Below are 55,497 nucleotides of genomic sequence, written 5' to 3'. Positions count from 1 at the left end.
CGAACTGTTCGACCAGTCCCGCTGTGCCGTTGCCACCGCCGGAACACGGGCGAAGTTCGCGGAGGAGGAAAACTGCGGGCGCTGTGTCCCGTGCCGTGAAGGGTCGAAACAGTTGACGAACCTCGTACGGGATGTCTATTCCGGCGATTTCAAGGACGACATGCTCCGCGAACTCGGCCGCACGATGCGAGAGACGAGTATCTGCCAGTTCGGCAAGGACGCATCGCGGCCGGTGACGACCGCGATGGACGAATTCGAACCCGAGTTCCGCGCACACGCGGAAGGCCGATGCCCGAGCGGTGCGTGTAGCGAAACGCGATAACAGAGTCGAACACGTTCCGACGAGTCGTTCCTTTTTGGACCGTATGGACACCAGTGGCCATCGAGGGAAGGTGGTCGATATTTTATCGGACATATGCACCCACTCCATCAGTCCTCACTCTCCGCAGGAGCATCGCTGGTCGTCGCGCGTCGCTCCGCACCGGATTCCTCCTTCAGGTCGTGGTTCGGGAGGGCGAGCGACGCGACGAGCGCGGCGACGAGGAGGAGGGCGCCGACGAGGAAGACGTCGTGGAACGCGTCGACGAGGGCCTGAACGACCTGTTGCTGAAGCTGTGGGGGGAACTGGTGAATCGCTTTCGGGCTCTGTGAGATCGAACGTGGACTCGTGCCTGCCGGGAGAACGTCGCGCAGTTCGGCAGTGACCCGACGATTGAAGACGATCCCGAACGCGGAGACACCGAGCGCCTCACCGAGGTTCCGGGCGAACGAGTAGAGCGAACTCACCTCGCCGATGTCGTCACCGCTCACCGCATTCTGGATCGCGGTTGCGAGCGTCGGTCCCGTCATCCCTATCGTCCCGGTCATGAACATGTAAATCGCCGTCTGGAGCAAGCTGACTTCTGTGCCCATCGTCGAGAGAAGATAGCAACCGATCGTGGTGACAACCAGTCCAGCGACGGTGAGCGATTTATACCGTCCGAGATGGCTCATAAGCTGGCCGGCGAGAATCGCACTCCCGATGGAACCGAGGGTGAACGGGATGAGAAGCGCGCCCGTGTTCACGCCGCTTTCCCCGAGAACCGTCTTCATGAAGATGGGGATATAGTTGACCACGCCCAGCATGACGCCGCCGAGGAGCACCGAGAGCACGGTGATCAGGAGGACCGACCGGTTACGGAACAGGTCGAGAGAGACCATCGGTTCCACGGTGCGTCGCTCTTGAACGAGGAACAGCGCGGTGCCGACGACGGTGATGACCGTGAGACTGAGGATCGTCGGGGACGTCCACGCGTACCGGCTGCCGCCCCAAGAGGAGACGGCGACGAGTGCGGAGACGGCGATGACGAGGAGTCCGGCACCTCCGTAGTCGATCCGATGGCTCTTGCCGGGAACGGGGACGTCGAGCGCGACCTGCACGAGCCCGAACGCGAGGAGGCCGAGCGGGAGGTTGATGTAGAAGATCCACCGCCAGGTGAACTGGTCAGCGAGGAAGCCGCCGAAGAGCGGCCCTATCATGATGGCGCCCCCGTTGACGAGCTGGAGGTAGCTCATGTATTTGCCGCGTTCGCGGGTGGTGAAGATGTCGCCGATGCCCGCCATCGCCATTGCCATCAGCCCGCCACCCCCGATGCCTTGGAGGCCGCGGAAGAGAGCGAGCTGGAGCATGGACTGGGAGAGCCCGGAGAGAACCGAACCGACAAGGAAGACTAGAATCGCCGCCTGAGTGAGCCGACGCCGCCCGTAGATATCGGAGAGTTTCCCGTAAAGCGGCGTGACGGCCGTCGAGGTGATGAGATATGCGGTGACGACCCAGAAGACTTGGTCGAGCGATCCGAGGTCCGTTGCGATCGACGGGAGGGCAGTGGCGACGATGGTCTGGTCGACCGCACCGAGGAGCATCGAGAGTCCGAGCCCTGCGAACGCGACGTACACCATACGACCGTCGAGCGACCCGCCCGTCGGCTCAGGCATCAGCGTGACTCCTCACTGTTCGGTTCCGCGCGGTTCGCGGTCGCGGAGATTGCGGCGGATTCAGTCGCTTACTACCGACCGAACGTCCGGAGGGATGGAGTACGCGAGTCTGTTCAGCGGCGAACTGCCGACGGCTCGGCCCGAACGATTCGTCGGTGGTACTCACGGCTCGACCTCCACTGCTGCGCTATCCGCGGTCTCGGTGTCAGCCGCGTACGTCACGTGCACGTCGTTCGCGACCAACGCGTCGGGTTTCTCTCGATCCATACCTCAGCACTGACCGTATGACTGTATATGTCTTTTTGTTCATAGGGTCAGACTCGTGACCACAATCGTCATGTGTTCATGACGCCGATATCCGACCATGCGAAATTTCACCGAGGACGAGCGAGAGGCTATCAGGGAGGAACTCCTCGAAACGGGCCGGGAACTCGTCAGCGTCTACGGCTTCCAGAAGACGACGGTCAGCGACATCACGGAGCCCGTTGGCGTCGCCAAAGGGACGTTCTATCGCTTTTTCGACTCGAAGTCCGACTTCTTTCTCGAACTAATATCCCGCGAACATGACCGGCGCTTCGACCGTATCGAGGACGAACTCGAAGACGTGACCGACGCAACGGAAGGGCTAGAACGGCTCTTTGCGACGTGGGCACGCGATGTCGAGGACGACCTCTTCTCCGATGCCGACACGGAGGACCTCATGAAGTCGTACGACCGCCGACCCGACCGGGAGGAACGGGACGCCGAGTACGAGCGATTCGTCTCCCGGCTTCAACCGATCCTCGACACGCTCCGTGAACAGACGGGCGAGGAATTTCCCGACCTCTCTGCCGGGCAACTGGGCTACCTTTTAGAGGAGATCGAAACGATAGCCCGATTCGGGGAACACGCCCACGACATAGACACCGACGACGGGAATGGCTCGGTCCTCTACGACCTCCACATCCCGTCGCTCGCGAAAGGACTAACCACGGATTGAGCAGAAACTCCGGGACGAGAAACGCTAGGACAGACGTTCTGGTTCGATGCCGACAAGGTGGACGTGGCCGGGGCTGTCGGGATCATCGTTAGACGGCTGTGTTAGTCCCAGCCTCCACATGAGTAGTATCCAGAGAGTGAAGGGATATCAGGGAACTATTTCACCAAGGTCGCTATGACCCTTCACCAAGGCCGCTATGACTGTTCGAGTTGCGTCAAACTCTCCGCTGTTGAGAGATAGGCGTCCTCGCTCGCTCGCGGCGACCAGTCGAGGACCCGTCGGGCCTTCTCGTTGCTAGCCCGACGAGTTTTCCCGAGTTGAGAGGCCATCTCTTGAAGAGAAGGTACGAATGGAGCAGCAATCCGGATGAACCAGTTCGGGAGGGTCCACTTCGGTACTTGGCTTGCGGACTCACCTAGTTGGGTTCTCAGCGTCTGGGCGATCTCCGGCATCGAGACTGGGTTACCCGCAACCGCGAGGAACCGCTCCCCCGCAGCTTCGGGTTCCGTCATCGCGCGGAGATGGAGATCGACCACGTCGCGCACGTCCACGACATTGAACGAAATTTTCGGGACCGCAGGCATATCACCATCAAGCAACTGCTGGATGATCTGGACCGATGACGAGAGATCAGGTCCCAGCGCAGGACCAAAAATCCCGACTGGGTTGATGACTGCGAGTTCCAACTCGTCCCCCTCACGCTCGATGAAGTCCCATGCTCCCCGCTCTGCAAGCGTCTTTGATTTGACATATGCACTGACATCGGGTCCGTTAACGTTGGTCCAATCGTCCTCTGTAAAAGGTCGGTCAGTGGGCGAGTGTCCGTACCCAACCGCAGCAAAGGACGAGGTCATGACGACCCGGCTAACACCGGCGTCGCGTGCCGCTCGAAGTACTCGCTGAGTACCCTCGACGGCTGGAACGATGACATCGTCCTCGTGCTCTGGCGGGGTTGAGGGAAACGGCGAGGCGATATGTAGAACGTAGGTGCAACCCTCGGCCGCATCGACCCACCCTTCATCAGTCGTGAGGTCGGCTTCCACGAACGAAAGTTCGTCACCTACGTCTACGTCACCTACGTCTACGTTGCCTCCGCGGAGCTTCGTGCGGACATCGGACTCGCGCGAGAGGGATCGGACCGTCGTGCGGACGCGATACCCAGACTCAAGAAGTTGAAGGATAGCATGAGAACCGACGAATCCGGAGCCACCGGTGACGAGAACCGTCTTTTTGTCAGTTTCAGATCGTGTTGATCCGGTCATTTTCACAGTACTGGTTCCTCGCCAGAAAGATATAAGTGTGACGCCGTTTCATCATGATGCAACATGAGTGAATCAGCACACGACCGTGATCGGCCTGTTGGATTCCTACGGAAGGGAGATAGAGAATATCTCATCGAAGGAGCGGACCCTGACTGGTCTGAAAGTACAGAGCGGAACAAGAGATATCGGATCCGTGAGCGTGCAAGCGCGGCGATTCTGGATTACACCCTGCTGCTCGGTGAGTTGGACAGGGAAGAGCGTGAGAAGATACAATCCAATGATTCGGTCGATGCACTCGCATTTTTTCTTCAGACGCACATTCGTGATTCCCTGAATTCATCTCCAGATCACTCGAAAGGTTCGGGTCTCGCTATGGGTGTCGTTGAAGAAGCGCTCAGAGCAGAGATCGAAAAGGCGATCACTCGCGCGTATGAGACCGAAGACAACACTCAAACATACAATATCTCGGTCGAGAATCTCGATCTCTCGGTGAATATCACGGAATCGCCGTCGATAGAACGGATCGAACGGCAACTCCAGAGCGGTGAAATTTCAGCGGATGTCATAGAACGCTACTATGTCAGCGGTAAAATCAATGAGAAGGAACTCCATCAACTCACGCGAGGACTCGGACTCTTTTTCGATATTACTGAAAAACAACGACGTGAACTGCTCAAGGAACCGGTTCCGATGTTGGTGGGTGAAATACCTGAAGGGTATGTAAAAATCGAGACGAGTGATCCGACTATGTCGAAATTACACGATACAGACATACTCCCTGAGATCTATCGTGTCGTATTCGCCGAGGATAAGACAGCAATAGTCCCTCGGGAGGTAGGTGAGCAAGTAGCGAAACGGTATTCGGAGATAGAAGTGGTCGAAGAATAACGCCCATCTGTTGATGGTATCTCGACCGCATGCTCGGCCACAGGAACTTAGCGACGCATCTCGTATACGAACGTATGCCCGCAGGAGTCGTCATCGCTGGAGGGTACTCGACTCGATTCGGGGACGCGGACAAAGCGGTCGCACCGCTCGCCGGGGTGCCGATGGTGCGCCGCGTTGCGGACGGAATCGAGGGCGTAATCGACGAACTCGTCGTCAACTGCCGCAACGCCCAACGGTCGGCCATCGCCGACGCGCTGTCCGACTTCTCACCGTCGGTCCGATTCGCCATCGACACCGTACCTGACGCCGGTCCGGTGGCCGGAATTCGAACCGGTCTCGCGGCCTGCGATCACGAGTACGCCGCCGTCGTCGCCTGCGACATGCCGTTCGTGGACCCGGAACTCGTTTCCTATCTGCTGAATCGAGCACGTGGTCACGACGCCGCAGTACCTCGATTCGAGGGCTGGTTGCAGACGACCCATGCGGTGTACCGAACGGACCCGATGGTTCGAGCGTGCGACGATGCGCTCGGCAGAGGCGAACGGCGAACCGTCGAACCGCTGTCGGAACTGGAGTACGTAGTAATCGAGGGGAGTGACCTCCGCGATCACGGATCGTTGACCTCGTTCGAGAACCTCAACACCCGCGAGGAGTTCGAACGCGCCGCCACGACGCTTGCTGGAGACGAACGTTTATAGGGAAAGACGCGGCCACGGCCGGTATCCGCTGACGAACGCCGTGGAGCGACTCGCGGGAGTACGGTACACCGCTTCACGTTCGGCCGTGCCGTCTGTTCGCCACTTCATCCATCCAGTTCACGCTCCGCGAAGCGTTGCGTATCGGGATGCACGCGAAATCGAGGGAGACTATTTCGCGCTACTGGCGTCCGAACGCGAATCGGCGTTTTCCAGTATCGACAGGGGAATCAATACGATCAGGAAAAAACCGATTACGTAGCCCAACAGCGCGAATCCATCGGGTAGCACGTGGGCTTGTGAAATACAGAGATACCCGAGGACGAGGAGGAGGGGTTCGGGGCGGGAAGGGACTTCGAGGGAAGGCACGAACTGAAAATATCAGGGAGAGGGACAAGAATCTTGCGTCTAGTCGGATCGTGAACAGTATCGCGTGAACAGTATCACGCGAACATCTGCGAGAACATCGACCGCTCGGCGCGACGGAGCCGTTCCAGAAACGCCGATTTGCTGATTCCCAACTCGTCAGCTACGTCGCTTGCAGTGGTCTCGCGGGGGACGCTGAAGTAGCCGAACTCCAGGGCTGTTCGGAGAGCGCGTTCCTGTGCGGGCGTCACGTCCCATTGTTGGGCCACGGCGTTTTCGTCCTCGGATCCGAGTTGATGGACGCGTTCGAGTCGCATGCCGACAGTCTCTCCCGCTGCTTCGAGGACGCCTTGGAGCACGTCGTGACCCACGACCGCACCCGTGAACTTCGCGTTCCCCTCCCGGTAGCGAAGCGATTCGGCCATGAACCCGACGTTGGTGAGTTCGTGGACGACACAAGCGTGTTTGGAGAGACAGCGGAAGTTCCGTCTGCCGTCCGTCGTGGTGACGTGCAGGTATCTGATTCGGTCGTCCCCGTCGAGGACGTCGACGAGCGAATCGTTTTCAGCCGGGGCGCTGAATCGGAGGAGCGTGTAGCCGTCGTCACGGTGCTGTGGGGGCTTGCAATCGATCCGCGTCTCCGCCTCGCGTGATGCCTCGGCGAGCGGACAGTCGTCGCCCGTGACGGCGAATTCCACGACGAGGCATTCGTCTATCATGGAGCGTATGTAGGCAGGGACAGTATTTAAACCCCGTCTATGGGCGGGCGAATTGGTATGGGTCGGGGTCGATAATTATCGACCATGGACATAGAGACCGTCAAGGAGCGTGCCGGTCCTCGGCAATTTAGTCCGAAGGAGACATGCCCGAGGAGTACCGAAAGGCGGCGACCCGGATGATTCAGTTCCACGCGAACTCGGAGATCATGGGCGCGTATCTCGAACGCCCGTTCATCCGACAGGCTCCGAGCCTCGACCGGAAGCTAGCCTGCAGCGCGAAGGTGCAGGACGAAATCGGCCACGGGCAACTGCTCTACCGGGCCGCCGAATCGCTCGGCATCAAGACCCGCGATCAGATGTTGGACGAGTTGGCGAACGGCGAGGGCAAGTTCCTGAACTGCTTCCACTACAAGATGGAAGACTGGTGGGAGACGCCGATGATTGCCTTCTTCGTGGACGGTGCCGCGATGCGCCGACAGGCGACCCTGAAGCGCACGAGTTGGGAACCCTACGCACACGCGATGGACAAAGTCTGTTTCGAGGAGGGTTTCCACGTCAAGCACGGCGAGGACATCATGCGCGAACTGTCGATGGGATCGAAAAAGGAACAGGAACTCATGCAGGACGCCTTCGAGGAATGGTGGCCGCGCATCATCCAGTTCTTCGGCCCGACCAACGACAAGAGCACTCACCACGACTTCTCGTCCGAAGTCGGGTTGAAGACGATGTCGAACGACGAACTCCGTAGCGCGTTCCTTACCGCCTACATCCCGAAGGCGAAGAAGTACGGCTTGGAGATTCCGGACGAACCACGCATCGAGTACGACGAGGAGACGAAGACGTACAAGGTGCGCGAGGACGACCTCGATTGGGACGAGTTCTTCCAGATCGCCAAGAACGATTACGAACCCGGCCTCGGTCAGATAAACGGCCGCAAGGCCGCACAGGACGCGGCCGAGTGGGTCCGCGACGTGATGGACGACTGGGAATCGAGCGGTTCGAACACGCCGGTGGCGGCTGATTAAGATGATCTGGGAAGTGTTCCGACAGGAAGAAGCTGGCAAGTATCACACCCACTGCGGAAACGTCCACGCGCCCGACCGCGATATGGCGCTCATGTTCGCCCAGATTCAACACGGGCGACGGAAGCCGACCAACAGCATCTGGGTCGTCCCGAAGGACGAAATCGGCGAAGTGGATGCCGACGAGACGACGTTCGGCGGCACGACGGACAAATCCTACCGATGGGTGATGGCGTACAACCGCATCGACACCAGTTTCGCCAAGGAAATCGAGGAGTCCGAGAGCGAACAGGAAGACGCCGAACGGCGACGAGGTGAGGCATAATGTCGGCGCAACTCGCCGGTCCCGAGGAGTTGAGCGACGACGAACGGGCCGCCGTCGAATCCCTGCTCCGCCGACTCGCAGACGACGAACTCGTCCTCGCCGAGCGCTACACGGAATGGCAGGTTCGCTCTCCCACACTGGAATCCGACCTCGCCATCTCGAACATCGCACAGGACGAACTCGGTCACGCCCGCCTCTGGTACGACCTGCTGGAGGACTTCGGCTACACGGAATCGGAACTCATCTTCGAGCGCGACCCCGCGGACTTCCGCCACTCGACGCTCGTCGAGGGGGCGTTCGAAACTGGCGACTGGGCCGACGCCATCGTGCGTGGCTACCTCTACGACGTCGCCGAGGAACTCCGACTCGAAGCCCTCGAAGGGACGTCGTATCCACGAATCGCGGACCGCGTGGCGAAAATCCTGAGCGAGGAGAACTACCACCGCGAGCATTCCCAGAACTGGCTCGAACGGTTGACGAGCGACGACGAGGGAACAGAACGCGTGCAGGCGGCGGTTGACCGGCTATTCCCGTACGCGTTGACGCTGTTCGAGGCGGGCGACGCGAGCGAGGACATCGACGAGTTCGGAATCCGAACCGACTCGCTCGACTCGATGCGCGACCAATGGCTCGACGTCGTGGTGCCGTTTTTGACGTCGCTCGGCATCGAACTGCCGACGGAAGTCGAGGACGGCGACATCGACGAACTGCTCCCCGAGCACATCGGACGAGACGGAACCCACACCGACGACTGGGCAGACCTTCACGACGACATGACGCGGACGTACCGGGAACTCGGGCGAACCGAAACCCACCGGATCATGCCGGACCCAGACGATGAGTAACCAACCACAGGAGTACGATATCGACTCCGAACCGACCGCGTGTGCGTACACCGACTACTCGGAAACCGGACGCTCTCCGGAGGATTTGCCCGCCACGGGTGAAGGAGCGACGGGTCTCGAACAGCGCGTCTGGGACGCGCTGTTCGACATCGAGGACCCCGAGATGCCCATCAGCATCGTGGATTTGGGGTTGATTTACGGGGTAGAAGTGGACGGCGAGACTCCGTCGGCGTCCCGTGACGAAGGCGGCGACGCCGCCGGAGCGAACGTCACCGTCATCATGACGTTGACCTACACTGGCTGCCCGGCCCGTAAGATGCTAACCGAGGACATCGTGAACGGGGTCGCGGCGGTCGAGGGCGTCGAAGACGCCGACCTCGAACTCGTTTGGAACCCGCCGTGGTCCATCGAGATGGTGACCGAGCAGGGCAAAGACGACCTCAGGGAGTTCGGATTGAGCATATGAGACGACTCGACCCCAGCGTGACGACGAGCGGCGAGGACAAGGGCGCGGAGTGTCCGTACTGCGGTTCGACGGACACCCACCGCGAACACCCGAAAGGGCCGTCGCTCTGTCGGTCGATGCACTTCTGTGACGCCTGCGAACAACCCTTCGAAAAGTTCGAATAGTGGATAGGGGTACGTTTTCGGCTACGGGCTACCGCCGCCGCCGCCGCACTCCAGAGGAGGGACGTGAATCGTATAACCGTTTTCTACGAGTATCGGATATATAAACACGATACCACGACCGGCGGTGGCCATCACGTTTTTTCCGGTGTCCGTTGCAGTCCAGCGTATGTCCGTAGACCGACCGACGCGAGAGGATTTGAGTCGTGGTATGACCGTCGAAATAGAACAGACGAACGCAGAGAACGCGGACGAGGCCGAACCGCTCCGTGGCGAAATCGCGAAGGTCCTCTCCGAGGAGCACACCGAACCCGGCGGAGTGAAAGTCCAACTGCAGTCCGGGATTACCGGGCGCGTCAAACGCATCGCGCCGAACGAGTGATCAGGCCGATTCGAGTTCGAGCAACCGTTCTTTTAGCCCGAGACGGTCGTCGTCCCCGCCGGAAAAACCGCCCAAGCCGTTGGCTCCGACGATACGATGGCACGGGACGACGAGCGGCACGGGGTTGCGGCCACACGCCTGACCGACCGCGACCGCCGCCGTGTCGAGTTCTCCGGCGATTTCCCCGTAGGTTCGGGTCTCGCCACGGGGGACGCCCGCCATCGCGGTCATGACCCGTCCGGTGAACGAATCCGGATAGTCGACGTCGAGGTCGAATTCCTCGCGCTCACCGACCGTGTATTCGGCGACTTGCTCCCGGATTTCCGCCTCGTCGGCCGCCACCAGCGATTCGTCGATTTCCATCCGCCATTCCCAAACGTCGACGAACATCACTGCCTCCGGAGGACCGTCACTGGGCGGTGGAGCGTCCCCGGTTCACAACTCTCGACGGGAGTCGACAAGTCGAAGCTATCGAACCAGCCCACGTGTTCGAACTCGGTCTTTTCGAGGAGCAAACGTAGCTCCTGGGGAGCGAACGTCTTGATGACGTACTCCTCGCGGAAACGTTCGGTGTCAGTCGGCGTCTCGACCCGCGTCGTCAAGGTCTGGCGAACCAACTGTTCGGTCGTGTGAACCGGTTCCTGCTCGATGGTAAAGCGAACCGTCGTTTCCCCGCGCGTCGTCTCCCATTCGCTCCCGGAGGACGTCCCGCCAGCGAAGTCGATGGAACCGTCGATGCAGTACAGCGACCCCGGCGTCATCGCGTCGGCCATCGAATCGAGGTGTGAGAGAAGGGCCTCGTTCGAGTCGAGATACAGCGATCCGAGCGCGCAGAACGCGAAGTCGACGTCGTCGGGAAGGACGAAGTCGGCCATATCCCGCCGAAGGAACGTCGCCTCGATGTCGTGTTCGCGCGCCTTTCCGATGGAGTGGGAAATCATCTCCGAGGAGTTGTCCAGCCCCGTGAAATCGTACCCCCGCGAATCGAATTCGAGCAGGTACGGACACGGGCCACAGGCGATTTCGAGGACGGAGTCGGGACGGTTCGAGTGTTCACCGAATCGGTCCATGCAGGCTTCGAAGAAATCTACCTCTGCCGCCACGTCGCGGAAATCGAAGGCAATCTCGTAGTAGTCAGGATGCGCATAGAGACCGGCCATAGGTTCTCACTCTGGGGACGGGTCTTAACTACTCGTATCATGATGGGAACCGTTGAGAGAACGTTTGTACGGGATGGATTTTCCGGAACCGTGATTTCAGTAACTACTGCGATGAAGTCCCAGAAAATCCTCGACCGATTGCTAGCCTCGGGGTCGCTGGTGCACGCCATGTGAGTGGTCAGTATCGCGCAATCCGTCCGCCCGAGTGGAAGAACCCCGGTCTCAATCCTCGTTCGAGAACCCGTAAACGTAGGTTTAAAAGAGAAGACGCACAACCCACGGCCATGACCGAATCGGACGGAGACGAGGGGTGGTTCGCGGGCGTCGAACCGGACGATGTGGAGTCCGGAGCACGCGCCATCCAGGAGGGGAGCGCCGACGCCCCCGCCGACTGGCCCGAGCGGGCCGTCGAAACCGGATTCGCGGACGACGAGGCGGAGTACTACGCCACGCTCCGTGAGGCGAGCATCCGCGCGACCCGCGAGGCCGTGACGGAGCGCGAACGGGCGGACGACCGTCAACTCGTCCACGCGGTGCGGGCGATGGACGACTGTGAATCGGAAGCGAACGAACTCGCCGAACGCGTTGCAGAATGGGCCGGAACGCTGTATCCCGACGCCGGAACCGGGATCGCGTACGCCCGTGAACTCGCGGAAACCGACCCGGAGACGCCGGTCGAAAAACAGGTCGTGTCGCTGGCCGAGCGCGTCGCCGACCTCGCGGCCGAGCGCGACGACCTCCGGGCGTTCGTGGAACGGCAGGCCCCCGCAGTCGCACCGAACCTCGCCACGCTGGCCGACCCGGTGCTGGCCGCGCGACTCATCGCGCTGGCTGGTGGGCTGGAATCGCTGGCGAAGATGCCCGGCGGAACGGTACAGGTACTCGGCGCGGAGAACGCGCTGTTCGCCCACCTGCGCGGCCACGCCTCGTCGCCGAAGCACGGAATCATCTACACACACGAGGCCATCCGTGCGGCCCCGCACGACCAGCGCGGGTCGGCGGCACGCACGCTCTCGGGCAAACTCGTTATCGCCGCACGGATCGACCACTACTCGGGCGAACCCAACCCCGAACTGAAGGAGGAACTCGATCGGCGGATGGAAACGATTCATTCGCGGGGTGAACAATGACGAATTCTGATGAGACACTTCCAAACGGCGTCGAACGACACACGTTCGGCGGTGGGGTGCGACTGGCGACGACGGGCAGTCCGGTCTACGGCGAACCGACCGACGGCGACTGGCGGTGTTGGGACGCCCGGCGCTCCAAGTTGGCCGCGATGCTCGAACACGGCATGGACACCGGTTTGCAGGGCGACGAAACGGTGCTCTATCTCGGTGCCGCCAGCGGAACGACCGTAAGCCACGTCGCCGACTTCTCGGGACCGACGTACGCCGTGGAGTTCGCACCCCGCCCGACCCGCGACCTGCTCGATGCGGTCGAAGCGCGCGGGAACCTCTTTCCGCTTCTGAAGGACGCACGGAAACCGGAGAGCTACGCTCACGTCGTGGAGTCCGACGTGGACGTAATCGTCCAGGACGTGGCGACGCGCGGACAGGCACGCGTCGCGTGTGAGAACGCACGATTCCTTCGGGAGGATGGCCGACTCTTACTGGCGATCAAAGCCCGAAGCGAGGACGTGGCGAGCGACCCCGAATCGGTGTTCGAGGACGCGCTCGAAATCCTCCGCGAGCGGTACGAAATCCTCGAAACGCGGCGACTCGAACCGTTCCACGTGGATCACCTGGGTATCGTCGCGGTTCCCCGGAAGACCTGACCGTCTCCGGAAGTATTTACGTGTGTGGTGGCTAACTCTCGAAAAATGGATTTGGGTTCGGCCGAGAATTTCACCGACATGGGCACGCTCGGCGTCGAAGAGGAGTTCTACGTCGTGAACGACCGAGGTGTCCCAACCGCGGGTACCGACGAACTCGTTTACGAGACCGACCCGCCGGGCATACTGGAGGGGCGACTGGATCACGAACTGTTCAAATGCGTCATCGAGACACAGACGCCGAAGACGGCGCCGTCCGACGTCGAGGACGATGTCCGTGCGGTTCGGGAGGCACTCGTCGAACACGCGAGGACGAACGGCTACGGTATCGCGGCGGCGGGACTCCACCCCGGCGCGAAGTGGCGCGAATTGGACCACGCTGAAAAGCCGCGATATCGGGCACAACTGGACCGAATCCAGTACCCGCAACACCGCAACACTACGGCGGGTCTGCACGTCCACGTCGGGGTAGACGACGCCGACGCGGCCGTCTGGGTGGCGAACGAGATTCGCTGGTATCTCCCGGTCATGCTGGCGCTGTCGGCCAACTCGCCGTACTGGGACGGCTACGATACGGGCCTCCAATCGGCACGGGCGAAGATATTCGAAGGGTTGCCGAACACCGGCATGCCGACGTACTTCGAGGACTACGAGGCGTTCTCGGAGTTCGAGCGGACGATGGTGGAAACCGGATCGATAAACGACCGCGGCGAACTCTGGTACGACGTGCGCCCGCACTCGGGTCACGGCACGGTCGAAGTCCGCACGCCGGACGGGCAGGCCGACCCGGAGCGCGTGCTCGCATTCGTGGAGTACACCCACGCACTCGTCACTGACCTCGTGGAACGCTACGAGGACGGCGAGTCCGGGTACCGACACCGACGCGAACTGCTGGACGAGAACAAGTGGCGCGCGCTCCGCTACGGGCACGACGCGTCGTTCATCAATCGTGACTGTGACGGCGAAATCTCGCTCGGCGAAGTGGTCGAACGGGAATGTGACCGTCTCGGCGTCTCCGGAATCGGCGACATCTTCGACGGGGAAAGCGGTGCGGCGCGTCAACGGCGACTCAACGAGCAGGAGAGCTTCGAGGCGCTGTGCGAATCGCTTCTGTTGTAAGCAAGTTTTTTACCCGCTACCGACTTTTGTCCTTCTGGGAACGACATGTCTGGGGACGACACTGACAACGAACGAAACGAGATCGAGGATACCGGCGACGAGATTCCCGTCGATACGAGCGGTATGGACGAGATGGAGGAGGAAGGAGACGAGGAAAAACCACTGTCGCGTGGTCGCAAGCGCCTCAACGAGGAGGCCGACCGGGCGTCGAAGGGTTCGACCAAGGAATCGTGGACCTCCTTTCGTGGGTGCTCGACACGGAGACCCGCGCCCGAATTTACGTCTACCTCCGGCAGAATCCGGGAAGCACGAGCGAGGAAATCGCCGAAGGAACGGGCCTGTACCCGAGCACGGTACGCGAGTCGCTCGCCGAACTCCACGAGGAGGAGAACGTCGCGCGCGAGAAACGCGAGAGTTCGGGTGCCGGAAACAACCCGTACGAGTATACCGCAATCGCACCGAGCGAACTCGTCGGCGGCATCGTGGACCAAGTTCAACGGGAACTCAACACCGTGTTCAACCTCGACGACCACCTGAACGACGAGGTGTCCGAAACGGAACCCGTGAGTATCGAAGTCGAGGACATCTCGGACGAACCGTCCGGCGACCACGACGAAGACACGACTGGAACTGACGACGAAGACGAGGAATAAACCGCTCGTTTCGCAAGAGCCACGGTCTTCTCGCCCGTTCGTTCCTTCGGATGACTGGGACGGAGTTCGAAATAGTTCCGGAAACGAGGGTCGGTCGTGTCGCGCTACGCGTCACCGACATCGACCGAACGAGCAGATTCTACGAGAGTGTGATCGGTCTCGAACGCCAGCGTGAGAGCGGCGGAACCGTCGTTCTCGGCGCAGGAGGACGGCCACTGCTCGAACTCGTGGGGGACTCCGACGCGTCGCCGCGAACGGCACCCGAAACGGGCTTGTTCCACACGGCGTTTCTGGTTCCATCACGACGTGCCCTGGCCGACGTACTCGTGCGTATCGAGGAGGAATGGGAGCTAAGCGGTGCGTCCGACCATCGCGTGAGCGAAGCACTCTACCTCACGGACCCGGAAGGCAACGGCGTCGAAGTGTATCGTGACCGCCCTCGCGAGGGGTGGCCGACCGACGGGGACGGCCACGTCGAGATGGACACGCTTCCGCTCGATATCGATGAACTCCGAACGGAATCGACGGAGGAGGGGAAGGTCCCACCGGAGACGGTCGTCGGACACGTCCATCTCGAAGTTTCGTCGATTCCCGCCGCACGGGTGTTTTACGCCGGGACGCTGGGGTTGCGAGTTCGACAGGAGTTCGGCCCGTCCGCGCTCTTTCTCGCGGCCGACGGCTACCACCATCACGTCGGCATGAACACGTGGAACGGACGGAGTGAACCGGCGACGGGACGGGGCTTGGCGTGGTTCGAACTGGTGGTCCCCGACCGAAAGTCACTCGAAAGGATACGGGAGCGTTGTATCGAACGGGGAATCGCCACGACGCCGACCGAACGCGGATTCGAAGTGTCTGATACGGATAGGATTACTATTCGACTGTCTGTCATTGACTGATACAACATGATTTCGAGTTGCATGGTGCATCAAATTCGAATATAGTCCCCATAACGACCGTAAAACAGCGTTAATAAAATTGCGTTGTGTTCTGTCTGGTAGTAGAATTCCTCTTAGTACTAGAATTTCGATAAGTCCATCGGCGTATGATTTATATATCCATTCTTGGATGTGCACAGTATGAGTGATTTCAGCAGCGGGAACGAAGTGCTCTCACAGTCCGAGAGTGGGGTCACGATCGAAAAATCGTTCGACGGCGATGAGTTCGCCGTCCCGGCGATTCGGTTCGAACTCCGGTCGGACCACGACGATGCGGTGACGGTCCGCATCACCGATAGAATTCCGGACGAGTTCCCGATGGACAACGTCGGGTTTCACCCCGAGTACGAGAACGAAAACTGGACGGCCTACAAGGACCACCGCGTTCAGTTCGAGCGGACGCTCGAACCGAACGAGTCGCTGACGACGGTGTACGGAATTCGACTTTCGGACTGGTCGGACGCCGAGGATTTCCTCATCGAACCGGAACTCGAAGAGGTCACCCCGGTCACCGGCGACGCCGAACCCGACGGCGAAGAGCGCATGGAGGAACACACCATCACAGACATCGTCTCCGAGGACAGCAGCCAGGTCGTCCGCGACGTCATCGCGGAGAGGGTGGACTTCCGGGGCTAAACGACGACGCGGACGAAACCGAAGCGTCGGACGAACCCGCGGACCCGCTCGCCGACATGGGAAGCGATCCACTTGCTGAGACCGTGGCTGACCCGCTAGCGGACTCCGAGGTTGACCCGCTCGCTGACGCCGAAGCCGACCCGCTCGACGAGACGGTCGAGACGAATTCCGACGCCAGCACCGACGAGGACGAGTCCGAGGTCTCCGATGACGACGGGGACGATTCCCTGTTCACGGATACGGTAGACGAGGCGGACGAATTCGAGGCGTCGGATACCGACGACGATATCCTCGAAGCGCCGGTCGAGACGAGCGAGGAACAGACGGCCTCGCCGCCACGCCCCGGAAGCGTCGCCGCCGCGCTCGCCGACGAGATTCGCGCGGGAGCGGTCGACTCCGAGGATCTCTCGCTCATCCAGCAGGAACTCGATTTGGACACGCCCGAGAGCACGAACGTCCGAATCCGTCACCTGCAGTCGCGCGTGGACGACCTCGCGGCCTACACCGAAGCGCTGGAGGAGTTCATCGACGACAACGGAACGGCAAAGACCCTCATCGAGGATTTCGAGAGCGAAGTCGAATCGGTGCGCGAGGAACTCGGCGAGATGGGCGACGATATCGAGAGCGCGAAGGACGAAGGCGCACAGGCCCGTGCCCGCGTCGCCGATCTCGAAACGAACCTCGACGATCTCGAAACGGGGCTTCAATCCGACCTCGAAGACCTCGAATCGGACGTCGAGGAGTTGGACGAGGTCGGGTCGAACCTCGATGGCCTCGAATCACAACTGAACGATCTGGAGGACCTCGTCGCGACGAACACGCAGGAGGCTTCGGCCTTGGACGACGAACTCGAAGACCTACGGGACGACTTCGGAGCGATCGGGTCGATCGAAGCGGAGATCGAAGAACTTCGAGACGACTTCGAAACCGTCGGATCGCTCGAAGACGAAATCGAATCGGTCTCGAACGACGTGTCCGAACTCTCCGGTTCCGTTTCGGCCGCGGAAACGCGAATGGACGAAAAGATCGAGACGCTCCGTGCGGACATCGAATCCATCGAGAGCGAGATGAAGGAACTCAACGAGTGGCGCGACCAACTCGGATCGGTCTTCGGCGGCAACTGATTTCGATTTCGGTCAGTTCTCGAACGGAACCCCTCTTTATCCGCTTGCTGAGGCAGGCAAGAGTCACCTCCGACGGGAGCCACTTCGTTTCAATAGAGGTGAAAATATGACTACGATGTCGGTGGGAGGGACTCCGGGAGAGACGGACGACGAACGCCGATTGTACGGCGACCCGCAGCACGAGGTCGATGCCGATTCCGACCCCGAGCGACTGTACGGTACACCGCAGCACGAAAACGAAACGGCCACAGACGGGGTCACGGACCTTTGGCTCGACTGTCTCGCCTTTCGGAAAAGCGTCGAGGGGCGACAATGACCTCAAAAACACGAGGGAACGGGGATCGGGTCGAGGGATGTCGGACCTGTGCGACGGACACACCGCACACTGTCAGCGTCGAAATCCGCACCGAAAACGAGGAGGCGGAACACAGTTCGTTTTCGCGTGAGCCGTACCGAATCACCGTCTGTACGGTGTGCGGCGAGGAAACCGCCCGCCGGATGAACAACGCCTGATCAGTCCCGACCGTCGTTCGGCGACACCGCGAGCGCGTTTTTCACGAGGCTTCGATGCCCGCGGCGGAGTCGCTCGGACACCGCCTGATGGGAGATACTGAGATTGTCCGCGAGATCGTCGGCCGTCGATTCGCGTGGGACGTCGTAGTACCCCCCTTCGAGCGCCATCATCAGCGTCTCGTGTTGTTCCTCGGTCAACCCATACAGTCCGTGGCGGGTGTCGCTTATCTCGTAGATGTTTCGCACGTCGATCGAGAGACCCGTGTCCTGACAGAAATCGTACGTCGCCGACAGCGAATCTCGGTCGGGAAACAGAATTCGAAGGCGCCAGCGGTCATCCTTGCCGTGTAGGTTCAGGATGGTCGCTTGTTCCTCGACGAGGATGTGGATGACGACGTGAATCTGGTCCACCCAATGCATCCGATATAGACGTTCATCGTCGAGATCTTCGATGAGGGTGAGTTCCTCGACGCTCCTGTCCTCTCGGAGCGCCGAATCCAGCGCGTCCATGTCGTCCGCCGACACCCAGAGGTAGGGCATGACGTGGTCGGAATCGTGTGCCGCCACACGAACCACGTCGAATTCGGCGTTCGAGGTACGCTCCAGCGCAGTTCTGAGCGCGAACTCCTTCGCGGGGAGTTCTATTTCCGCTATCGTACTCATACGAAAACGATTGCCAGCAACCGTAATACGTCCTATGGCTACGTGACACCACCACTGCGACGATCGAACGACTCGTACTCCCCAGTCTCGACGATTTCGTTCAGATGTTCGTTCACCCGCCAAACGTCCTGAAAACGGACGTACAGCGGTGCCGGACAGATCCGAATCACGTTCGGCGGGCGGAAATCGACGACGACGCCGCGTTCCTTGAGCGCCTCCCCGATTCGGTACGCCTCCTCGTGTTCGACCGCGACGTGGCCACCGCGTCGTTCGGGGTCGCGCGGCGTTCCCACCTCGTACTCCGGGAGGTCGTCGACGAGTTCGATGAGGTACTCCGTGAGCGCCAACGATTTCTCGCGTACCGCATCGATGCCGACCGCCTCGAACGGTTCGAGCGACCCCCAGAGCGGTGCGGCGCTGAAGACGGGTATCGTTCCGATCTGCCACGCGCCAGCATCGTCGGCGGGCGTGAACTTCGTCTCCATCTCGAACTGGGTTTCCTTGTCGTGACCCCACCAACCGGCCAATCCGGGTTCGGTTCCGAAGTGGCGCTCGTTGACGTACAGGCCAGCGACCGCACCCGGCCCGGCGTTCAGGTACTTGTAGCTACACCAGACGGCGAAATCCACGTCCCAGTCCGAAAGTCGGTGTGGGACGGCCCCGACCGAGTGAGCGAGGTCGAACCCCGCCAGCGCGTCGTGGTCGTGTGCGACCGCGGTCAATCGCTCGATATCGAACAACTGGCCGCTCCGGTAGAGCACCGACGGCATGAACAAAATCGACGTCTCGTCCGAGAGCGCGTCGATAACGTCCTCCGCCTCGATGGTACGTCCGTCCCTGCTTTCGACCACGACGAGGTGTTCGTCCGGGTCGAGTCCCAAATTCGCCATCCGCGCTCGAATGGCGTAGTGGTCGGTCGGGAAGTCGAGTTCGTTGACGACGACCTCCCCGCCGTCGTAAAACGTCGAAAACAGCGCGTGGATGTTGACCGTCGTGGAGTTGCCAACCACGACTTCGCGTTCGTCCGCACCGACGAGCGGCGCGAGGCGGTCACCCAATCGCTCGCCGTAGTGGAACCAGTCAGGGTCCGCGTCCGTCCAACCGCGAATACCCAGTTCCCGCCACTCCTCGATAGCGTTCGATAGCGCCCCCTCCGCATCCGTCGAGAACACGCCGAGCGAGTTCCCGTCCATGTACAACTCGTCGTCCGGCACCACGAATCGCTCCCGGAGGTGTGAGAGCGGGTCGGCGTCGTCACGTCGTCTGGCGTCGTCGGCACCCGTATCCATACCGGACGTTTCGGCGACGAGCACTTGATTGTACGCGCACCGGCGACTCGTCCCCCCTACCACCACCAGCGCTGGACTTGTGGCTCGATGAAGTCGAGGACGTCGTCCGGGCGCGAATCGAACCACTGAGCGTCGAGGACGTCGTCGCCGACTTCCAGTTCGCCGCCGACACAGACGCCCGAAAAGAGGACGAACAGCGCGAAGATTCGCTCGTCCGAATCGGTTTCCGTCGAAATCTCTTTCCGCCGAACGCCGAGCACGTCGGTCAGGCGACAGTGGAGCCCCGTCTCCTCGCGCACCTGACGGTGGGCCGTCTCGGAGAGCGTTTCGTCGGGTTCGTGGCCGCCACCGGGGACGCCCCACGCGTCGGGAGCTTTCGGGTGCCGAATCAGCACGACTCGGTCGTCCGCGTCCGAAACCCAGACGCCAGCGGAGCCGAGCCAGCCGTCTTCGGCCTTCTCTCGGCCGTGTTGGAAGTAATCGGGGTCGTTTTCGACTCGCTCGTCGTGGACGGGGAACATGCCGTATGCGTGTCGAAGCCGACGGAGGCTGTCCGTCGTCGCGTCACGGGTTCGCACTTCGAGTGACATGATTCCCCTTTCGAAGGCTGAAAGTATAACTCCAATGCTAGGAGAAGTTCGATATGGACGACGAGATGAGTGATGCGGTGGACCGAATCGAAGCGACCGGCGTGCCGCCGTGGCACGCGCTGTCGGTTGAAAGCGCGCGTCGCGTCGAGGACGAGGTGTTCACCCCCGACGACCGCCGCCCCGTCGAGTTCGTTCGAAACCTCTCGATTCCCGGTCCGCGCGGCGAAATCCCGATTCGGGTGTATCGACCGGACGCACGGGACGTGCCGGTCGTCGTGTTCTACCACGGCGGCGGGTGGACGCTCGGGACGCTGAACTCCATCGACGGCGTCTGCCGCGAGTTGGCGAACCGCGCCGACTGCGCCGTCGTTTCCGTGGATTACCGACTCGCGCCCGAACACCCGTTTCCGGCAGGAGTGGACGACGCCGTGGCCGCGCTCGACTGGGTGGCAGAACACGCGGCGACGTTCGGCGGCGATCCGACCCGCCTCGGCGTCGCGGGAACGAGCGCGGGCGGCAACCTCGCGGCCGTCGTCGCACTGCACGCCCGCGAGTTCGACGGGCCGACGCTCTCACGTCAGAGCCTCCTCTATCCCATCACGAACCACGCCTTCGACACCGACTCCTACGACGAGAACGGGGACGGCCCGCTGTTGACCCGCGCGGATATGGAGTGGTTCTGGGACCACTACCTCCGCAGTCCCGTCGACGGCAGGAACCCGTTCGCGTCGCCGCTCCTCGCCGATGACCTCTCGGGGTTACCGCCCGCGACGGTCGTGACAGCGGGTCACGACCCGCTTCGTGACGAGGGAATCGCCTACGCCGAGCGACTCGACGACGCCGGAGTAGCGGTCGAACACGACCACTATCCGGGAATGACGCACGGATTCCTGAGTCTCACTGGCGACGTGACGACGGCCGACGAGGCGATGGATTCGGTCGCCGAATCGCTCCGCACGATGTGACGGACGGTGATGTGGTGGCTGTGGACGTGACGGATGGTGGTGCGGTGGTTGCCGACGTGACGTCGTGGCCCGGCGTCACATCGAGAAGACGATGGGGAGCGACGGCCGGAGGAACAGGACGAGGAGTCCGGCGACGAGCGCGACGATTCCCGTCGCCGTCGAGAACTCCCTGCCCCACGACGCTGGCAGGCGCTCGACGGTCACGACCGTCGTCAGCGCGACCATCCAGAAGAAGTTCATCTCCCCGAAAAACGGCATCAGGAGAAAGAACGGTCCCAAACAGACGAGGATGCAACTCACGCCGTGTTTCAGTCCCGTTCGAAAGCCGCGAGCGACGTTCGCCTCGTGCGGAGCGACGCGGGAACAACAGGTTCGTAGCCGCGAGCGTTTGAACGCGGTCTGCTGATAGCAACCGGTCAGAACGAGCACGCTCCCGATGACGAACGTGGTGTGAGTCTCGGTAAAGCCGTAGATACCGCCCGGAATGATCGCCTGAACGGCGAGCGGGATGGTGGCCGACAGCGCCCAGACGACGTTGTAGGCGGTGAGGAACGCGGCGACCGTCGCCGTGACCGTTCCGACCCGGCCGTCGAGTGCGTCGGCGTAATCGCGCGTGAACCGCGTCATCGGCGGGAACATCATCGCCCACATCATCACGCCCCACATGACGACGTAGCCGAGAACCGCGCCGAGCGTCCCGGCGTGGGAGACGGCCGCCTCCATCGCCCCGGGGGCGGCCATCGGAATCCCGGATTTCATCAGCCACATCATCCCCGGCATGGGGACGCGACCGGTGTAGATCAGCGTCCACCAGAGCACGTCGAGGACGACCATCGAGACGACGACGGCAGTCGTCCGGTCGAGCGACCGGTCGAGTCGGGTGAGGGGGATTGATTTCGTGTCGATACTCATCTGTTGACTCCGTGGTCCGGCCACTCGTGGCGAACGCGGGCCTCGAAGTCCGGTTTCGCGGCCGCGCCGTGTCGCAGGGCCGTCCACGAGGTGCACTCGGGGCAGGCGTAGACGTTCCCGTCCTCGTCGCCGAGGATACGGGCGAACTCCCGGTCGACGTGTTCGTTGTCACAGGTTTCGTTACGGCAGGTAGCGAGCCGCGACGACGTGTTTCCGCTGCCGGGGGTCCAACGGTGTTGGTGTGGTGTGGAAGTCGGTACGTCCGTGCTGAATCGGTCTGCTTTCGACATTGTATGGTACCTCGTTTCGATCGTGTTGCCGATTTTTGGTGTCTGAAAGCACTCGAAGCCCGGATTTTGTCAGGTCCGCTCGCAATCGATCACGCACACCGACGGCGGCGTGCCGACGATACAGGTAGACGACACACATCGAGGAGACGCTCCCCACCCACGAGAGGACCGAGAGAAGGAGATTGATTCGCGGGCCGAACAGCGCGCCGCCGGTGAAGTAACCGATGATCGGCGTCACGCCACCGCCGACGACGTACAACCACCACGTCGGCTTCCACTCGGTCGTGGTTCGCAAGTAGGCGGCGTCCCGATACAGCGCGGGAAACGTCGCCAGACTAAGAAGGGAGAGGACGACGAGGATGGCGATGGCACCGACGCTGATGATGGTCAGTTTGTTCGTCAAGGCGACGAGGGCGAGGAATCCGGCGATACCCGATCCAACCGCGAGCAGGTACGCTGCGAGCACGTACCAGTAGAGTTCGCGGGTCCGCGTCCGGCGCGTCGTTCGTTCGTAGGTATGCGACCCGCTCATCGTTCGATGATGGCCCCGCCAGCGCCCACTGCGATGTCCGTGTCGCCGAGCGTCACGTCCCGTAAATCGTCCTCGACCGCGTGGCGACTGCGTCCAGCCTTCCCCGGGCAACCGCTCGTAGACGCGACCGCTCGCGCCGACGACGACGAGCGTCGATTCGTCTTCGGCGATGCCGTGGAGTGCGCCCTTGCCAGCATCGACGGGCGTCCAGTTCTCACAGGGCCGGTCGTAGCGATAGACGCGGCCGCCGCTGCCCGTGACGAGCAGTTTCCCGTCACCGGCGAGCACATCGAAGAAGTTCACCTGCGCGTTCTTCACGCCGATGTCCGTCCAACCGTTGTCAGCGTCGTTGTTCCCGTCTCCGTCGCTCTCGGTTCTGTCACCGCCTTCCTCGAAGACGTTGCCGCTCGTGTCGATGGCGTAGGCACCCTCGCTCCCGAAATCGAGCGCGGGAATCGTCGAGCCGCTGCCCGGCTTGACCACCTCGCCCCACGACGACAGCCGTGCTCGCCGACCGTCACCGGGAGCACCTCGCCGGAGCCGTTCGCCACGCGGATCAGTTCGCTCCCCGCGTTTCCGGACACCGCGATGGCCTCCCACGTGCTCGTCTTCTCCTTCGGTGCGCTGTAATCGTACTTCTTGCCCTCGGTCGCGTCGTAACAGCCGAGCGCGCCCGACGACCCCGCGAACCAGATTCGCGTGCCGTCGTCGGTGACGTCGACGCAGGTGAGGGTGTTCTCCCGCGTGGCCGGACCGTCCCGAATCGCAAAGCGCCACTCGCCGTCGCGCTTCGTGAGGACGTTCCCGCCGGTTCCGACGGCGAACGGTCCTTCCGTCGTCGTCGTGACGCCGATGAGCGTCTTGTCCGTCGGTGACTCCACCGAGCGCCACTCGGCCTTCGACGTCCCGTCGGACGACGTCTTCGAGGTGTTCGAAGCGTTCGTCGGCTTCGAACCGCTCGATGATTTCGGCGTGGCGGCCGAGACGGTGAAGTAACTGTCGTTCGAATCACGTTGCAGGTCGCTGAACAGGGTTCGTATCGTGTCGATGAGTTCCATTCTGATCTCCAAAATCGCGTCGTTCGTCGCCGATTCGTGTGTCGCGTCTCCGCTCGATCAGATTCGTGATTCGAGCGCGGCGATTACGTCCGTCACCGCGTCCACCGGAATCGTGACTCGGGTTCGGCGTTCGTCCGCCCACACGTTCCGAATCTCCAGCGCGTCGCTCGTCGGGTCGCTGGCGTAGTGGCCGACCCAGACGCCGCATCGGGGACCGGTTCGCTTTCGAACCAGCGTCCCTCCGTCGCGGTCGTCTCGATAGATCCGTTCACCATCGCGTTCGCTACGCATCGTCGTCCCCCGCCAACTCGTCCTCGATTTCCGAGAGCAGGTCGTCCAGTTTCTCGTGTGCTTCGGAGAACACGTCCTGAATCGAATCGTGGTAGGCGCTCAGGGTTTCGCCGAAGTCGGTTGCGGTTTGGGAGTCAGTTCTGGAAGTCGATTCCGCATCAGCAGTGGTATGGTCTGTGTTTGACATGGGTTTCGTGTCGGTAGTCGGTTTGATCGCGGTTCGGTCGGCGACCGAGTCACGGACCGAAGGTCAGCTTGTGCTCCTTGTACAACACGCCGGTGAACAGCGCGAACGGCACGAGGCCGAGCAGGGAGAACATCAACGCGATTTTCAGCAGCGGCGACAACGGGAAACTCATCGAGAGGTACGCCAGCACGGCGACGCCGGACGCGAGGAACAGCGTAATGCTCGACAGCGCGAGTCCGAAACTCCACTTTCGGTAGCGCCACGACAGGTTCTCCGACTGTCGGAGCATCTTGATGAGCACTGCGATCGGCGGGATCGCGAGCGCGAGCAACTGCAGGACGGAGAGTGCGACGGCTTTGCTCATGATTCGGCGGAGGTCTCCGTCACGGCGAGCAAACATTCGTCCTCCCACCGACGGTGGGCGCGTAGCTGCGATTCGGCACCGTCGGTGAGCCGATAGACGTTCGTTCGCCCATCGAGCGGGAGTTTCGTCACGAGGTCCGCCTCGACCAGTTCCTCCAGATTCTGGTAGAGACGGCCGTGGTTGATCGGTTCTCCGTAGTGGTCTTCGAGTTCCTGTTTGATGATCTTCCCGTAGGGATTGGTGCCCGACAGGCGGCGACCGTCAACAAGAGGTCCCGTTTGAACCCCGTCATACCCGCGAGGGGCTGGGGGCAAATCTGTACACCGGAGTGAGTTCCGCTAGCCTCCATAGGATTTTCACTGGCGGCAGGGCCGCCAAGGGCCACGCGCGGGGGTCGAACCCGCGACCGGCCTGCTTACCGGACGTGGCCGAACCGCGACAGCAATCGAACCAGACTCGGTTCGTGGCGCACGAACAACGTCCCGAGGACGCTCGTCGCCAGCACGTAGCCGACGGCGAACTCGGGAACGAACCCCATGCCCACGCTCGCGCTCCCCGCGAGCGTGGCGAGGACGAGCGAGAACTCGCCGCGGGAGACGAGACCGACGCCGACGCGGAGCGAGCGGCGGCGGTCGAGGTCGTAGATATGGCCACTCACGTACCCGCTCAGGAGCTTGCTGGCGATGGTGACGACCAGCGCGGCGAGCAACAGCGGGAGGACGTCGGCCAGGACCGAGGTCTTCGTGACGAGTCCGATGGCGAAGAAGAAAACGGCGGAAAAGAGGTCGCGTGCGGGTTCGAGGGTTCGTTCGATACGCGCTTCGTGATCCGTCTGGCCGAGCGCCGCGCCGACGAAGAACGCCGCGATACCCTTGCTGAGGCCGAACGTCGCGGCGGCCGCCGCGACGACGGCCGCGACGCCGAGCAGACGAAGCGCGAACAGTTCGTCCGACCGGGACGCGAACAGGCGTTCGAGCGGTTCGGTGCCGACCCAACCGGTCACGGCGACGACCCCGAGGAATCCGAATCCCTTTCCGAGCGTGAGGACGGCCGCAACGGGCGACCCGCCGCCGAGGACGAGCGACGAGAGCAGCGCCATGTAGACGGCGATGACGACGTCCTCGAAGACGAGCGCCCCGAGAATCGGGGCGCTCTCGCGGCCCGCGATCCACCCGTTGTTCAGCATCGACTCGGTGACGATGGCGCTGGACGAGATGTAGACGACGCCAGCGACTACCAGCGTCTGGGCGAGCGAGAACCCGAACAGGAATCCGAGCGCGAGACCGGCGGCGTAGTTGAACGCGAAGTCCACGACGCCCGTTCCGACGACGCGATTCCAGTCGTCTACGAGTCGCTCAACATCGACGTGCAGGCCGAGGAAGAAGAGCAGGAGGACGACGCCGAGGTCGGCGAACACGCCGATGAACTCCGTCTTCGATACGACTGCGATCCCGATTCCCGCGACGTGGGTCGGGATGCTCGGCCCCACGACGACGCCCGCAAGGATGTAGGCCGGGATGACCGATTGGCCCGTCCGGACCGCGACCGCCCCCGCGACCGCCACGGCGGCGAGCACGATGCCGATTTCCGCGAACGGCGTCATCGTTCGGCGAGTCCCGCGAGCGTCGCCAGTTCGTCGCGGGTACCGATAGCGACGAGGGCGTCACCCGCACGGAGTTCGAACGCCGGGTCCGGGGACGGATGGGTGTCGCTGCCGCGCTGGACGGCGATGACGGTCGCGCCCGTCTCGCCCCAGATACCCGCCTCGGCGAGCGTCGAGTCGGCGATGGGCGACGCCGCCGTCACGTCCACCCACTCGATGATGGCGTCGCCGAGCGGCAGGTCCACGCTCTCGGGTTCGACGGGTTGGAAGTAACCCCCAGCGAGGATCGTCGCCAGCTTTCGGGCGTCCCCGCCGGGCAGGTCAAGCAGTTTCTCGTGGTCGTCGTCGATTCGCCGGTACAGTTCGCGCTCGCCGTCGTGGCGCAGGAGGACGACGAGGCGGTTCGTTCCACAGTCGAGTTCGTACTTCCGGCCGACGCCGGGAATCGAGGTTTCGTAGACGGTCATGGGTGAGTTGGCGGTCTGATCGAGCGTTCGGTTACCGGCGGTGCTCCGCGAACCACTCCCACTCGGGCGAGGGGAAGTTCAGTTCGCGGCAGTTCCACGGGTCGTCTCCCGCCGGTTCCCCCCACAGCAGGGAGCGAACCATGTTCCAGAGCCAGACGAGTTGGCCGACCCCGAGGACGTAGGCGCAGACGGTCGCGGCCATCTGGAGCGGCGCGAATCGCGGAGGGTAGGTCGCCATTCGCCGCGGCAAACCGTCCATGCCGAGCACGAGGAGGACGGAGAACGTGACCGCGACGCCCACCGCCGAGAGCCAGAAATGGAGTTTGGCGAGGTACGGGTCGTAGCGCCGCCCGGTCAGCAGCGGGAACCAGTAGTAGCAGGCGGCGAACAGCGCGAAGACGCTCGTGCCGACGAGCATGAAGTGGAAGTGGCCGACGACGTAGTAGGTGCCGTGGAGCACCCGATCGACGGGAATCGCGGCGAGGAAGACGCCGGTCACGCCCCCGACGACGAAGTTGGCTATCGCGCCGAGACAGAACAGCAAGGGCGCGTCGAGGCGGAGGGTTCCGTTCCACAGGGTCGCCATCCAGTTGAACGTCTTGACGGCGCTCGGGACGGCGATGGCGAGCGTCACAGCCATGAAGCTGGCCTGTAGTCGCGGGTCCATTCCGGTGGCGAACATGTGGTGGGCCCAGACGCCGAACGACAGGACGCCGATGGCCAGCGTCGAGTACACCACCGAGCGGAAGCCGAACAGCCGCCGACCCGCGAACCGCGGCAGAATGTAGCTCAGCAGTCCCATCGGCGGCAGGACGAGGATGTACACCTCGGGATGGCCGAAGAACCAGAACAGGTTCTGCCACAGCATCGGCCCGCCGCCGGGCGTCGCGAAGAACGTCGTGCCGAGGTTGCGGTCGCACAGGAGCATGACGAGTGCGCTCCCGAGCACGGGAAACGCGAAGATCACGAGACCGCCCGTCACCAGCATCGTCCACGAGAAGATGTCCAACTCGGCCCACGACACCTCCCGCGAGACGAAGATGGTGACGACGACGTTGATTCCGGCCATGATGGTTCCCAGCCCCGACAGGTGGAGGCCGAGGAGGACGAGGTCGATGTCCGGGTTCGGCATGGCCGTCGAGAGCGGCGGGTACAGCGTCCATCCCGTCGCGAGCGGACCGCCGGTGTCGGGAAACCCGAGCAAGTCGGTGACGATTCCCGCCCGCATCAGCAGGGCGGCGGGCGGCAGCACCCAGAAGCCCACGGCGTTGATGCGGGGAAACGCCATGTCGTCCGCGCCGACGAGGATCGGGACGAAGTAGTTCGCCACGCCGAAGATTACCGGCCCGGCGAACAGCAACAGCATCGTCAACCCGTGGGTCGTGAACAGGGCGTCGTACGTGCCGGTCTTCCAGACGCCCGGGCGCGGCGAGAGCGCGTCGGTGCGGATCATCATCGCGTCCACGCCGCCGAGCAGTCCCGAGCACGTGCCGAAGATGAGGTAGAGGACGCCGATGTCCCGATGGTTGACGGTCGTTACCCACCGTCGAATTCCCCCTGGTCGTTCGTCCGTCATTCACGCGCCAGCCCCCCGAATCGAGTGCAGGAACTCCCAACAGCCGAGCAGGCCGACGCAGGAGGCGAACCCGAACGCGAATTCGGGATTGAAGCCGTAGAGCATCCCGCCGAGAAGCGGCGCGGGGACGACGGCCCCCCGCCGTGCGACGCGATAGGTGTCGAACAGGTCGTGCGTGCGGGCGACCGTTCCCACTAGTCGTTCTCGGGTGGGACGGCACGCCAGATAGCCGCCGAGGAACGCGAACGAGACGAACGCCACGCCGAATCTGGGCACGTTGATGACGGAGAGCGGCACCAACGAGACCGAAAGCAGTCCGCCCGCGACGACAGTTTTCGCGCTCGTCGTCTCCGCGAGCCACGTCGTGACGGGAGTACCGAACAGCGCGACGGCCGTTTCGACGGCGAGCAGGAGTCCGAAGGTCGCTTCGGGAGGGAACTCGACGACCAGCAAGTCCGCGTGCAGTCGATGGTGGTGGACGACGGCGACGACGAGGAAGTACGCCACCATGCCGACCGCGAACTGCACCAGGGCGTCGCCGATCAGCACGGAGCGCAATCGCGGCGGAACGTCGTGCAGGGCGGATCGAACGTCCGAGATCGACGGCGGGTCGGTGAACGTCCGGAACCGTCCTTCGGAACCTCCGCTCTCGTCCCGAAGGCCGCTCACGACCGTCGCCACCACGCCGAGGGTCGCCGCGAGCGCGACGAGCACCTGATAGCCCGGCAGGAAATCCGGCGCGCCCGCGAACAGGCCGACTGCGATGCCGACCGCGCCGATGAGGACGACGCGGCGTTTCGCACCCGACCATCCACGCTCCGTCGGGTCGCCGGGAGCGTGGATCGATTCGACGAGGCCGCCGGTTTCCAGTCGCGGCAAGCACAGGAAGAGGAGTCCGACCAGCACCCACACCCACGGTCCGAAATTCCGTTGGCCGAGCGAAATCGCGCCGAAGTAAGGTGCCGATAACCACAGGAGGCCGCCGCCAACGCTCAGCGATCCGAGGACGAGCGAGGGTCGTGAATCGACCACGTCGCGCACGTTCGTCCGGATCGTCGGGACGACGAACGGGAGGGCCAGCGCGGCGCTCCCGAACAGACCAACCAGCCACGCCCGCGCACCGAGCAGGCGCAGGTATTCGGAGACGTAGCGGAGCGCCACCGCGACGAGCGCGCTGAACGCGAGGGGGGACAGGGATTTTTTCTGGATCATCGAAGTGCCTCGTAGGCTTCCCGCAGTTTGGTTCCCGCACGTGACAGCGAATCGGCGAAGCCGCGAAGCGCCTCGCCGAGGAGACCGACGGCGAGAACGATCTGTTTTCCCGCCTTCCGTAGCGCGGTTCCGGCCCGCCACGCCTCGCTCCCTAGGTCGGTCGTCGTCGCCGACGCGACGATGCGACAGGCATCGGTGACGAGCCCCACGGAACGCCGGAGGTCACGCCATTTCCGAGCGGCGATTCCCGGCAGGTCGGTCGAGAGCGTTTTGACGCGCTCCGGGCCGTACGAGACCGTCACCTGTGCGAGGAACACAGGGGTGACCAGGAGGTTGAGGACGAACGTGTAGTCGTCCGGGGCGGTGCCGCTCACGACGCCCTGGGGCGGGATCAGTCCGAGCCCCGAAAACAGGTAGTGGACGACGATACCAGCGACGACGCTGGCGACGAACATCGCGGCGAACAACGTCGCCGCGATGCGGTCGCCGTAGTAGTTTCGGTAGGCGTTGACGAGTGGCGGAATGATGAGGTCGGCGAAGATGAACGCCAGCACGCTCCCGAAGGCGATTCCCTTCTGCCAGAGGACAAGCGCGAACGGGATGTTCCCGACCGAGCAGACGAACGTGACGACGCCGATTATCACTGCGAGGACGGAATTCGACGCGACGTGGAAAAACCCGGTTTCGCCCGTGCCGAACAGCGCGGCCCACCACGTCTTCGGGACGAGCGCCGCGATGAGCCCGGAGATGACGTATCCGATGGCGATGTCCTCCCAGAGCATGTCCCACTCCTTCACGCTGCTCGACGCGGCGCGCTCCCACGCTTTTCGGGAAGTGAGCGACGGTGATTCGTCGTGATTCTCGTGATCACGGTTCTCGTACACGCACTGACAGCCCGAACAGCAGAAATATCGGGTTCTTCCTTCGGTTTCGAGCGTCACCGTATCATCGTCCTCGGGCGGCGCGTCCATACCGCAGGCGGCACAGGTCACGCCGTCGAGTTTCCGGACGTGCTCGCGTGCACGTTCGAACCAGCTATCGGGGACGCGCCGATAGATGAGGACGAGAACGGCGACGGCGACGAGGCCGCCCACGAAGTCGGCGGCCACGAACTGCCAGCCGAGCAGTATCCACATCACGAGGCCGAGTTCGACCACGAGGTCGGTCGCCGCGAACTGGAACGCGCCGAGACTCGTGACGGGCGATGCACCTTTCTTGAACAGGGTTTTCGCGGTCGCAGCGGCGGAGAACGAACAGCTAGAGGAGGCGATCCCGAACAGCGTCCCGAGACCGGCCTCCCGCCACCCGTCGTCGCCGAGGTAGCGCGTCATCTGCCGTTCGGTGACGAACTCCTCGACGGCACCCGTGAGCGTGAACCCGAGGACGAGTGCCCACCACGTTTCCCACGCCATGTCGGCGGCGAGCGCGATACCGTGCAGTAACGAACTGATGAATGTCATTGTGGTGTGCGTGAACCGAAAGACGGAGAAGTAGCTGTTGTGCCGGGAGGTCATCCGCAGAGGGTGCGTCGTCCGGGCAGGTCGCTCACTCTTACTACGACATCCACAGATAAAAATCTATGGGAAATAATTAAAAATTAGACACAGTTAAACTGTGATTTCTAGAAATTATTATTTTCTGTTCCGAGGGGGTCCGTAATTCGATACACGAATCCCCCTCACGCTTTGTGGTGTTCCAGTATCGTTCCGCTCTCGCCGACGGCGACCGATGGATGCTCCGCCGTCCCGAGGCACACCCCGTGAAGCGTCTCGCCGGTCGACGAGCGTTCCCGTTTCCAACCGTGTGTCGTCAGGCGGAACACGCCGCCGGAGTCGTCGGTCACGACCCCGCGGTGATGGTCCCGCTCGATGGCGAGAAGGGCGTTTTCCCCCGCGTGCGAGCGCGTCCACGTGAACCCGTTGTAATCGAACACCGACCCGCCGTCGCCGACGACGTTGATCTGGTTCGACGGGAGAGGAGCGATATCGTGGAGGTTCACGCTCCCGCGACGAATACCGATCCGTCGCCACGACTTCGCGCCGTCGACGGTCTGGAACACGTTGCTCGACGTGTCCGTCACGAAACCGAAGCCGCGTCCGGTGAACTGGAGACTGGTGATACTCGACCCGCTGCCGGGTTTCACCGGTTCCTGCCACTGGATTTGGCTGTCGGTGTGGGACGCCCGCACCACCTCGCCCGACCCGTTGGCGAAGTACACCGACTCGGCGTCGGCGAGTCCGACGACCGAGAGGGCTTCCCACGTGCTCGTCAGTCCCTTCGGTGCCGAATAGTCCGTCATCGCTCTGTTGGTCACGTCGTAGACGCCGACGACGCCGCTGTCGCCCGCAAACCACAGGTGTCGTCCGTTATCCGACGCCGCCGCCGCACGCAGGCTGTTTTGCGCACCCGAAGGGCCGTCATCGACGACGACAGTCCACTCGCCGTTCCGCCGAGCCACTACGGAGCCACCCTCTCCGATGGCGTACGGACCGCCCTGCGTCATCACCACGTCGTACAGTTCCGCATCGACGGGCGATTCGACGGCGATCCACCGGTCCGCACCGTCGTTCCCCGTACAGCCACCGAGTGCCAGGACGCCCACGCCCGCCGCACGGAGGAAGTTCCGTCTGGTCGTCCCGTTCGTCCGCCCGATCGAATTCCCCGTCCGTCCGGTCGAACTCCCTGCCCGTTCGGTCGAATTCCCCGTCATCGTTTCCAGAACTGCGCCGGGCGCTCACCTTTCGGCGTGAACGCGCCCGCGCGGAGGTGCGCTTGAGGATCGTCGCGATACGCAGGATGTACGCGAACAGGATGGCGAACGGGCTGAACGCGATGGCCAGCGAAACGGTAACGAGCAGGAGCAACACCATCCCGCCCACCGCTGGCGGGTATCCCGACGCGTACAGCATGATGACGAGCATCGAGATGAGGAACGCCGCCCCACCGCTGTACGCTATCTGGCGCGACAGTCGCGCGAGTTCCTGTTGCAAGTACACCGATTTGAAGTACTGCCGGGTCACGTCCACGATGGTCAGCAACTCCTGCAGTTCCGACAGCAACTCGTCGGCCTCCGGCGGCAACACGTCCGCGTAAGCCTCCTGTATCCGCCGCGCCTCGTTGTGCCGCTTCGAGTAGGTGTCGTTCATCACCGGCAACAGCACGCTCCAGAGGTGGAGGTCGTCGTCGAGGTGTTCGGTCACCGTTTCGGTGCGCGCCGTAATCGCGGACGAGTAGTCGGCGACGGACCGCCGACAGGACGCGTCCGGACAGCCCGAACACGCGGCTTCGAGCGCCGTCGAACGCTCGTTTATCGCTCGGTAGACGAGTCGCAGGAAGCCCGCCGGGTCGGTCGTGCTCACCGCGACGTCGGGTAGCATCTCCTCCAAGTCGCCGCGGAAACGCTCGACACTCTCGATGCGTCGGCGAAGCCTGTCAGGCGACCCGAGGACGCGAGACGCCGAGATTTGGTTGATGGCGATGACGAGCGGGACGAACGAGAACAGCCCCGCGATGATGGTGCTGAACATCGTCGTCACGAACCCGCTCTCGCGGACGCCGATGACGTCGGTCAGCCCGAGGGCGAACGTCGTCACGAATACGCCGCCGACGAGGGCGTTCACCACGGTCCAGCGGTCGGCCTCCAGCAGCAACCACTGCCGAACGCGTCGTCGATTCCTCTCGCTCCGAAGCGTCGAGACGAGCACGCGCGCCCCGACCGCGAGGAGCCTGAGCACCATTTTGAGGAACGTGCTCGCAAACCGGAGTAGCTCTGTCAGTGATTTGTTGCCTGCGTTCGTCATAGCTGGATGGTCGAGATTTTGGTGAGGAAGGCGACGAGTCCGCCAATGAGGACGATGAGCGCGAGGATGCGCCGCAGCATCACGCTCCGGGTCCGGCGGATGTCGGACAGGTTGCCGGGATGGTAGCCGAAGTACCAGAGCGTGACGATGGCCCCGAGGTTGATGGCGAGGATGTTCACCAGCACCACTCCGGCCGCTCCGAGGACGACGGTCGGATGCATCCACGCGAGACCGACGCCCATGACGCCGATGGGCGGCATCACCGCCGCCGCGATCATCACGCCGACCAACGAGGTCATCCCGCTGGTCGAGAGACAGACCGCGCCCGCGACACCGGCGCACAACGCGACGATGACGAGGAGCAAGGTCGGCGAACTGTGAATGCTGAGCTTCAAGCTCTCGGTGATGTCGATGGTCCCCAATCCGATGTTCGTGTATCTGACGAACAGGGCGAGCGAAAGCGCGCTGGCGACGGAGACGAGACCGCCGACGAGTTGCATCCGCGCGCTCGTCACGAACAGATCCTCGTCGTCGATGACCGTCGCCACGCTCGTCGCCATCGACGGTCCGAGCAGCGGCGCGATGACCATCGATCCGACCATCACCGACACCGAATCGAGCAGGACGCCAGCGGTCGCGACGAAGGCGCTGATGGCGGTCATGATGACGAGGATGCGGTCGTCGGGGATGAGGTCCGCCGCCTTCGAGTGCAGTTCGCTTCGAGCGACGCGCCGATGCCCGAAGGTGCCGGTCGCTTCGTACTGCTTTTCGACGTGGTCGAACCGGGACGACACGATGGCCTCGGGTTTGGTGACGACGGTGTACACCTCGTCCCCGACGCCGAGGTCGTCGAATTCGGCACGAAGGGGCTCGACGTACTGTGCCGGGACCGGCAGCGAGATGCACGCCGATTTAACGGACCCGTTGGTGTCGTCGGAGACGGTGTAGTCGAGTCCCTCCCGGTCGAGGAACTCGACGGTTCGTTCCCGTGCTTCCTCCGACATCGCCATCACATCGACCAGTCGCATGTCTTCCTGTGGCATGATACCTATCGGTGGCTGTATCGAGCGAAACGGTCGGAGGGAGGGCTGGACGAACCCATCACAGTCGGACGAGGTCGTCCGCGGATAGCTGTTCTCCCGACTCCTCGGCGAACGCCCGACTGTACAGGTCCGCGACCGTTTCGCGGATCTCTTCGAGGCGGTCGCTCCGGTCGTCCGTACAGTCCGTCCCGCAGATGCCGATGATTTCGTCACACGCCAACTGCTCGTACTTCAGACGCCCGGAACACTGCGGACAGCGTGGTTCGATGTGTGCGTTCATCCACTCGGCGTCGAAACCGAGGCGCGCCAGCCGTTCGGCCAGCGCGTACCAGACGTACATATCCCACGCGTCCCTGCCGCTCGCGGTTCGCTTGAGGCGACCGAGGGCGATGGTGCTTCGTGAGTATAGCTTCGAGTTCGCCGCGTAGTGACGCTCGTAACAGCGTTTGAAGTAGCTGAACAGCGCTATCTTCGACGACCGGAGCGAACCGTTGGTCATCTCACCTTCGGTCTCCATTCGTTGGAGGGAGTCGTCACTCACGACGTGTCGGCTGGAACGACCCAGCTCGTCGTAATGGACGTTTTCTGAGAGCGGTGCGCCGCTTTTCGGACAGAATGCATATTGGCCTTTCATAATGTCAAATCAAAAGCAGCAAGCTGTTCGGTAAGGTCTCATCCGCGTCCACAAAGGAGCGTCGCCAAACCGGACTACGGTCTATAATTGCCGGTAGAAGGCCAAAAAGGTGTACGATATTATAGCAAATTGTATTGAATTTTTAGAAAATAAGTGTAAGAGATCCCTTTATTTGACCACCTCGACCGTGAAACTTTTTGTAGTTTACTCCAACCGATGTCGTCCCGCTCCCGCGTACAATTTTGGGGGAAACGCTCAGAACGAATATCGTCGAGAGATGGTCCGAAGAACGGTGAATGTCGCAGATCCGCCACAACGTTTAGGCGAATCCCAACCGAGCACGACGTGGGGGGAATCATGTCCGAGACGATAACGTTAGAAACGGCGAAGCAGTTGATAGACGCCGCTGAACGAAAGGCCGAGGAAATCGGCGTTCCGTCGGTTATCACGGTCGCCAATCCGGACGGCAACATGATCGCACAGCATCGGATGGACGACGCGTGGCTCGCCAGCGTGAACATCTCGCGGAACAAAGCGTACACGTCCGCCGCGCTCGAAATGCCGACCCACGAACTCGCCGAGCCGTCACAACCGGGGAACTCGTTGTACGGACTCCAGACCACTGACGACAGCCGAATCGTCATCTTCGGCGGGGGATTCCCGCTCGAACGGGACGGCGAAATCGTCGGCACGATTGCGTCGAGCGGCGGCCAAGTGGACGAGGACATGACCGTCGCGCGTGCCGGTATCAATCAGTTCCAGACGCTGACTCACTAGCCGTGCACTCCATACGGCAACCGGCGTACACGGGGGAAAATCGTTGTCTTCCCTGTACCGCAGTCAACCTCTTTATCGCGGTCGTCATCAGCCTGCTACTGGCGAGCCTCTCGATTTTCGTCGGCGCGACGACGTTCGTCGTCTCCCTCGGCCTCATCTACCTCCGCGGCTACCTCGTTCCCGGAACGCCGGAACTGACGGCGAACTACCTCCCGAGCGAGGTGCTACGACTGTTCGGCAAGGAACCGGAATCGACGGTCGCGGCGGACGAGTTCGAACGCCTCTCGTCGATGACGTCGTCGTCGTGTGATGGGAGTTCGAGCGATTCGACCTGTCTCGCGCCCGAGTTTCGGGATGCGTGGCAGCGGCGAATCGAATCGACCGATCCGGAGGGAATCGGACCACGGGATGTCGCGGACCTGCTCGTCGTTGCCGAGGACGACGTGTCGTCCATCGGCGGGCGCGCGTTCGTCGTCTCCGGGGACCGCCTCGTTCACTGGCCGTCCGCGGCCGCGCTCGTCGCCGACGTGGCCGCAGGAGCCGAACTGAGCGCGCGAAGCGACCGGTCCGGCGGATGGGAAGAGATCGGGGTGGACGCGCGTGAGGAGGCGCTCACGCGCTTACGAACGTTCCTGTCGGACTGTCCGACCTGTGGCGCGACGTTGACGCGCGACGAGCACCGCGTCTCGTCCTGCTGTCAACCGTCGAAAACGGTGTTCACGTCCACCTGTGAGGGCTGTGGCGCGCACATCGTCGAACTGGACGGGGCGAAATGAGCCGACGAACGGCGTCGACCGGAACTACATCGTCGTGGTCGTCGAACCGCCGCCGCCCTTCACGACGATTTTGCCGTGTGCCTTCCTGTAGTTCTCCGCGAAGTACGCGGACAGTTTCTTCGACGCGGTGAACGTCACCGTCTGTGACGTTCCCTTCTTCAGCAGGAAGTCCGAGCGGGATAGCGCCGGGCCGTTCGGGTAGTTCGTGGTGAGCACGAGGTTCGGTCGGTTCGCGGCCCGCGAGTACGAGGTCGTGTTCGTCCACTTGATGGCGTACCGTTGCCCTTGCTGCAGGTTCAGCGTCGGGTTGGCCTTGCCCTTGATGCCCGAGGACTGGCCCATCCATTTGCCGTCCTTGAACCCGAGTTGGAACGTCTTCGACGGACTGCCCTGCGTCGTTTGGTTCGTGGTCGTCTGGGTGGTTCCATTGCCGCCCGTGCTGATGGCACCGCGCATCTCGACGGGGTGAATCTCGCAGTAGTACTCGTTGGTGTCCTTCTTCGGGGTGAACCGCACGGTTTGAGTCTGCCCCTGCACGTTCATCAGCGGCGACCGAACGACGGTGCTCCCGTAGTCCCCCGTCTGTGGGTTGCCGTCCCCGCTCATGGCGATGAAGTTGTGGTCGAAGCCGTCGAGGTTGATCCAGATGACTTCGTAGGGTTGGCCCGCCTTCAGGTTCAACGTCGGGTTCAGTTTCCCCTTGATCGATTCCGGGGCAATGCCTTTCCACCCCGTGGACTGCCCGCCGAGTTTGATCTGTTTGGCGGGTTTCTTCGAGTTGCCGTCGTTCCCCGATTGCGTCGAAGCGCTGGTGGTGCTTTGGGACCCGCCGCCCCCGCCACCGTTTCCGCCGCCGGTGTTCACCTGACCCTTCATCGTCGTCGGGTGGACCGTACAGAGGTACGTCGCCATCTTCTTCGACGCGGTGAACGTGACCGACTGGGTCTTCCCGCGATTGTTCATTATCTTCGTCTTGACCAACTGCTTCCCGCTCTTGTCCCGGATGACGAAGTCGTGCGGTTGGCCGTCGAGGTTCTTCCACACGACGGTGTACTTCTTGCCCGGTTTGAGCTTCAGCGTCGGGTTCTTCTGCCCCTTGATCGAGTTCGGAGCCTGCCCTTGCCATCCGGCCACCTTTCCGCCGAGTCGAATCTTCGTGCCGCCGCCCTGTGCGAGGGTGCCGGTGAGACCGACGAGCGTCCCGCTCGCCGCGGTTCGTTTGAGGACGGTTCGACGTGAGACCGAGTTCGCTGTCCTGTCGCGGTGTTCGTTCATTGCTCTCGTGTCGTTCGCGTTGTTCTGCGTGGGTCGCATCCGACTCACTTCCCCTGTCCCTTCATGGCGAAGACGGCGACCGTGCTGCCACGGCGGCCGTGACGGAGCCACCCGCTCCCGCCGACTTGCACGGCGATGTACTGTTTGTTCGTTCCCGGGTCGTACCAGCCGCTCGGCGAGGAACAGATGGGCGCGCCAACTGCATCTGCCACAGCCTGTCGCCCGACTTCCCGTCGTAGGCGACGAAATTGCCCTTCTGCGTGCCGAGGAACGTCAGCCCGCCCGCCGTCGTCATCGACCCGCCCCACAGGTAGCTGTCGTCCTCGATCCACTCGCGCCAGACGCGCTTTCCCGTCCGTGGGTTCACCGCGACGACGGCGCTCGTCTTGCCGTTCCAGCCGTCCGGTTCGTTCACGTCCGGCCAGTCGTGGAACTGCCCGCCGAAGTAGCCGCCACCGGGGCTGTACTCCTGGTGTTGCCACCAGATCTGTTGGGGCGTGTTCTGCTGTTTCATGTAGACGAGTCCCGTCTTCGGGCTGTAGGACGGCGGCTGCCAGTCGTTGCCACCCTGCGCGCCGGGCACGAACGAGATGCCTTGATCGCCGACGTGTGGCACCTCTTTGAACGTGTTCAGGTGCTGGACCGTCGGTTCGCTCCGCTTCAGGAGTTTGCCGTTCGTGGCGTCGAGCGTCTGCACCCATCCCGTCTTGCCGGGGCTGACGACGATGTCCTTTTTCTTTCCGTCCACTTTCTGGTCCCGGATGAGGACCTTCGGCGACGAGGAGTCGTAGTCCCACGTGTCGTGGGGGCTCTCCTGATAGTTCCACTTCGGCTTGCCGGATTTGGCGTCGAGGGCCAACGTCCCGACGCTGAACCGATTCGGTCCGGGTCGGACCGCGCCGTCGAAGTCCGGGCCGGGGTTGCCGACCGGCGAGAAAATCACGTCGTTGTGCCGGTCGATGGTTCGGGACATCCACGTCGTCGTCGACCCCTGCTTCCAGCTATCCCCGACCCACTGGTCTTTCGGGCGCGTCTCCGTCTTCCACTTCTGTTTGCCCGATTTGGCGTCGAGCGCGGTGACGAACCCCCGGACGCCGTACTCGCCGCCCGCGCTGCCCGTGATGACCATGCCGTTGTACGGCGTCGGTGCCCACGTCGCGGAGTAGCCGTCCTGCCACTTGCCGGTGGACGTGTACCACTTCTGTTCGCCCGTGTATCGGTCGAGCGCGACGACCCCCGAATCGAGCGTCGTCATGAACAGGGTGTCGCCCAGAATCCCGAAGCCGCGGTTGTTCGTGTCACAACAGAGGATGAGACGTCCGGGTTCGCGTACGTGTAACTCCAGAGCACCTTGCCGGTTCGGGCGTTGATGGCCTTTCCGTGATCCGGCCCGTTCGTCTGGTACATGATGGGCGGGTCACCCGGCACGATGAGGGGGCTTCCCTCCATGCTGTCGGCGATGCCCGTCTCGACGAGATACTCCAACTCCAAGTTCTTCACGTTGTCCGGCGTGATGACGTTCGCCGAGGAGTAGCGCTGTTGTTCGTACCCACCGCCGTAGGTCAGCCAACTGGTTTGGTCGGTCGTCGTCTCGTTCAACATCTCCTGCGTGACCGGTTTTTTGGGAATCTCGTCGACGGCGTACTGCTGCGTTATCGACTGGCTCGGCGTTCCCTGTAGCTTGTACCCCTCCTCTATTTCTTCGAGTTCGTGTTCGTTCGCCGCTTTCACGGCCTCGTCGTTCTCGATGTTCATCCTTCGACCTCCCACGAGTGCGGTGCACGCATCTCGTCGGTGATGCGGAACGCGTCGTTGGTCAAATCCTCCTGTCCGACGATCATCGCCGCCGTCCCCGCGGTCAGCGCGGCGGTCAACTGGCTGTCGGTCAGCGAGCCATCAGTCACTCCCCGGGCGGCGGTGCCCAAGAGGTGGAACCCGCCGAGCATCGCCTTAATGTCCCACATCGCCGCGTCGAGAATGTCGTCGGTCAACAGGACCTCGTTCTGCCAGAGGTGCGTGTCCATGTCGTCCACCCACAACAGCGACCCTTCCGCCGCACGGTGGTGCAGCGGAGCGACGTGTTCGACGTCGAACTCGACACCCTCGGGGATGTTCTTCGTCGGCATCCAGAGCGCGAGTCGACCGGTGTTGTTCGCCACGTTCATCACGAGTGCCGTCTTCTCCCGTTCGCTGAACCCGAGGTCCGACAGCGTGTTCGTCAGTAGTTCCGCACGTATCAACTCGTGTGCGACGTTCTCGATGTGGTTCTCGGTGAACGCCGGAAGGTGTGATTCGACGCTTTCGTAAAATCCGATGTCCACGAGGTGGTCGTTGATCGTCCACGCTGGCGCGGCGAGTTCCCGATAGAGGCGCTCGTCTCGGTCGGGAATTCCCGCCGCCCGAACGTCCTCGATCCTCCCCATCCGCGTGGCGAGACCCGAAAGGCCGCCCGCCAATAGGTCGGCGTCGAGTTCGCCGGTCACGTCCCCCCGAATCGCGTGTCCCATCGAGGACAACTCTTCGGCCGAATCCCCGTGTAGCATCCCGCGAAGTCCGTCGAGTGTGAGATCGCTCCCGACGGCAGCGGCGCTGGTCACCCCCAGTACTCGTAAGAACCGTCGCCGTTCCTCGTCGTCTATCTCCGGTGCGTAGTTGGTCATTTCGTTTTCTCCCCCATCCGGGACCTCTGTGTCAGTCCCACCCACACAAATCCACTTGGTTATTTGTTAATACTTGGATGAAAACCACAATGTTCGACAGTAAGATCCGAACTCTGCCGTGGAATACCAACGTCAAAAACGGAGACCGTATCCCGAAAACCGGACTTCAACCGCGGGTGATGGGAAGGGTTTCGTGAATCCTTTTTAAGTAACGGCGGAACCACCCGCGCACCCCCCGTTCCATCCACGGTCGCTGGAAAACCATCGACGAACCGGGTTGATTCGAGACGTCCGATCGTGATGTCGGTTCGATATAAAAAGGAAGTGGGAAATCTTTATCCGAATGTCCGTCGTTTGTCACTCTTCGCATGAAGGGGGAGAAAAACATGGGGCGGCGCCGAGCGCTGCAAGTCGCGGCGGCCGGACTGAGTCTCGGCCTCGTGGGAACGGCACAGGGGAGTCGGGCGGCACGGAAATCGAACGCCGTGGACGTCATGCTGAACTGGAACGCGAATTCGACACAGGCGGGCTACTTCGTCGCCAAGCGAAAGGGGTTCTACGACGAACAGGGCGTGACCGTGACGGAGTTCGTCCCCGGACAGGGCGGCACCTTCGCGGCCAAGCAGGTCGGGTTGGGACGCCAAGGGTTCGGGCTCAGTGACGCCGCATCGGTGCTCACCGCACGAAGCAAGGGACTGCCGGTGCGGTCGTACGGAACCAGCCAACAACGGAGCGACGGCGTCGTCTACACCGTCGAGAAGGTGTTCGGTGGAAAACTCGAAAAGCCGAAACAGTTGCAGGGGAAGACGCTCGCCGCGCCGAAGGACTCGCCGATGACGACGTTGACGAAAGCAGTGTTGAAACGAGCGGGCGTGCTCGACAGCGTGAACTTCCTCGGTGTCGCACCCGAACAGCAGACGCCGATGTTGCTGTCGGGGAACGCCGACGCCGCCATCGCCATCTTCGACTCGCCGACCGCGCTCAGGCGGAAGGGGTACGACGCGTCCGCTATCCGACTCGCGGACTACATGCCGACCGTCGGTCGACGGTCATCTCGCGCCCGGAGTTCGCCGAACGGAATCCGAAGACCGTCCGGGGATTCCTGCGTGCGACCGCCAAGGGATGGGCGTGGGCCGCCAACAACCCGAAGAGGGCGATGGACGTGATGGTCGATGCCAAGCCGAGTTTGGCACAGTCCCGGAAGATGGGCGTCTTCAAAATCAAGTACACGACGAACAACCTCGTCACGGGCGATAACGGACGATGGGGCTGGCAACGGCCGAAGTCGTGGAACACCGTCAGCAAAGCGCTGTTCCGGACGGGTGTCGTGCCGAAAACCGGCGTTCGGGCAGCGTGGACGAACGACTTCCTCGACACGAAGTACGAGTACATCGAGTCGTACGAAGGGCACGTCGAGAGCGGCCGATAGCGGAATGGATTACACCCGGAGCGCCGACGGAGAAACGAATTCGAACGCGGGCACGGAATCCGAGTCGAACGCGAGCGGAGAATCCGAATCGAACGGGGGACGAACCCTCGGTCGTCTCCCGAACCGACTCGTCTCCATGGCGACGCTGTTGGGTAGCGTCGCGCTCGTCGTACTCGTCTGGCGGTTCACTGTGGACGCGCTTTCGCTACCGACCGTCCTCCTTCCATCACCGAGCGCTGTCTGGGTCGCGTTTATCACTCACGCCGGGTCGATGTATCCGCAGGTCGTCTACACCGGGACGGAAATCCTGTTGGGATGGCTGGTCGGCGTGACTGGCGGAATAACGCTCGCGGCGGTAATGGCGCTCTCCGGCCGACTTCGCGCCGTGCTGTACCCGACGGTTCTCGCGGTTCGCATCGTGCCGCTGGTCGTGTTCGCACCCCTCCTCGTCCTCGCCTTCGGCGCGACGCTCACCACTCGGGTCGGTATCGTGGCACTGTTGACCTTCTTCCCGATGACGGTGGCGACGCTCGACGGACTCGGGTCGGTGCCAGAAACCCACCTCGACCTCGGGCGAGTCGTTGATGCACCGAAATGGAGACTGCTGCTGTCGGTTCGACTTCCGTACGCACTTCCGGAGGTGTTCACCGGGGTGAAAATCGCCACGCCGCTCGCCGTCGAGGGCGTCCTCATCGCCGAATTTCTCGCCGCGACGAAGGGTGTCGGCTTCGAACTGCTGGAGACGGCACGCCTGCTTCAAACCCCGCTTCTGTTCGCGTATTTGGGTGTGCTCGCCGTCGGTGCGCTGGCCCTCTTCGGCGTGGTCGTCCGGACCGAACGTCGCGTCAGGATGAGCGACGGGACCGACTCGCTCGGCGAGGCGTTCGTCACGGGACGGACGGTGGTCGAAACGGGACGCGAGGAAATCGCCGGTGCGTTCGTCGCGCTGGTCGGAATCCTCGTCGTGTGGAGTATCGCCGCGCGCGTCGTCCCGAACGCCTCGGTGTTTCTCCCGCCGCCGCTCGCCGTTCTCCGGACGCTGATCGAATCGCCCGGGTTGTTCCTCCACGCGGGGTACGCGTCGGGACGAAACTGCTCGCGGGGTGGTGTTTGGGTGCGGGGGTCGGCTCGCGCTCGGCGTCTGCATCCGCGTCGTCCCGGGACTGGGAAGCGTGCTGTATCCGTATCTGGTCGGGTTCCGCGTCGTGCCGCACGTCGCGGTCGCGCCGCTCCTGCTCGTTTGGCTCGGCGTCTCCTTCGAGGCGGCGGTCGTCATGATCGCGGCATCGACGTTCTTCCCGATCACCATCGGGGCGGCGGCCGGACTCGCCGCGACGCCCGACGAACAACTGGCACTGCTCCGCTCGGTCGATGCGCCGCTCCATCGGGAACTGCTGTTCGTCCGCCTTCGGAACGCCGTTCCCTCCCTGTTCGCCGGAATCAAACTCTCCGTCGTCACGGCCGTCGTCGGTACCGTCATCGCGGAGTGGTTCGTCGCCGAACGGGGATTCGGCGTCCTCGTCCTGCAGGGAATGTCTGATTTCGCGCCAACGTTGACGTTCGCGGCGGCAGTCTGCCTGTTCGCGCTCGGCGGCGGGTTGTTCGCCGTGGCGAGCGCGCTCCAACGGTACGTCTCGTGGTAATATCACGTCGATGGCCTCAAATAGTAATACACATCCTGCACAAATACCAACCAGTGGATTCGATGGACGACGAAATCGTCTCGATAGTGGAACGGGAAGTGGGGGAGACGCCGTTCAGCGTCGTGCGAGTCGACGAGGGATTGCTCCACGAGACCTACGACGTGAGTTGCGAGACCGGACGATACGTGTTGCAGTTCGACTCGGACGGTGAACGGGACGACTCCCTCCGCCGCGGATACAACTGTTACATCGCGTTGCGCGGTTCCGACATCCCTATTCCCGAAGTCGTGACGGAGACGGTCACGTCGGACGACGGCCGAGGGTACACCATCGTCGAGAAACTCCAGGGAACCACGGGTGAGAAGGACATCTCACCCGAACGAACCCGGAACGCCGGGCGGGTTCTGGCGAGGATACACGAGTTCGAGCGCTTCGACGAGGCGGGATGGCTCCGGTTCGAGGGACGGGAACCGACCGTCGAGAGCTTCGAAGCGGAAGGGCTGCAGGAGTGGGTTCTGGATAACGTCGCTGAGAGTTCGACGTGCCTGCGAAATGGGGGCTTGGAAACGGCCGGAGTGGACGTCGAGGACGCGTTCGACCGGTTCGGCGAAACCCTTCCGGAGGCGTTTCGCCCCGTCTTCTGCCACAACGACTACTCGCCGGACAACGTCCTCTTCGAGGACGATGCGGTGACCGGAGTCATCGACTTCGACCGCGCGACTGCGAACAACGCACAGAGAGCCCTCGCGAAAGCGGCCAACTGTTTCTGGATGCACGACCCGAACGCCGACTGGAACGTCCGGGAAACGTTCTACGACGGATATCGGGAACGGCGAAACGTGGACGATTCCTTCGAGCGGAACGAACCGCTCTACCGGGTGGAGACGCTCGCCAACATCGTCGCGGCACTGCTCGACATGGACGGACTGTCGGAGTACGAAACGGAGTTCTACGCCGAGCAGATTCGGGAAGAGGTCGAGCGGGCCGAACAGGCGAAGCGGTAACTGACGGTACGGTAACGGATGGTACGGTAACGGATGGTACGGTAGCGGACGATACGGTAACGGGCGGAAACAGTAACGGACGAAAGTAACGGACGGAAGCCCCGAAACGGGGGACAGAGTTTTACCCACAGTTATTGCATGCTCTGTGGATGCGGGTTCGGGAGTTTCCGGTCTTGGGGGAGGCCGACCGATCGGTCGTCGACAGACTTGCGTGCGGGATTGGGGAACCGGCGGCGACGGTACTGGCGTATCTGTTGTGCCGAAGGGAAGAGTTCACGACGGAGCCAGCGTCGCTGCTCGCCGTTCGGATCGGAACCGGGTCGAATCGGAAGGCGGTGCGAAACGCACTGGCCGAACTGACGGAACGGGAACTGATAGAGACGACCACGGTTCGGGACGAGACACCCGGTAGACCGGAGACGAGGTGGCGTGCGACCGGAAGCGTCGAGGAGACGGTCGACGCCGCGTACGACGAGCACGCCCGCGAGTTGCTCGCACGGGCGGGAGCGTTCCCAAACCGCCCAGAATCGAACACCACCGCCGAGTTAGACTCGCCGGTTCCGGACGCACCGATTTCACACGCCACGAACGCGTCGGTCTCGCTCGCGCTGAACTGGCGGCCGAACGGCCTCCACGCGCCGCTGTTCGTCGCGGACGAGACGGGACTGTACGAAAAATGGGGACTGTCGGTTGGGTTCGACGTTCACGACGGGTCGCGGGCCGCACTCGACGACATCGTCTCGGAGGCTGCCGACGTTGCGGTCAGCGGCGCGGCGACCGTCCTTCGGGCGCGAGCGGAGGGCGAGAAAATCGTCCCGGTCGCCCTGCTGTTCCAACACGCCATGACGACCATCTACGGACTGCGAACGACGTTCGACGGTCCATTGGAGCGCGCCGAACAGCTTCGTGGCCTCCGTATCGGGATGCCATCGACCGCCGAGACGGGGCTGCTCGGTCGGTTGTTCCTCTCGCAAGGGGGCGTCCTGGACGACGTGGAAATCGTGGACCTCCGTGGCGAGGAGCGTGCCGCGCTGCTTTCCGGAGCCGTCGACGCCGTCACGGGGTCGTTTTCCGACCCACGGAAACTACGGGACGACGGAATCTCGGTCGAGTCGATTCCCGTCGCGGAACGGTTTCCCCTCCCCGGTCCAGCAATCGTGACGAGCGAGCAGGCCCTCTCGGAACGCGAACCGGAACTGGCCGCGTTCCTCGCGGCGACGACGGGCGGATGGACGACCGCCCGGCAAAACCCATCCCGCGTCGAGGAGGCAATCGAAGCACACGACGACGCCGAACCCAGTTCCCCCGTCCGAGAGCGACGGACGTTCGAAGCGGCCGTCGCGGAGTTCGGAACCACCGACGCGGTTCGCAACTTTGGATGGGGATGGGGGGAAGCGGAGCTATGGAACCGGTTATCGACCGCGCTCGACGGCGTCGGATTGCTCGGAAGCGAGGGGACCGAACGATGATAGAACTGGACGACGTCGGCGTTTCGTTCGGCGACGTAACCGCCCTCGGCGGCATCGACCTCCGGATACCGGACGGCGAGTTCGTCACCATCATCGGCCCGTCCGGTTGCGGGAAAACGACCCTGTTACGAACCGTCAGCGGGCTTCAGTCGCCGACGCGCGGACGGGTTCGATTGAACGGACGCTCGCCGGACGAAGCGCGAAGCGAGGGGACCATCGGCGTCGTCTTTCAACAGCACACGCTGTTGCCGTGGAAGACGGCCCTCGAAAACGTCGTGTTCCTGCGACGGATGGCGGGAAAATCGCCGAAGCGTGCCGATGCGCGCGAACTACTCTCGACGGTCGGCCTTGCCGGATTCGAGGGTAGCCGTCCGGCCGAGCTGTCGGGGGGAATGAAACAGCGCGTGGCCATCGCCCGGGCGCTCCATCTCGGTGCGGACGTGCTGTTGATGGACGAACCGTTCGGCGAACTGGACGAACTCACCCGCGAGGAGATGGGAATCGAAGTTCGGGACCTCTGGCGTCGGGAGCGAAAGACCGTCTTGTTCGTCACCCACAGCGTTCCAGAGGCCGTGTTGCTCGGGGACCGCTGTGTCGTGATGGGAAACGATCCGGGCCGGATTAGAACGACGTTCGACATCGACCTTCCCCGTCCCCGAGATGGGGAGGTTTTCGACGCCGACGCCTACCAGGAACGGGTCGCGACGGTCCGGTCGTCGCTCCACGCCGATCAGTGAACGGAGAGGTCGTCGTCGGCCGTCGCCTCGGTGAACTCCAGTTCGATTTCGAGTTCGTCCTCGCGGCCGCCGGTGAACTCGACTTCGACCTCGATGGGTTCGTCGTACTCGAACGGAATCTCCCAGTCGCTCGTCGAAACCGTGAGCTTCGTCCCCGCTTCGATCTGATCGGCGAGTTCGCGGAGGAACGTGCCCGTCTGTTCGCGCGAAAGCTGGACTTCGCGTTCGAAGAAGCCGTCGGTGACTTCCGATGGTTTCGAGTTGCCGTCCGTCGGGAGTTCGACGTTGTCGTCCATACCGCGTCCACGACGGGGGGACAATTAAATTATCGTACGCCCGCGGGCAGTTCGTGGTGTGGTTCTTTGGGGGTCGCCGTCGTATCCGGTTCGATGTCACTGCTCGACATGCTCGGGAGCAAACCCCGTCTCGAAATCCTACGGTTGCTCTCGCGCGAACCGATGTACGTCTCCGAACTCGCGGAGGAAGTGGGAATGGACGGGAAGACGGCCGTGCACCACCTGCGGGCGTTGGAGGGGGCGGACCTCATCGAACCGTACAGGCAGGGGAATCGAAAGTACTACCGACTGACGAAGGTCGTCACCCTCCGCGCCGCGCCGTACCCGGAGCGGACGTTCATCGTCCAAGCGAGCGATGTCGATGGCGGAACGGCCTGAAAACCAGTTCGGCGGGGAGGTTTATCAACTCGAACGTCGCACGGTAAGAAGTGACGGACGAATACGATGCAGTCGTGTACGACCTCGATGGAACGCTGGTTCGACTCGCCGTGGATTGGGCCGCTGCTGCAAAGGAGATACAGCCGATAATTCGGGAACACGGCGGCGAAGCGACCGCGAACGACGCGCTGGATCTGTTGCCGGTCGCGGAATCGCTCGGTATCGAGGAGAAGATAGAACCGCACCTCGCGGCGGCCGAGCGCGCCGGGGCGCGGCGATCCGAACGACTCCCGCTGTTGGAGGAGTTCGCCGACGCGGAACGACCGGTCGCCATCTGCTCGCTCAACTGTGAAACGGCCTGCCGTCTCGCGCTGGAGGAACACGGCGTCCCGAACGGAACCGACGTCATCGTCGGGCGGGACTCGGTCCCAGAACGGAAACCACACCCACAACCACTGCTCACCGCCGTGGAACGTCTCGACGCGGTTCCGGAACGAACCCTCTTCGTCGGGGACTCGGACAGCGACGCGGTGACGGCCCGGAAGGCGGGAACCGCCTTCCGGAGGGTGTGATCGCTACTTCGTGACCGGCACGGAAACGAAATCCGAACCTCGCCGAGCGGGTTCCAACGAACGGCGCAATATCACTCGAAAACGTCTCACGGTCCTCGACGACCGATCCGGATTTTACGCCACAAAAGAAGCACCAACGTCGCGGGCCCCACCTAGTATTGTGTACTCTTGACTAAACAACTGCGGCGAACGTTCGATATACACAGTATACCGTTCAAGAGATTTTCCACCGAATATTCGAACATGAGCCCTCCAAATCGGTTTTTGCCAACTTTTCCCGAGTGGCCGATTTATCGATCAGTCAGTCACGAAAATTTGGTGGAAAGTCGGATCAGATTCGAAGGTAGATAGTCGAAGCTGTATTTTTAGCGGATTATTAGTTGTTACTGCCACGGAGGGAGATTATTTTGCGCCGTAGGTTCGGAATTTCTGAGGAGTTTAGTATTGTGAATATCATACAATATTAATTGGTGAGGTCGATGATCGAACGAGCGGTCGATCGATCGTTTCGATCCGATCCGACGCCACCGCTGCTGGTCCCGACGATACGGGAAAACGAGACAGATGCGAACAAGCCTATGTCCGTAATGGTACGTGGCATCGAGCGACGAGCGTCGGTGTCCAGTGCCTCGTGAACGGTTCCACATTCGAAAATGGCCGCCGGGTGCGGAGTGATGGTCCGTTACGTATCATAGGAAATCTGTCTATTGTTTACCCTCGTAACAGATATTTGAGTATTATATCACGGTGGTGTCTGGCATTTCTCTAATATAATTTGGGAATATAAAAATCATAAAAATGTAGATATGTACGGTCGTGGCCAGAGCGTGAACAGACGTTGTAACGACTAACTGGAACCTATCTTTTTCGGACGATATGCGGGAACAACGGCGACGCTCGTCTCCGAGCGGTGTGAGAAAGTGCGTGAGAACTGCTGTTCGAAAGGTGTTCAGTTCGTATCGACGCGGAGGTCGTGGACGTGTTCGTCGACGAAGAGCCGTAGTCGGCCGATGTCACCGTACCCACTGGGTTCGTGCGCGAACAGTCGGTCGTCGGTGGAGAGCGAGAACGAGACGGTCGTGCGCTCGCCGGGGTCGAGTTCGACACGTTCGAAACCCTTCTGTTCGCGCACGGGCGTCACAACCGAACTGAACTCGTCGCACGCGAACAACTGGACGACCTCGCTTCCGCGCCGGTCACCCGTGTTTTCGAGCGAAACGTCCACCGTCACCGGTTCGTCGGGACGGATCACGTCGGACGAGACGTCCACGGAGTCGTACTCGATGGTCGTATAGCTCAGGCCGTGACCGAACTCGAACAGCGGGTCGTACGACGGGGGATGTTCGTCCACGCCGATGGGGTGCGGTTGCGGAAGATAGTTGAAATACGTCGGGAGGCAGTCCGCCGACCGAGGCATGGAGACGGGAAGCCGACCGCCGGGTTCGCTCTCGCCGAAGAGCGTCCGAGCGATTGCCTCGCCGCCGACGGTTCCGGGATAGTACGCCATCAGTATCGACGGCACGGTGTCCGCGAGCCATTGCACTGCGAGCGGTCGCCCCGTGATGAGCACCGCGACGACGGGCGTCCCGGTCTCCTCGACGGCGGCCACGAGTTCACGCTGTGACTCCGGGAGCGACAACTGCGACCGAGTCGGGAACTCCCCAGTCTCGCTCTTGGTATCCATCGTCGGTCCGAACTCGTGGAGATACCAATCCTCGCCGAGCGCGAGGACGGCGATCGTCCGCGTTCGCCGCCGCTCGCGCTGCCGCGTCGATATCGGCCGGTTCGTTGATACCGCTCCCCCGTTCGTGGGTGACGGTGACGTCCTCACCGACGGTATCACGAATCCCTTCGAGGACGGTGGTGCCCGGCACGCCGTCGGGGTCGTTGCTGCTCCACCCGCCGAGTTGGTGGACGATTTCGTCCGCGTTCGGTCCGCCGACGAACACCTCGCCGATATCGTCGGAAAGCGGAAGGAGATCGTCGTCGTTCTGGAGCAGCGTCAGCGACTTTTCGACCGCCTCCCGGGCGACCCGCTGGTGCTCCGGGGAGCCGAGCAGGTCCTCCGCGGTTTCGGGGTCGACGTACGGGTCCTCGAAGAGGCCGAGTCGGAACTTCGTCGTGAGGATTCGCTCGACGCTTTCGTCGATCAGGTCCTCCGAGAGTTCACCCTCCTCGACGAGTTCGAGGACGTGTTCGGCGTGGTCGGTGCCCGCAACCGACGCGATGTCGAGTCCGGCGAGTCGCGTCTGCAGTGCCGCCTCGATGGGAGAGCCTGCGGTACGGTGCTCCGCGTGGAGTTGATCGACCCCGCCCCAATCGGAGACGAGGAGTCCATCGAATCCCAACCCTTCGCCGAGAAGTTCCAGCAGGTAGCGCTGGGAGCCGTGAACCGGTTCCCCGTCGATGGAGTTGTAACACGGCATGACCGATGCGACGTCGGCATCCAACGCTTCCTCGAACGGGGGAAGAAACACGTCGTGAAGCGTCTTCGTTGATATCTCGACCGGCGCGGCGTCTTCGCCGCGAGTCGGGGCACCGTATGCCGGGAAATGCTTGGCCGTCGCCGCGACGGTTTCGGGGCTCGGACCATCTCCTTGGTATCCCCGTACCTTGCTCGCGGCGAACTTGCCGACGAGATATGGGCTCTCGCCGAACGTCTCCCCGACTCGGCCCCATCGCTGGTCCCGTGCCACGTCACAGGTCGGGGAATAATTCTGCGCGGCGCCCGTCGCCCGCATCTCCGTTCTCGTTACGGTGGCGACGCGTTCGGCGAGGTCGTCGTCCCACGTTGCCGCGAGACCGAGGTTGTTCAGGAACACCGTCGCCTCCTTGATGTAGGCGTGGCCGTGGATAGCGTCGGCACCGAAGAGGAGCGGGATTCCGAGCCGCGTGTTCTCCATGGCGTGCCGTTGGAGTTCGTTCGCGGCTTCGATGGCCTCCGAAGCGTGTTCGTTTGGGGAACCGCCCCAACCGAACGGCGCGACGGCACCGACGTGATGTGTCCCGATTTCGTCGATGACGTCTTCGATTCCGTGTGGCCCATCGTCGAGCGTCCCGACGTACGATCCAGTGAGCTGTCCGACTTTTTCTTCGAGAGTCATCCGACCGATGAGATCCGTGACTCGCTCTGCTGTCGAGACCGATGTCTCTGGTGGTGAATGGCTTTCTTCTTGCTCCGCCATGAGCTATATTTTTGTGTGACCTGTTAATAACCTTTTCTTGGATTATCGTCGCCCGTGTACATCGAGTTCGTCGCGTACACCGAGTTCGATCCCGAACATCCATCCGACGAAGGTCCTCGGGTCACTACGTGACCACGGATGCGGGTCGAGAGATCCGAGAAATTTCGACACTCACTACCGTCCGGGAATTCCGTCCCAAGACGAGGTGTAATCGATGTCCTCCAGCACGATCCGGACCGCCTCGATATCCTCGTAGACGGCACCCCAACTCCCGATGCTGTACGTTCCGTCCTCGTTCGCCATCTGGACTCGGACGAATCCCGCCAGTTCATCGTACGACGGACGCGTCGACGAGCGATGTACGGTGGGATACAATATGTCCGTGACGAGGCCGGTGATCTCGCAGTCCTCGTTACGATCGATCCAGAACCCGTGGACGGTAGCGGTAATGCGTGCGCCGTCGGCTTGGAGGGCGACGGCGTCACGGACGAACTCCTCTAGGGTCATGTAAACGCGTGCGACGTCCGAATCGACGTACACGGTGTCCCAGAGGGACCACAGACAGGTCTGAAAGTACCAGTGGAAGATGAACGAGAGGATGTAATCGTCGATGAGGACGCCGAACGGTCGGTTCGCCCAGTCGTTCGGCGTGAAACACGTCATCGTGCGATCGACGATGGTCAGGAAGGCCGGAATATGACACACTCGAAGCTCCGAGAGGGTTTTTTCGAGGTCGATAGCCGTGAGCCAGTCGTCGGACCCACCGTCGGGATACACGGTGGCCCGCACCACGACATCGCGTTTGCGTGCGTCCTGCAACGCGTTCGTAAGCGCTTCGAACTGCTCGACGGTCACCGAGAGTTGGATGAAACTCTCGGCATCACGGATGAGGTCCCGGGCGCGGTCGATGACGGTATCCTCGTGTTTGACCACGCTCACCATGTGTGAACTGAGCGACGGCCGCCGCCACCGATCCTCGATGGCGTCCGCCGCTTCGTCCATCATCTGGCCACGGGAGCGGAGTTTCTGGAGGATCGATACGGGGTCTTTCGGGCGAGCGTGGAGCGTGTCCTGTTCGAGGGTCTCGATGTACCCCTTCTGTTCTAGCGCCCGCAACACGTCGTAGATTTGGGATACCGGGACCGAGCACTGATGTGCCACCTCCACGGCGGATGCCATCCCCTGTTCGAGTAACGTGACGTACGCATCCGACTGATACGCCGTCAACTCCGCTTCCTCAAGGGCTTCCCGGAGCCTGTCATCGTCCATGTCCAATAGACGCGCAGTCCCCACGAATAAATTTTCTCACTGTTTGAGGAGATATTTTCATATGTCTTCGTACGTGAAAAACGAATTCGGACTTCGTCTCACGTTCTACAGGATCGGATTTGTATGACGACCGAATCCAGTTGTTTCCCGGGAATCCATCAAGATTCGACTGTATTAAAAACAAATTTAGTTTCGAAGTGGCCATATGTCCATTGATTCGTCGAATAATGAGTATAGAGTATTCAAACCACATATTTTATTATCAAGAGGATTCTATCATTGATAGTAGTATAATGATGGACAATGACAGAGGTCTCCAAAACATGATTAATCGTCGGCAATTTGTCGGTCTCACCGGGATGGTAGGTGCGACTGCACTTGCGGGCTGCACTGGTAATTCCGATGATGGCTCCTCGAAGGGTGATTCTGGCAACAAGAACGTCCACGATGTGAAACACGTGGATATGGCAAATCAAGTGCCACAGAACATCCAGTGGAACATCAGCAACCCGTCGAGCGCCGCACAAATCTCACACTACTACCTCTTCGATGCGTTCGCGAAGTACAATTACGCGAAAAGCAAACTCGTCCCCTACGGCATCACCGATTGGGAGTTCGGTGACAACACGTTCAAACTCACCCTCCGCGACGGCCTCACGTGGGCGAACGGCGACGACGTGACCGCCGACGACATCGTTACCCAACTGAAACTCGGGATGTACACCGGTTCCGGGTACGGGGATTACACGAAATCGGTCGAGGCAAAGGACGACAAGACCGTCGTCATGCACCTCGAAAACCAAGTCAACAAATCCATCGTCAAATTCCAAGTCCTCTCCGACAACCAGATTCGGCAGCCGAAAAGCGTGTTCGGCAAGTACGTGGATAAGATCGAGAAGAACGAGAAGGACGGAACGCGAGCCCTCCAGGACTTCGCGTGGAAAGAACCGATTGCGAGCGGTCCCTTCGAGTTCAAGCAGGCGACGACGCAGGAACTGGTGCTCACACGGCGGGACGACCACCCCGACTCGAAGAACATCAACTTCAAAACCTACGCCTTCCGGTACATCAACGGGAACGAGCAGGCTCACCAGTCGATGATCGCCAACCAACTCGACTCGGTGTACAGCATGTTCACGCCGCCGCGAATCGTCAACCAACTCCCGAAGAACTGGCAACAGGTCAAAACCCCGGCGAACTGGGGCTACGGGTTGGTCCCCCAGATGGACCACAAGCACACCGGAGACCGCGCCGTTCGACAGGCCATCGCGTACGTCATCAACCGCGATGCGGTCGTGAAAAACGCCGCACCGGAATCGAAACAGGCACCGAAATACTCGATCGGGATTCCGTCGGGCGACCAGGAGCGCATCCTCGGGGATTCGGCCAGCAAATTCGAAACCTACGGCCAGGCGAGTTCCGAGACGGATAAGGCCGCCAAAGTGCTGAAGAAGGCGGGCTACAAGAAACAGGGCGGCAAGTGGCACGACAGCGACGGTGACGTCGTCAACCTCCCCGTTCAGGTGCCATCCGACTGGACGGACTGGGTGACCGCGGCCCAAACCATCGTCGACCAGTTGAAGAGCTTCGGTTTCAAATCGTCGGTCGATTCCCGTAGCTACGGGACGCTTTCGGGACAGGTTTGGGCGAACGGGGACTTCGTCCTCGCGTCCGGGTCGTGGCTTCCGGGCGGCGCGCAAGCGTCGTTCCCGTACTTCTCGCTCCGGTACCAGTTGCTGGAGAACAGCGGGTACACGTACAACTACCCGCCAGCGAACCAGAGTCGTGGCGGGAAACACGCCGACGCGAAGGTCCCGTCACGAACCGGTTCGGGCAAGATGACTATCAACCCAGCAAAGCGCTTGCAGGAACTCTCACAGGCGACGGACGAGAAGAAGATCAACGAGATCATCCTCGATCTGGCGTGGGTGACGAATCAGGACCTCCCCATCCTCGCCGTCGCGGAGAAACAGGACCAGTCGTTCCTCTCACGCGACCACTGGGAGGTCCCCGAAGACGGCTCCGATATCGAGCAGGTCAAATGGCCCGAGTCGTGGGCGGTCCGGTTCGGCAAGAACAACTACAAGCCGTAGTAGTCCAACGGCAGGTGAGTCCCCCACCGTGTCTCTTCGGACGGGGACTCGGTATTTCACTACGGCACTCCGGCGGAACGAAAATCTGTGCAAACATTTATTTACGATCGATGTCCAATTTGCATTGGGTATGAGAGACAAATCCATAGGCAGCAGTGACGTATTTAAATATCGGCGCATTCGTATGCCGGAAGATACCACGGGAGGGGTCACACCCACTGGATGTGGTCTCGACCTCGGTTCGAGGAGTCTTTGCTCCGGATTCGAGCGAACGAACGGGACCGAACATTCGAATTTGGCGTGAGAAGTACACAATAGTGATAAGTTTGTAATATGGTCAACTATTATTTGAAACGGACGGGACGAGCGATCTTCACACTGTGGCTGGTCGTGACGCTCACGTTCGGCATGATCCGACTGCTGCCAGGTGGCCCGCTCACCCAACTGCGCGGCAAAC

General features: G+C 62.1%; 59 protein-coding genes and 7 pseudogenes (1 of these 66 only partly in view). 33 read left to right on the top strand and 33 right to left on the bottom strand.

All coding sequences use genetic code 11. The features are described from left to right. Positions 1–322, top strand: partial view of an NADH-ubiquinone oxidoreductase-F iron-sulfur binding region domain-containing protein gene (locus A4G99_RS00305; RefSeq protein ID WP_066137926.1) — the 3' end only. The gene continues 1,232 nt to the left of window position 1, outside the view; 322 of the gene's 1,554 nt are visible here — the last part of the coding sequence; its start codon lies off the left edge, out of view; it ends in the stop codon at positions 320–322. A gap of 107 nt (positions 323–429) precedes the next feature. Here the strand turns inward: A4G99_RS00305 and A4G99_RS00300 are convergent, their stop codons facing one another. Continuing rightward, positions 430–1,974, bottom strand: a complete 1,545-nt coding sequence (locus A4G99_RS00300; RefSeq protein WP_066137922.1) for an MDR family MFS transporter — start codon at positions 1,972–1,974, stop codon at positions 430–432. Between the two features lie 364 nt (positions 1,975–2,338). On the opposite strand from A4G99_RS00300, the gene A4G99_RS00295 reads away from it, so the two are divergent. After that, entirely contained in the window at positions 2,339–2,953 is a 615-nt protein-coding gene (locus A4G99_RS00295) for a TetR/AcrR family transcriptional regulator (protein WP_066137919.1), read from the top strand. A 194-nt stretch (positions 2,954–3,147) separates the two neighbouring features. On the opposite strand, the gene A4G99_RS00290 is transcribed toward A4G99_RS00295, so the two are convergent. Then, a complete protein-coding gene (locus tag A4G99_RS00290) occupies positions 3,148–4,215 on the bottom strand; it encodes an aldehyde reductase (protein WP_066137916.1) in 1,068 nt (355 codons plus the stop codon). 63 nt (positions 4,216–4,278) lie between these two features. Here A4G99_RS00290 and A4G99_RS00285 point away from each other — a divergent pair, with 63 nt between their 5' ends. Both A4G99_RS00285 and A4G99_RS00280 read left to right on the top strand, forming a co-directional pair. Then, the gene (locus tag A4G99_RS00285) at positions 4,279–5,103 is read left to right on the top strand and encodes a hypothetical protein (protein WP_066137913.1); all 825 of its coding nucleotides are present in this window, start codon (positions 4,279–4,281) and stop codon (positions 5,101–5,103) included. A 74-nt stretch (positions 5,104–5,177) separates the two neighbouring features. After that, the gene (locus tag A4G99_RS00280; protein WP_066137910.1) at positions 5,178–5,801 is read left to right on the top strand and encodes a molybdenum cofactor guanylyltransferase; all 624 of its coding nucleotides are present in this window, start codon (positions 5,178–5,180) and stop codon (positions 5,799–5,801) included. 168 nt (positions 5,802–5,969) lie between these two features. Here A4G99_RS00280 and A4G99_RS24135 read toward each other — a convergent pair whose 3' ends face one another. Together A4G99_RS24135 and A4G99_RS00270 are read right to left on the bottom strand one after the other, a co-directional pair. Next, positions 5,970–6,167 (bottom strand): hypothetical protein, encoded by a 198-nt coding sequence (locus A4G99_RS24135; RefSeq protein WP_082837638.1) that lies wholly within the window; start codon positions 6,165–6,167, stop codon positions 5,970–5,972. A 74-nt stretch (positions 6,168–6,241) separates the two neighbouring features. After that, entirely contained in the window at positions 6,242–6,883 is a 642-nt protein-coding gene (locus A4G99_RS00270; protein WP_066137906.1) for a helix-turn-helix domain-containing protein, read from the bottom strand. An 84-nt stretch (positions 6,884–6,967) separates the two neighbouring features. Here A4G99_RS00270 and paaA point away from each other — a divergent pair. The 6 genes and pseudogenes from paaA to A4G99_RS00245 all read left to right on the top strand — a co-directional run bounded on the left by paaA (position 6,968) and on the right by A4G99_RS00245 (position 10,084). Then, a pseudogene (gene paaA, locus A4G99_RS00265) lies at positions 6,968–7,908 on the top strand (1,2-phenylacetyl-CoA epoxidase subunit PaaA). A 1-nt stretch (position 7,909) separates the two neighbouring features. Continuing rightward, the gene (gene paaB / locus A4G99_RS00260; RefSeq protein WP_066137905.1) at positions 7,910–8,230 is read left to right on the top strand and encodes a 1,2-phenylacetyl-CoA epoxidase subunit PaaB; all 321 of its coding nucleotides are present in this window, start codon (positions 7,910–7,912) and stop codon (positions 8,228–8,230) included. After that, the gene (paaC, locus tag A4G99_RS00255; protein ID WP_066137903.1) at positions 8,230–9,075 is read left to right on the top strand and encodes a 1,2-phenylacetyl-CoA epoxidase subunit PaaC; all 846 of its coding nucleotides are present in this window, start codon (positions 8,230–8,232) and stop codon (positions 9,073–9,075) included. The genes paaB and paaC overlap by 1 nt, the downstream gene beginning before the upstream one ends. Next, positions 9,068–9,541: a 1,2-phenylacetyl-CoA epoxidase subunit PaaD gene (gene paaD, locus A4G99_RS00250; RefSeq protein WP_066137899.1), complete on the top strand. Its 474-nt coding sequence runs from the start codon at positions 9,068–9,070 to the stop codon at positions 9,539–9,541. Before paaC ends, paaD begins: the two co-directional genes overlap by 8 nt. After that, entirely contained in the window at positions 9,538–9,705 is a 168-nt protein-coding gene (gene paaE, locus A4G99_RS25570; protein ID WP_190303649.1) for a 1,2-phenylacetyl-CoA epoxidase subunit PaaE, read from the top strand. Before paaD ends, paaE begins: the two co-directional genes overlap by 4 nt. 166 nt (positions 9,706–9,871) lie before the next feature. After that, positions 9,872–10,084, top strand: coding sequence for a DUF2196 domain-containing protein (locus A4G99_RS00245; RefSeq protein WP_066137897.1), 213 nt, complete (start codon positions 9,872–9,874; stop codon positions 10,082–10,084). Here the strand turns inward: A4G99_RS00245 and A4G99_RS00240 are convergent, their stop codons facing one another. Further along, complete coding sequence (locus A4G99_RS00240; protein WP_066137895.1) at positions 10,085–10,474, bottom strand: methylated-DNA--[protein]-cysteine S-methyltransferase; 390 nt, start codon at positions 10,472–10,474, stop codon at positions 10,085–10,087. It abuts the gene before it with no gap. After that, complete coding sequence (locus A4G99_RS00235) at positions 10,474–11,244, bottom strand: trans-aconitate 2-methyltransferase (RefSeq protein WP_066137892.1); 771 nt, start codon at positions 11,242–11,244, stop codon at positions 10,474–10,476. Before A4G99_RS00235 ends, A4G99_RS00240 begins: the two co-directional genes overlap by 1 nt. A 284-nt stretch (positions 11,245–11,528) precedes the next feature. Here A4G99_RS00235 and A4G99_RS00230 point away from each other — a divergent pair, with 284 nt between their 5' ends. The 9 genes and pseudogenes from A4G99_RS00230 (at position 11,529) to A4G99_RS00195 (ending at position 18,001) form a co-directional block, all read left to right on the top strand. After that, the gene (locus A4G99_RS00230) at positions 11,529–12,374 is read left to right on the top strand and encodes an NOP5/NOP56 family protein (protein WP_066137889.1); all 846 of its coding nucleotides are present in this window, start codon (positions 11,529–11,531) and stop codon (positions 12,372–12,374) included. Next, positions 12,371–13,021 carry a fibrillarin-like rRNA/tRNA 2'-O-methyltransferase gene (locus tag A4G99_RS00225; RefSeq protein ID WP_066137885.1) on the top strand — a complete coding sequence of 217 codons (651 nt, stop codon included), beginning with the start codon at positions 12,371–12,373 and terminating at the stop codon, positions 13,019–13,021. Before A4G99_RS00230 ends, A4G99_RS00225 begins: the two co-directional genes overlap by 4 nt. Before the next feature lie 45 nt (positions 13,022–13,066). Then, positions 13,067–14,137, top strand: coding sequence for a glutamate--cysteine ligase (locus A4G99_RS00220; RefSeq protein WP_066137882.1), 1,071 nt, complete (start codon positions 13,067–13,069; stop codon positions 14,135–14,137). Positions 14,138–14,182: 45 nt separating this feature from the next. Then, positions 14,183–14,790, top strand: a pseudogene (locus tag A4G99_RS00215) (winged helix-turn-helix transcriptional regulator). Positions 14,791–14,840: 50 nt separating this feature from the next. After that, positions 14,841–15,689 carry a VOC family protein gene (locus A4G99_RS00210; RefSeq protein ID WP_066137878.1) on the top strand — a complete coding sequence of 283 codons (849 nt, stop codon included), beginning with the start codon at positions 14,841–14,843 and terminating at the stop codon, positions 15,687–15,689. A 180-nt stretch (positions 15,690–15,869) separates the two neighbouring features. Then, entirely contained in the window at positions 15,870–16,364 is a 495-nt protein-coding gene (locus tag A4G99_RS26390) for a hypothetical protein (protein ID WP_223301507.1), read from the top strand. 56 nt (positions 16,365–16,420) lie between these two features. Beyond that, entirely contained in the window at positions 16,421–17,488 is a 1,068-nt protein-coding gene (locus tag A4G99_RS00205; RefSeq protein WP_223301506.1) for a hypothetical protein, read from the top strand. A gap of 106 nt (positions 17,489–17,594) precedes the next feature. Then, complete coding sequence (locus tag A4G99_RS00200; protein ID WP_066137875.1) at positions 17,595–17,804, top strand: hypothetical protein; 210 nt, start codon at positions 17,595–17,597, stop codon at positions 17,802–17,804. Then, complete coding sequence (locus A4G99_RS00195; RefSeq protein WP_066137869.1) at positions 17,801–18,001, top strand: hypothetical protein; 201 nt, start codon at positions 17,801–17,803, stop codon at positions 17,999–18,001. The genes A4G99_RS00200 and A4G99_RS00195 overlap by 4 nt, the downstream gene beginning before the upstream one ends. Here A4G99_RS00195 and A4G99_RS00190 read toward each other — a convergent pair whose 3' ends face one another. The 3 genes from A4G99_RS00190 to A4G99_RS00180 are packed head-to-tail and all read right to left on the bottom strand — an operon-like array spanning position 18,002 to position 20,543. Continuing rightward, the gene (locus tag A4G99_RS00190) at positions 18,002–18,664 is read right to left on the bottom strand and encodes a helix-turn-helix domain-containing protein (protein WP_066137858.1); all 663 of its coding nucleotides are present in this window, start codon (positions 18,662–18,664) and stop codon (positions 18,002–18,004) included. It lies immediately after the preceding gene. Positions 18,665–18,702: 38 nt separating this feature from the next. After that, positions 18,703–19,953 carry a kynureninase gene (kynU, locus tag A4G99_RS00185; protein ID WP_066138126.1) on the bottom strand — a complete coding sequence of 417 codons (1,251 nt, stop codon included), beginning with the start codon at positions 19,951–19,953 and terminating at the stop codon, positions 18,703–18,705. 56 nt (positions 19,954–20,009) lie between these two features. Then, the gene (locus A4G99_RS00180) at positions 20,010–20,543 is read right to left on the bottom strand and encodes an NUDIX hydrolase (RefSeq protein ID WP_066137854.1); all 534 of its coding nucleotides are present in this window, start codon (positions 20,541–20,543) and stop codon (positions 20,010–20,012) included. Between the two features lie 53 nt (positions 20,544–20,596). Between A4G99_RS00180 and A4G99_RS00175 the strand changes: the two genes are divergently transcribed. Then, on the top strand, positions 20,597–21,508 hold the full coding sequence (locus tag A4G99_RS00175; RefSeq protein ID WP_066137849.1) for an alpha/beta hydrolase: 912 nt from the start codon (positions 20,597–20,599) through the stop codon (positions 21,506–21,508). Between the two features lie 75 nt (positions 21,509–21,583). On the opposite strand, the gene A4G99_RS00170 is transcribed toward A4G99_RS00175, so the two are convergent. The 15 genes and pseudogenes from A4G99_RS00170 to A4G99_RS00100 all read right to left on the bottom strand — a co-directional run bounded on the left by A4G99_RS00170 (position 21,584) and on the right by A4G99_RS00100 (position 35,384). Beyond that, entirely contained in the window at positions 21,584–22,420 is an 837-nt protein-coding gene (locus tag A4G99_RS00170) for a DUF2182 domain-containing protein (protein ID WP_066137846.1), read from the bottom strand. A 180-nt stretch (positions 22,421–22,600) separates the two neighbouring features. Beyond that, on the bottom strand, positions 22,601–23,725 hold the full coding sequence (locus tag A4G99_RS00165) for a hypothetical protein (RefSeq protein WP_150122990.1): 1,125 nt from the start codon (positions 23,723–23,725) through the stop codon (positions 22,601–22,603). A gap of 632 nt (positions 23,726–24,357) precedes the next feature. Continuing rightward, positions 24,358–24,591 carry a hypothetical protein gene (locus tag A4G99_RS00155; RefSeq protein WP_066137837.1) on the bottom strand — a complete coding sequence of 78 codons (234 nt, stop codon included), beginning with the start codon at positions 24,589–24,591 and terminating at the stop codon, positions 24,358–24,360. Next, a complete protein-coding gene (locus A4G99_RS00150) occupies positions 24,584–24,778 on the bottom strand; it encodes a hypothetical protein (protein ID WP_066137833.1) in 195 nt (64 codons plus the stop codon). The genes A4G99_RS00155 and A4G99_RS00150 overlap by 8 nt, the downstream gene beginning before the upstream one ends. A gap of 49 nt (positions 24,779–24,827) precedes the next feature. Next, a complete protein-coding gene (locus tag A4G99_RS00145; RefSeq protein WP_066137831.1) occupies positions 24,828–25,142 on the bottom strand; it encodes a hypothetical protein in 315 nt (104 codons plus the stop codon). After that, a complete protein-coding gene (locus tag A4G99_RS00140) occupies positions 25,139–25,456 on the bottom strand; it encodes a helix-turn-helix transcriptional regulator (protein ID WP_223301505.1) in 318 nt (105 codons plus the stop codon). The genes A4G99_RS00145 and A4G99_RS00140 overlap by 4 nt, the downstream gene beginning before the upstream one ends. A 101-nt stretch (positions 25,457–25,557) precedes the next feature. Next, a complete protein-coding gene (locus A4G99_RS00135; protein WP_066137829.1) occupies positions 25,558–26,745 on the bottom strand; it encodes a cation:proton antiporter in 1,188 nt (395 codons plus the stop codon). Then, positions 26,742–27,212: a cation:proton antiporter regulatory subunit gene (locus A4G99_RS00130; RefSeq protein WP_066137822.1), complete on the bottom strand. Its 471-nt coding sequence runs from the start codon at positions 27,210–27,212 to the stop codon at positions 26,742–26,744. The genes A4G99_RS00135 and A4G99_RS00130 overlap by 4 nt, the downstream gene beginning before the upstream one ends. Positions 27,213–27,243: 31 nt before the next feature. After that, positions 27,244–28,788, bottom strand: a complete 1,545-nt coding sequence (locus A4G99_RS00125; protein WP_082837637.1) for a cbb3-type cytochrome c oxidase subunit I — start codon at positions 28,786–28,788, stop codon at positions 27,244–27,246. After that, on the bottom strand, positions 28,789–30,000 hold the full coding sequence (locus tag A4G99_RS00120; RefSeq protein WP_066137816.1) for a hypothetical protein: 1,212 nt from the start codon (positions 29,998–30,000) through the stop codon (positions 28,789–28,791). Continuing rightward, a complete protein-coding gene (locus A4G99_RS00115; RefSeq protein WP_082837650.1) occupies positions 29,997–31,460 on the bottom strand; it encodes a permease in 1,464 nt (487 codons plus the stop codon). Before A4G99_RS00115 ends, A4G99_RS00120 begins: the two co-directional genes overlap by 4 nt. 218 nt (positions 31,461–31,678) lie before the next feature. After that, positions 31,679–32,503, bottom strand: coding sequence for a hypothetical protein (locus A4G99_RS00110; RefSeq protein WP_223301527.1), 825 nt, complete (start codon positions 32,501–32,503; stop codon positions 31,679–31,681). Between the two features lie 99 nt (positions 32,504–32,602). Further along, positions 32,603–32,710: pseudogene (locus A4G99_RS29645) on the bottom strand (hypothetical protein); the annotation flags it as partial. A 1,086-nt stretch (positions 32,711–33,796) separates the two neighbouring features. After that, positions 33,797–34,843 (bottom strand): TIGR00341 family protein, encoded by a 1,047-nt coding sequence (locus A4G99_RS00105; protein WP_223301504.1) that lies wholly within the window; start codon positions 34,841–34,843, stop codon positions 33,797–33,799. A gap of 58 nt (positions 34,844–34,901) precedes the next feature. Next, positions 34,902–35,384 (bottom strand): hypothetical protein, encoded by a 483-nt coding sequence (locus tag A4G99_RS00100; protein WP_223301503.1) that lies wholly within the window; start codon positions 35,382–35,384, stop codon positions 34,902–34,904. Between the two features lie 450 nt (positions 35,385–35,834). On the opposite strand from A4G99_RS00100, the gene A4G99_RS00095 reads away from it, so the two are divergent. Continuing rightward, positions 35,835–36,254 (top strand): heme-binding protein, encoded by a 420-nt coding sequence (locus A4G99_RS00095; RefSeq protein WP_066137805.1) that lies wholly within the window; start codon positions 35,835–35,837, stop codon positions 36,252–36,254. Positions 36,255–36,256: 2 nt separating this feature from the next. Continuing rightward, entirely contained in the window at positions 36,257–37,030 is a 774-nt protein-coding gene (locus tag A4G99_RS00090) for a hypothetical protein (RefSeq protein WP_066137802.1), read from the top strand. 24 nt (positions 37,031–37,054) lie between these two features. On the opposite strand, the gene A4G99_RS00085 is transcribed toward A4G99_RS00090, so the two are convergent. From A4G99_RS00085 to A4G99_RS00075, 3 genes and pseudogenes are all read right to left on the bottom strand, one after another. After that, the gene (locus tag A4G99_RS00085; RefSeq protein WP_066137798.1) at positions 37,055–38,344 is read right to left on the bottom strand and encodes a plastocyanin/azurin family copper-binding protein; all 1,290 of its coding nucleotides are present in this window, start codon (positions 38,342–38,344) and stop codon (positions 37,055–37,057) included. Positions 38,345–38,349: 5 nt separating this feature from the next. Beyond that, positions 38,350–40,060 (bottom strand): annotated as a pseudogene (locus A4G99_RS00080) (pyrroloquinoline quinone-dependent dehydrogenase). Next, complete coding sequence (locus tag A4G99_RS00075; protein ID WP_066137794.1) at positions 40,057–40,965, bottom strand: hypothetical protein; 909 nt, start codon at positions 40,963–40,965, stop codon at positions 40,057–40,059. Before A4G99_RS00075 ends, A4G99_RS00080 begins: the two are co-directional and overlap by 4 nt. A 368-nt stretch (positions 40,966–41,333) precedes the next feature. Between A4G99_RS00075 and A4G99_RS00070 the strand changes: the two genes are divergently transcribed. Together A4G99_RS00070 and A4G99_RS00065 are read left to right on the top strand one after the other, a co-directional pair. Then, the gene (locus tag A4G99_RS00070) at positions 41,334–42,131 is read left to right on the top strand and encodes an ABC transporter substrate-binding protein (protein ID WP_066137788.1); all 798 of its coding nucleotides are present in this window, start codon (positions 41,334–41,336) and stop codon (positions 42,129–42,131) included. Beyond that, entirely contained in the window at positions 42,017–42,394 is a 378-nt protein-coding gene (locus A4G99_RS00065; RefSeq protein ID WP_082837649.1) for an ABC transporter substrate-binding protein, read from the top strand. The genes A4G99_RS00070 and A4G99_RS00065 overlap by 115 nt, the downstream gene beginning before the upstream one ends. A gap of 9 nt (positions 42,395–42,403) precedes the next feature. Here A4G99_RS00065 and A4G99_RS25565 read toward each other — a convergent pair whose 3' ends face one another. Next, complete coding sequence (locus tag A4G99_RS25565; protein WP_190303654.1) at positions 42,404–42,652, bottom strand: hypothetical protein; 249 nt, start codon at positions 42,650–42,652, stop codon at positions 42,404–42,406. Between the two features lie 13 nt (positions 42,653–42,665). Here A4G99_RS25565 and A4G99_RS29640 point away from each other — a divergent pair. From A4G99_RS29640 to A4G99_RS00035, 5 genes and pseudogenes are all read left to right on the top strand, one after another. Then, a pseudogene (locus A4G99_RS29640) lies at positions 42,666–43,184 on the top strand (ABC transporter permease); the annotation flags it as partial. Between the two features lie 313 nt (positions 43,185–43,497). Beyond that, positions 43,498–44,037 (top strand): ABC transporter permease, encoded by a 540-nt coding sequence (locus A4G99_RS25555; RefSeq protein WP_066137778.1) that lies wholly within the window; start codon positions 43,498–43,500, stop codon positions 44,035–44,037. 62 nt (positions 44,038–44,099) lie between these two features. Next, the gene (locus A4G99_RS00045; protein WP_223301523.1) at positions 44,100–45,041 is read left to right on the top strand and encodes an aminoglycoside phosphotransferase family protein; all 942 of its coding nucleotides are present in this window, start codon (positions 44,100–44,102) and stop codon (positions 45,039–45,041) included. Positions 45,042–45,190: 149 nt separating this feature from the next. Further along, the gene (locus A4G99_RS00040; RefSeq protein ID WP_066137771.1) at positions 45,191–46,510 is read left to right on the top strand and encodes an ABC transporter substrate-binding protein; all 1,320 of its coding nucleotides are present in this window, start codon (positions 45,191–45,193) and stop codon (positions 46,508–46,510) included. Further along, positions 46,507–47,247 (top strand): ABC transporter ATP-binding protein, encoded by a 741-nt coding sequence (locus A4G99_RS00035; RefSeq protein WP_066137769.1) that lies wholly within the window; start codon positions 46,507–46,509, stop codon positions 47,245–47,247. The genes A4G99_RS00040 and A4G99_RS00035 overlap by 4 nt, the downstream gene beginning before the upstream one ends. On the opposite strand, the gene A4G99_RS00030 is transcribed toward A4G99_RS00035, so the two are convergent. Then, on the bottom strand, positions 47,241–47,543 hold the full coding sequence (locus A4G99_RS00030) for an amphi-Trp domain-containing protein (protein WP_066137767.1): 303 nt from the start codon (positions 47,541–47,543) through the stop codon (positions 47,241–47,243). The two genes, A4G99_RS00035 and A4G99_RS00030, sit on opposite strands and share 7 nt — an antisense overlap. Before the next feature lie 93 nt (positions 47,544–47,636). Between A4G99_RS00030 and A4G99_RS00025 the strand changes: the two genes are divergently transcribed. Next, positions 47,637–47,921, top strand: a complete 285-nt coding sequence (locus A4G99_RS00025; RefSeq protein WP_066138117.1) for a winged helix-turn-helix domain-containing protein — start codon at positions 47,637–47,639, stop codon at positions 47,919–47,921. 50 nt (positions 47,922–47,971) lie between these two features. Beyond that, on the top strand, positions 47,972–48,493 hold the full coding sequence (locus A4G99_RS00020; protein WP_066137764.1) for an HAD family hydrolase: 522 nt from the start codon (positions 47,972–47,974) through the stop codon (positions 48,491–48,493). Between the two features lie 949 nt (positions 48,494–49,442). Here A4G99_RS00020 and A4G99_RS26370 read toward each other — a convergent pair. The 4 genes and pseudogenes from A4G99_RS26370 to A4G99_RS00010 form a co-directional block, all read right to left on the bottom strand. Further along, entirely contained in the window at positions 49,443–49,625 is a 183-nt protein-coding gene (locus A4G99_RS26370; protein ID WP_255358949.1) for a fibronectin type III-like domain-contianing protein, read from the bottom strand. A gap of 219 nt (positions 49,626–49,844) precedes the next feature. Further along, a pseudogene (locus A4G99_RS28330) lies at positions 49,845–50,192 on the bottom strand (glycoside hydrolase family 3 protein); the annotation flags it as partial. Continuing rightward, positions 50,107–51,597: a glycoside hydrolase family 3 protein gene (locus tag A4G99_RS00015; RefSeq protein WP_255358948.1), complete on the bottom strand. Its 1,491-nt coding sequence runs from the start codon at positions 51,595–51,597 to the stop codon at positions 50,107–50,109. The gene A4G99_RS00015 and the pseudogene A4G99_RS28330, both read right to left, overlap by 86 nt. Before the next feature lie 255 nt (positions 51,598–51,852). After that, positions 51,853–52,947 carry a TrmB family transcriptional regulator gene (locus tag A4G99_RS00010; RefSeq protein ID WP_066137763.1) on the bottom strand — a complete coding sequence of 365 codons (1,095 nt, stop codon included), beginning with the start codon at positions 52,945–52,947 and terminating at the stop codon, positions 51,853–51,855. A gap of 464 nt (positions 52,948–53,411) precedes the next feature. Here A4G99_RS00010 and A4G99_RS00005 point away from each other — a divergent pair, with 464 nt between their 5' ends. Together A4G99_RS00005 and A4G99_RS29635 are read left to right on the top strand one after the other, a co-directional pair. Continuing rightward, positions 53,412–55,040 carry an ABC transporter substrate-binding protein gene (locus A4G99_RS00005; protein WP_223301500.1) on the top strand — a complete coding sequence of 543 codons (1,629 nt, stop codon included), beginning with the start codon at positions 53,412–53,414 and terminating at the stop codon, positions 55,038–55,040. Positions 55,041–55,373: 333 nt separating this feature from the next. Then, positions 55,374–55,497 (top strand): annotated as a pseudogene (locus tag A4G99_RS29635) (ABC transporter permease); the annotation flags it as partial.

Source organism: Haladaptatus sp. R4, assembly GCF_001625445.1.
GTDB lineage: Archaea > Halobacteriota > Halobacteria > Halobacteriales > Haladaptataceae > Haladaptatus.
The sequence above is the reverse complement of the archived record's forward strand: the minus strand, read 5'-3'. Positions and strand labels throughout refer to the sequence as shown.

Excerpts from the sequence above, each read along its gene's own strand:
- paaC (WP_066137903.1), top strand. The coding sequence starts at position 8,230 with ATGTCGGCGCAACTCGCCGGTCCCGAGGAGTTGAGCGACGACGAACGG.
- A4G99_RS00230 (WP_066137889.1), top strand. The coding sequence starts at position 11,529 with ATGACCGAATCGGACGGAGACGAGGGGTGGTTCGCGGGCGTCGAACCG.
- A4G99_RS00205 (WP_223301506.1), top strand. The coding sequence starts at position 16,421 with ATGGGAAGCGATCCACTTGCTGAGACCGTGGCTGACCCGCTAGCGGAC.
- A4G99_RS00285 (WP_066137913.1), top strand. The coding sequence starts at position 4,279 with ATGAGTGAATCAGCACACGACCGTGATCGGCCTGTTGGATTCCTACGG.
- A4G99_RS00270 (WP_066137906.1), bottom strand. The coding sequence starts at position 6,883 with ATGATAGACGAATGCCTCGTCGTGGAATTCGCCGTCACGGGCGACGAC.
- A4G99_RS00040 (WP_066137771.1), top strand. The coding sequence starts at position 45,191 with ATGCGGGTTCGGGAGTTTCCGGTCTTGGGGGAGGCCGACCGATCGGTC.
- A4G99_RS00085 (WP_066137798.1), bottom strand. The coding sequence starts at position 38,344 with ATGCGACCCACGCAGAACAACGCGAACGACACGAGAGCAATGAACGAA.
- A4G99_RS00075 (WP_066137794.1), bottom strand. The coding sequence starts at position 40,965 with ATGACCAACTACGCACCGGAGATAGACGACGAGGAACGGCGACGGTTC.
- A4G99_RS00150 (WP_066137833.1), bottom strand. The coding sequence starts at position 24,778 with ATGTCAAACACAGACCATACCACTGCTGATGCGGAATCGACTTCCAGA.
- A4G99_RS00180 (WP_066137854.1), bottom strand. The coding sequence starts at position 20,543 with ATGTCACTCGAAGTGCGAACCCGTGACGCGACGACGGACAGCCTCCGT.
- A4G99_RS00190 (WP_066137858.1), bottom strand. The coding sequence starts at position 18,664 with ATGAGTACGATAGCGGAAATAGAACTCCCCGCGAAGGAGTTCGCGCTC.
- A4G99_RS00115 (WP_082837650.1), bottom strand. The coding sequence starts at position 31,460 with ATGACATTCATCAGTTCGTTACTGCACGGTATCGCGCTCGCCGCCGAC.
- A4G99_RS00005 (WP_223301500.1), top strand. The coding sequence starts at position 53,412 with ATGGCAAATCAAGTGCCACAGAACATCCAGTGGAACATCAGCAACCCG.
- A4G99_RS00135 (WP_066137829.1), bottom strand. The coding sequence starts at position 26,745 with ATGACGCCGTTCGCGGAAATCGGCATCGTGCTCGCCGCCGTGGCGGTC.
- A4G99_RS00295 (WP_066137919.1), top strand. The coding sequence starts at position 2,339 with ATGCGAAATTTCACCGAGGACGAGCGAGAGGCTATCAGGGAGGAACTC.
- A4G99_RS00110 (WP_223301527.1), bottom strand. The coding sequence starts at position 32,503 with ATGACGCAGGGCGGTCCGTACGCCATCGGAGAGGGTGGCTCCGTAGTG.
- A4G99_RS00125 (WP_082837637.1), bottom strand. The coding sequence starts at position 28,788 with ATGACGGACGAACGACCAGGGGGAATTCGACGGTGGGTAACGACCGTC.
- A4G99_RS00235 (WP_066137892.1), bottom strand. The coding sequence starts at position 11,244 with ATGGCCGGTCTCTATGCGCATCCTGACTACTACGAGATTGCCTTCGAT.
- A4G99_RS00015 (WP_255358948.1), bottom strand. The coding sequence starts at position 51,597 with ATGACTCTCGAAGAAAAAGTCGGACAGCTCACTGGATCGTACGTCGGG.
- A4G99_RS00030 (WP_066137767.1), bottom strand. The coding sequence starts at position 47,543 with ATGGACGACAACGTCGAACTCCCGACGGACGGCAACTCGAAACCATCG.
- A4G99_RS00070 (WP_066137788.1), top strand. The coding sequence starts at position 41,334 with ATGAAGGGGGAGAAAAACATGGGGCGGCGCCGAGCGCTGCAAGTCGCG.
- A4G99_RS00225 (WP_066137885.1), top strand. The coding sequence starts at position 12,371 with ATGACGAATTCTGATGAGACACTTCCAAACGGCGTCGAACGACACACG.
- A4G99_RS00240 (WP_066137895.1), bottom strand. The coding sequence starts at position 10,474 with ATGTTCGTCGACGTTTGGGAATGGCGGATGGAAATCGACGAATCGCTG.
- A4G99_RS00105 (WP_223301504.1), bottom strand. The coding sequence starts at position 34,843 with ATGCCACAGGAAGACATGCGACTGGTCGATGTGATGGCGATGTCGGAG.
- A4G99_RS00290 (WP_066137916.1), bottom strand. The coding sequence starts at position 4,215 with ATGACCGGATCAACACGATCTGAAACTGACAAAAAGACGGTTCTCGTC.
- A4G99_RS00010 (WP_066137763.1), bottom strand. The coding sequence starts at position 52,947 with ATGGACGATGACAGGCTCCGGGAAGCCCTTGAGGAAGCGGAGTTGACG.
- kynU (WP_066138126.1), bottom strand. The coding sequence starts at position 19,953 with ATGGATACGGGTGCCGACGACGCCAGACGACGTGACGACGCCGACCCG.
- A4G99_RS00155 (WP_066137837.1), bottom strand. The coding sequence starts at position 24,591 with ATGCGTAGCGAACGCGATGGTGAACGGATCTATCGAGACGACCGCGAC.
- A4G99_RS00025 (WP_066138117.1), top strand. The coding sequence starts at position 47,637 with ATGTCACTGCTCGACATGCTCGGGAGCAAACCCCGTCTCGAAATCCTA.
- A4G99_RS00245 (WP_066137897.1), top strand. The coding sequence starts at position 9,872 with ATGTCCGTAGACCGACCGACGCGAGAGGATTTGAGTCGTGGTATGACC.
- A4G99_RS26390 (WP_223301507.1), top strand. The coding sequence starts at position 15,870 with ATGAGTGATTTCAGCAGCGGGAACGAAGTGCTCTCACAGTCCGAGAGT.
- A4G99_RS00200 (WP_066137875.1), top strand. The coding sequence starts at position 17,595 with ATGACTACGATGTCGGTGGGAGGGACTCCGGGAGAGACGGACGACGAA.
- A4G99_RS00145 (WP_066137831.1), bottom strand. The coding sequence starts at position 25,142 with ATGAGCAAAGCCGTCGCACTCTCCGTCCTGCAGTTGCTCGCGCTCGCG.
- A4G99_RS00120 (WP_066137816.1), bottom strand. The coding sequence starts at position 30,000 with ATGATCCAGAAAAAATCCCTGTCCCCCCTCGCGTTCAGCGCGCTCGTC.
- A4G99_RS00095 (WP_066137805.1), top strand. The coding sequence starts at position 35,835 with ATGTCCGAGACGATAACGTTAGAAACGGCGAAGCAGTTGATAGACGCC.
- paaE (WP_190303649.1), top strand. The coding sequence starts at position 9,538 with ATGAGACGACTCGACCCCAGCGTGACGACGAGCGGCGAGGACAAGGGC.
- A4G99_RS00210 (WP_066137878.1), top strand. The coding sequence starts at position 14,841 with ATGACTGGGACGGAGTTCGAAATAGTTCCGGAAACGAGGGTCGGTCGT.
- A4G99_RS00035 (WP_066137769.1), top strand. The coding sequence starts at position 46,507 with ATGATAGAACTGGACGACGTCGGCGTTTCGTTCGGCGACGTAACCGCC.
- A4G99_RS00170 (WP_066137846.1), bottom strand. The coding sequence starts at position 22,420 with ATGAGTATCGACACGAAATCAATCCCCCTCACCCGACTCGACCGGTCG.
- paaB (WP_066137905.1), top strand. The coding sequence starts at position 7,910 with ATGATCTGGGAAGTGTTCCGACAGGAAGAAGCTGGCAAGTATCACACC.
- A4G99_RS00195 (WP_066137869.1), top strand. The coding sequence starts at position 17,801 with ATGACCTCAAAAACACGAGGGAACGGGGATCGGGTCGAGGGATGTCGG.
- paaD (WP_066137899.1), top strand. The coding sequence starts at position 9,068 with ATGAGTAACCAACCACAGGAGTACGATATCGACTCCGAACCGACCGCG.
- A4G99_RS00220 (WP_066137882.1), top strand. The coding sequence starts at position 13,067 with ATGGATTTGGGTTCGGCCGAGAATTTCACCGACATGGGCACGCTCGGC.
- A4G99_RS00280 (WP_066137910.1), top strand. The coding sequence starts at position 5,178 with ATGCCCGCAGGAGTCGTCATCGCTGGAGGGTACTCGACTCGATTCGGG.
- A4G99_RS00045 (WP_223301523.1), top strand. The coding sequence starts at position 44,100 with ATGGACGACGAAATCGTCTCGATAGTGGAACGGGAAGTGGGGGAGACG.
- A4G99_RS00130 (WP_066137822.1), bottom strand. The coding sequence starts at position 27,212 with ATGACCGTCTACGAAACCTCGATTCCCGGCGTCGGCCGGAAGTACGAA.
- A4G99_RS00175 (WP_066137849.1), top strand. The coding sequence starts at position 20,597 with ATGGACGACGAGATGAGTGATGCGGTGGACCGAATCGAAGCGACCGGC.
- A4G99_RS00300 (WP_066137922.1), bottom strand. The coding sequence starts at position 1,974 with ATGCCTGAGCCGACGGGCGGGTCGCTCGACGGTCGTATGGTGTACGTC.